This is a genomic window from Streptomyces sp. NPDC007863 (assembly GCF_040633895.1).
In the GTDB taxonomy this organism is placed as follows: domain Bacteria; phylum Actinomycetota; class Actinomycetes; order Streptomycetales; family Streptomycetaceae; genus Streptomyces.
The window spans coordinates 1-44,782 of sequence record NZ_JBEYEI010000035.1 but is presented as its reverse complement, the minus strand read 5'-3'; the positions used below and the strand labels follow the sequence as shown (position 1 = coordinate 44,782).

Here is a 44,782-nt window from a genome sequence, read left to right as displayed (position 1 = left end):
TGTCGGCCGGCGCCGGTCCGCCCGGGGGCCGGCCCCCCGTCGGCGGCCGTCCGGCCCTTGCCCACCCGGGCCCACCGCCGGGGGGGCGCCCCCGCCCGGGGGGTCGCGCACCGGCCCCGACGGGCCCCGCAGGAAGGAAGACCCGATGCCCTGCCCGACCTGCCGTCAGGCCCTGCCCCCGGAGGCCAGGTTCTGCGCGAACTGCGGGACCGCCCGGCCCGCGCCCCTGGTGGGCCCCGAGGACGAACGCAAGCCGGTGACGGTGCTCTTCTGCGACCTGGTCGGCTCCACGGCGCTCTCCGGCACGCTCGATCCCGAGACGCTGCGCGTGGTCACCCTGCGGTACTTCGGGCTGATGAGCGAGCAGATCGAGGTGCGGGGCGGCACGCCGGAGAAGTTCATCGGGGACGCGGTGATGGCGGTGTTCGGCGTGCCCACGGTCCAGGAGGACGACGCCCGGCGGGCGCTCGGCGCGGCCCTCGGCATGCGGGAGGCGCTCGCGGGGCTCAACGCCGAGCTGGAGGCGACGCTCGGGATCCGGCTGAACATCCGCATCGGGGTCAACACCGGCCAGGTCGTCGCCGCGGCGCGTTCCACCGCCCGGCAGGCGCTGGTGTCGGGCGAGACGGTCAACGTCGCCGCCCGGCTCGAACAGAACGCCGCGCCCGGGGAGATCCTGGTCGGCCCGGAGACCCTCCTCGCGGCGGGCCCGACGGCGGTGGTCGAGGAGGTCGGCCCGCTCGCGCTGCACGGCAAGACCGAGCCGGTACGGGCCCACCGGCTGCTCGCCCTCGGCACGGACGCCCCCGAGCTGCTGCGCCGCTTCGACGTGCCGTTCATCGGCCGCGAGGCCGAGCGGGCCGCTCTCGACCGGGCGCTCGACGACACCGAGGCCGGCGCCGCGGCGCTGCTGCTCGTCGGCGAGGCGGGGGTGGGGAAGACCCGGCTGGTACGGGAGTGGCGCGACGACCGCCTCGCCCGGAGCCCGCTCGCCCACGGCTCCGGCCGGTGCCGCAGCTACGGCGAACACGGCAGCCTGACACCACTGGCCGACGCGGTCCGCGAGATCCTGGCGACCCTGCCGGGGCCCCGGGACGAGGTCCCGCCCGGCACGCCGACGGACCACCCTCCGCACGGCGCCCCGACGACGTCACCCACCTCCGTGAACCGCCACACGCACGGCACCCCGACGGCGTCGCCCGCCCCCGCGGGCCGTGCGGCGCGCGGCACCCCGGCGGACGCGCCCGCGGCCGCCGACGGCCCCCCGCGGGACGCGCTCGCGCTGCTGCGGAACGGTCTGTTGCGGGACGGGACGCCGAACGCCTCGCTGGAGGATCTGTGCGCGGCGCTCGCCGTGGTGCTGCGGTGGGCGGCGCGGAGCCGGCCGGTGCTGCTCGTGCTCGACGACTGGCAGTGGGCCGCGCCGCTCCTCGTACGGACGCTGGACCGGCTGCACGCGCTGCTCGGCCGCACCCGGGTCCTGACCGTCCGTCTGGTCCGTCCCGACGGCGCCGCCCCGCCCCCCGGGCAGCACGGGGACCGGGTGGGGACGCTGCGTCTGTCCGGGCTGCCCGGGCCCGAGACGGCGCTGCTCGCCCGCGAGCTGGTGGGCGCGGACGCGGACGCTCCGCCGCCGGAGCTCTTCGCCCGGGCCGAGGGCAACCCGCTGTTCCTGGAGCAGCTGCTGGTCCCCCAGGGGGAGGCGGGGGAGGCGGAGCGGTACCTGCCGCCGACCCTCCAGGCGCTGCTCGGGGCGAGGATCGGCGCGCTGGACCCGGTCGAGCGGGCGGTGCTCGACCTGGCGTCGGTGGTCGGGCGGGAGTTCACCAGCGCCGACCTGGTCCGGCTGCACGCGACGGCGCGGGCCGCCGCGGGGGCGCCGGCGGACGTCGACGGCGGGGTCGTCGGGACGCTGGCCCGGCTCGGGCGGCGGCGGCTCGTCGAGCCGTCGCCCGGGAAACCGGGGCTGCACCGTTTCAGCGGCGGTCTGGTCCACGAGGTCGCCTACGCCTCGCTGTCCAAGCGCGCCAAGGCGGACCGGCACGAGTGGGCCGCCGGGCTGCCGAGCGTCCTGGCCGCGGGCCCCGGCGCGGTCGGCGGCCATCTGGAGCGCGCCCACCGCTACCGCGTGGAGCTCGGCCTCCTGGACGAGCGGACCGCGCGGCTCGGGGAGCGCGCCGCCGAGGCGCTGGGCGAGGCCGGCGCGCAGGCGCTGTCCCGGTCCGACCTGCACTGGGCGGAGAGCCTGCTGCGCCGGGCGGTGGAGCTGCTCGGGCCCGGCGCGCCCGCCCGGCTGTCGGCCCTGCGCCGGCTGGGCGAGGTGCGTCTGGCGCAGGGGCAGGCCGAGGAGGGCGCGGCGCTGCTGCGCGAGGTCCTCGACGCGGACGGCCCGGCCGTCGAGTCCGCGCACGCCCGCCTCGCGCTCGCGGTCCTCGACCCGGCGGGCGGCGGCGTGGTGGCGACGGCCCGCCGGGTGCTGCCGGTCTTCGAGGCGGCGGCGGACTCCGTGGGCCAGGCCCGGGCGCGGCTGCGGCTGGCCCAGCAGCTGCAGCAGGCCGGCCGGCACGAGGAGGCCGACCGTGATCTCGTACGGGCGCTCGGGCACGCCGCCGAGGCGGAGGCGGAGCCGGAGCGGGCCGCCACCCTGGGCGCGATCGGCGTCTCGCTGTGGCGCGGCCCCGAGCCGGTGGAGACGGCGCTGGCCCGGTGCCGGGCGCTGCTCGCCGAGCACGGCACCGGCCGGCCCACCGTGCGCGTCACCCTGAACTGCCCGCTCGCGGTGCTGTACGCGCTCCGGGGCCGGCCCGCCGACGCGCGGGCGGCGCTCGCGGAGGCGGAGCGGCTGGCGGCGGAGCTGGACTACGCGGAGGTCGGGGTGTTCCTGCCGGTCTTCCGGGCGACCGCGGAGGCGCTGCTCGGCCACCGGGGGCGTGCGCTGGCCCTGCTCGGGGAGGCCGACGCGACGGCGGCCGCGCTGGGGGCCGCCGGTTTCCGCCAGGCGATCGCCCTGGACGCGGCCCGGCTGGCCCTGGACATGAACCGGCGTGTGTCGGCCGAGCGCTGGCTCGACGGTCTGGCGGACGGGCGGCGGCTGCCGCGCGCGGACGTGGTGGAGCTGGCCGGGCTCCGGGCCCGGCTCGCCGCCCGCGGCGGCGACGCCGAGGAGGCCCGGCGGCAGGCGGACACGGCCGTGCGGACGGCCGAGCTCACCGACTCACCCCTGGTCCGGGCCACCGCGGCCCTGGACCGGGCCCGCACCCTGGCGGCCCTCGGACTGCCGGGCGAGGCCGGGCAGTCCGCGTGGTCGGCGGTGGAGCGGTTCACGGACAAGGGCCACGCGCGCGGTGCGCGCGAGGCGCGACGCTTCCTGGCGGGCCTCACGGGCGCCGGGACGGACGAGAGGAGCCGGCGCCGATGACGACGGCCGAGACCGCGCGGGGCGGCGGCCTCACCTGGAGCCTGCGGGGCCGCGGCCCCGGCGACGTACCGGTGGAGGCGGACCTCGGTCCGGCGCCGTCCGGTCCGGCGGCGGTGGCCGGGACGGGACGGGGGGTGCGGGTGTGCGTCGTCGACTCCGGAGTCGAACGCGACCACCCGGACGTCGGCCCCGTGCAGGGGTCGTGGGTGGTGGTGAAGGACCCGGCGAGCGACGCCACGGAGGTCCGGCCCACGGACACCGGGGACAGCTGCGGTCACGGCACCGCGTGCGCGGGGATCATCCGCCGCACGGCGCCGGAGTGCGAGCTGTACAGCGTCCGGGTCCTGGGCGAGCGCTTCTCCGGTACGGGCGACGTCATGCTGGCCGGTCTGCGCTGGGCGGTCGAGCAGGGCTTCGACCTGGTGAACCTGAGCCTGTCCACCACCCGGGCGCGCTTCGCCGAGGAGCTCCACCGGCTGGCCGACCACGCCTACTTCTCCCGGACGGTGATCGTCGCCTCCGCGCACAACTCGCCCGTGGAGAGCTTCCCCTGGCGGTTCGCCTCGGTCGTCTCCGTCGGCAGCCACCAGGAGGACGACCCCGGACTGCACCTCTACAACCCGTCGCCGCCGGTGGAGTTCTTCGCCCCGGGGCAGAACGTGACCGTCCCGTGGCTGGGCGGCGGTTCCATCCGCACCACCGGGAACAGCTTCGCGACCCCGTACATCACCGGGCTGTGCGCCCGCATCCTCTCGGCCCACCCGAGGATGACGGCCTTCCAGCTCAAGAACGCCCTGTACCTCTCCGCGGCCAATGTGCGCACGGCGCCGCGGGGTTCCGTCCCGGCAGGAGAGGCCCGCCATGAACACTCGCACTGATCCCCCGCTGGACGCGCTGCGCCGCGATCTGCTCCAGTCCGTGGTCGACGTCGCCCGGGCGATCTTCGGCGCGGCGGCCGGCTCGGTCTTCCTGCTCGACGAGGACGCCGACGAACTGGTCTTCCAGGCGGTCTCCGGCCAGGGCGAGGAGTTCCTGGTGGGCCGCCGCTTCCCGGCGGGGCGCGGCATCGCCGGCTGGGTGGCGGCCTCCGGGGAGCCGATGGTGGTGGACGACCTGGCGACCAGCGCCTCCTTCGACCGGGAGCTGGCCGAGTCCACCGCGTACGTGCCGAACGCGCTGATGGCCGCCCCGCTGATCAGCGACGGCCGGGTGCTGGGCGTCCTGGAGGTCCTCGATCCGTCGCCGCAGGCGCGTTCCGGTCTCCAGGAGCTGGACCTGCTCGCGATGTTCGCCCGCCAGGCCGCCGCGGCCCTGCGCATGGCCGCCCTCGCCGACGGCGTGTTCGCGTCCCGGGCCGACGCCGCCCGGCCCGCGGCGGCCCTGGGGGCGGGCCATCGCGCGGACGCCCTGCGGCTCCTGGGCGATCTGGAGCGGCTGCTGCGCGAGCCCTCCTGACGGTCCGTCGGCGGGGCGATCGCCGGCTCGCCCGGCCGGGACGGCAGCGCGCCGCGCGCCGGATCGGGGGCTTCCGCCCCACCTCGATCACGGTTAGGTTAGGCTTGCCTAAGTAGCTGCCTCCACGACGCCCCCTGGAGTACCCATGCGCCTCCGCACCACCCGTACCACGGGTCCGACGCCCGCCGAGCGGATGCGGTCGATCATCACGGTGGCCCACTCCATGACCGTCGTGGCCGACGGCCGGCGCCACGAGGTCCACAGCCTCGACGGCACGGCCGCGATGGGCCGCATCCACCTCCACGAGCCCTCCGACGACCTCGGTTCCGACGACCTCGGCTCCGGCGACCGGACGCCCCGCGTCCCGATCCGCGTGGAGCTCACCGACATCGCGCCCGCGCCCGTACGCGACCGGCTGCGCGCCCGCGTGACGCTCACGGGTCTCGTGGCGGCCCCCTACCTCGCGGAGACCGCCGAGAGCACCTGCGTCCAGCTCGGCCAGGCCGTCCTCGAAGACGCCGGGGGCCGCACGTACGTCCCCCTGGCCCAGTTGGAGACGGCGGAGACCGACCCCCTCGCGGGCTGCGAGGCGTCCATGCTGCACCACCTCACCGCCGACCACCCCGATCTGGTCACCCGGCTGCTGCGCCTCGCCGATCCGGGCCTCACGCACGGCCTCGAACGCGCCCTGCCCCTCGCGATCGACCGCTACGGCATCACGCTGCGCCTCGAACACGCCACCACGCACCACGACGTGCGGCTGCCGTTCCCCACCGCGATCACCGAGGTCGACCAGGTCGGACTCCAGATCCACGCCGTCCTGACGGCGGCGCGGCGGGCCGCCCACTCCCACCTGTCCGCCTGAGCGAGGCCGTCCGCCCCGTGGGGTAGCGATGTCGCATGCCTCTCGCCGCCGAAACCCTGCTGCCCGTCGACTCGTCGCTCGCCGTGGCCCTCGTCGTCCTGCTCCTCGTGGCCACCGGGGTGGTGGCGCTCTTCCGGCTGTCGCCGGACGGATCGGCCGGGCGGGCCTGCGAGATCGCGACGGCCGGGCTGCGGGCGGCGGCGCAGCTCGCCGTGGTGTCGGCGGTGATCGGCTGGGCCGTCCACCACACCGCGGGCCTGATCGGCTTCCTCCTCCTGATGCTCTCCGTCGCCACCCGCACCGCCGGCCGCCGCATCACCGGGAACGGGACCTGGTGGTGGGCGGCCCTGCCCATCGCGGCCCCGGTGGTGCCCACCGTCGCCGCCCTCGTCGCGGCGGGCCTGCTGACCGTGCCCGGCATCGCCGTCATTCCCGTGGCCGGCATCCTCATCGGCGGCGCGCTGACCGCGACGGTCCTCGCCGGCCGCCGTGCGCTGGACGAACTCGACCAGCGGCACGGCGAGGTCGAGGCCGGTCTCGCGCTCGGCATCCCGGAGCGGGAGGCGCGGCTCGAAGTGGCACGCGCCGCGGCCTCGGACGCGCTGCTGCCCGCCCTGGACCAGACCCGTACCGTCGGCCTGGTGACGCTGCCGGGAGCCTTCGTCGGGATGCTCCTCGGCGGCGCCTCCCCCGTCACGGCCGGCGCGGTCCAGCTGTTCGTCCTGGTCGCCCTGCTCGCCGTCGAGGCGCTCGCCATCGCCCTGACCCTCGAACTCGCCGCCCGTGGCCTGATCCACCGTCACCCCGCGCGCGAAGTGGACGCGAGGGCGTGACATCCCGGCTCAACTAAGGTTAGCCTTACCTCAATTGGGGCGCCTCGCGGATGCGCCACCGGATCCCCCGACACAGGAGACGGACGAACATGGCCTTACGGGTCGCGGTGGCCGGAGCCAGCGGCTACGCCGGCGGAGAGATCCTGCGCCTGCTCGGCTCGCACCCCGGGGTGGAGCTCGGCGCGGTGACCGGCCACGGCAGCGCCGGCCGGAGCCTCGGCGAGGTACAGCCCCAGCTGGACGGCCTCGCCGACCGGTTCCTGGAGGAGACGACGGCGGCCGTGCTGCGCGGCCACGACGTGGTCTTCCTCGCCCTGCCGCACGGCCATTCGGGCTCCCTGGCGGGCGAGTTGGGCCCCTCCACCCTGATCGTGGACTGCGGCGCGGACTTCCGCCTGCGCGATCCGGCCGACTGGCGGCGGTTCTACGGCACCGGTCACGCGGGCACCTGGCCGTACGGCCTGCCGGAACTGCCCGGCGCCCGGGAGGAGTTGAAGGGCGCCACCCGCGTCGCCGTGCCCGGCTGCTACCCCACCGCCGTCACCCTCGCGCTGTTCCCCGCCTACGCGGCACGGCTGGTGGAACCCGAGGCCGTGATCGTCGCGGCCGGCGGCGCGTCCGGAGCCGGCCGGTCGCTCCGGCCCCACCTCCTCGGCTCCGAGGTGATGGGCTCGATGAGCCCGTACGGGGTCGGCGGCGGCCACCGGCACACGCCCGAGCTGACGCAGAACCTGTCCCGGGTCGCCGGCGAACGCGTGACCGTCTCCTTCACCCCGACGCTCGCCCCCATGCCGCGCGGCATCCTCGCCACCTGCTCGGCCCGGCTCCGGGCGGACACGCCGGCGCGCGAGGAAGAGGTGCGCGCGGTCTTCGAAGCGGCCTACGCCGACGAGCCGTTCGTCCGGCTGCTGCCACCCGGACGGTGGCCCTCCACCGCCTCGGTGACCGGATCCAACATGGCGCACGTGCAGGTCGCTGTGGACCCCGCGGCGCACCGGCTCGTCTGCGTGAGCGCGATCGACAACCTGACCAAGGGCACCGCCGGTGGCGCGGTGCAGAGCATGAACGTCGCCCTCGGCCTGCCGGAACGGCTGGGCCTGCCCACGAACGGAGTGGCCCCGTGAGCCGGGGGCACCTCCCGGCGGCAGCCGGGGGAGCACGCGCGGCCGCCGGTCCGCGGATGACAACGGAGCCCGCGCCTCCGCGCCGCGCGGGCGGAGAAGCGAACGGAGAGGCACAGTGACCGTGACCGCTGCCCGGGGATTCCTTGCGAGCGGTGTCGCCGCCGGGATCAAGGAATCCGGTGATCCCGACCTCGCCCTGGTGGTGAACCAGGGACCGTCCCGCGCCGCCGCCGGCGTCTTCACCTCCAACCGCGTCCAGGCGGCGCCCGTCCGCTGGTCCCGGCGCGTGCTCGCCGGCGGCCGCGTCACCGCCGTCGTCCTCAACTCCGGCGGCGCCAACGCCTGTACGGGCCCGGCCGGTGCCTACGACGCCCGGACGATGGCGAAGCGCACGGCGGGCGCGACGGGCGGGGAGGCGGAGGAGGTCGCCGTCTGCTCCACCGGCCTGATCGGCGTCGGACTCCCCATGGACCGCGTCGTGTCCGGCATCGAGGCCGCGGCGCGCGCCCTGTCGTCCGACGGCGGCACGGACGCGGCCGTCGCGATCCGGACGACGGACTCGGTGCACAAGACCGCGGCCGTCTCCCGGTCCGGCTGGACGGTCGGGGGCATGGCGAAGGGCGCGGGCATGCTCGCGCCCGGGCTCGCCACCATGCTGGTGGTCCTCACCACGGACGCCGACGCGGACGGCGCGCTGCTCGACTCCGCGCTGCGCTCCGCCGTGCGCACGACCTTCGACCGGGTGGACTCGGACGGCTGCATGTCCACCAACGACACCGTGCTGCTGCTCGCCTCGGGAGCGTCGGGCACCGCCCCGGCGCCCGGGGAGTTCACCGAGGCCGTGCACGCCGTCTGCCTCGATCTGGCACGGCAGCTGGTCGCGGACGCCGAGGGGGCGTCCAAGGAGATCGAGGTGGCGGTGGTCGGCGCGGCCTCGGAGCGGGACGCCGTGACGGTGGGCCGCTCGGTGGCGCGGAACAACCTGCTCAAGTGCGCGCTGCACGGCGAGGACCCCAACTGGGGGCGGGTGCTCTCGGCGATCGGCACGACCGACGCCGTCTTCGACCCCGACCGGCTCGACGTGGCCGTCAACGGCGTCTGGGTCTGCCGGGACGGCGCGGCCGGGGAGCCCCGGGACGGGGTGGACCTGACGGGGCGCCGCGTCACCGTCACCGTCGACCTGCGCTCGGGGGACGAGTCGGCGGTCCTGTGGACCAACGACCTCACGGCCGAGTACGTCCACGAGAACAGCGCCTACAGCTCATGAGCGGGGTCGGGGTGGAGACGCGGCCGGACCCGCGCGAGGCCCTCCGGGGCCGCACGGTCGTGGTGAAGTTCGGCGGCAACGCCATGGTGGACGGGGCGCTCCTGGAGGCGTTCGCGCGCGATGTCGTGGAGCTGCGGCGGGCGGGTCTCCTGCCGGTCGTGGTGCACGGCGGCGGGCCGCAGATCAGCGCGATGCTCGACCTGCTCGGCCTGGAGGTCCGCTTCGAGGCGGGCATGCGGGTGACCACGCCGGAGACCATGGACGTGGTCCGGATGGTCCTGACCGGCCGGATCCAGCGGGAGCTCGTCGGCGTGCTCAACGCCCACGGCCGGTTCGCCGTGGGCCTGTCGGGCGAGGACGCCGAGCTGCTGACGGCCGTACGGCGCCCGGCGTCGGTGGACGGGCGGCTCGTGGACATCGGCCTCGTGGGCGAGGTCGTGGCCGTGTCGCCGGAGACCGTGCGGGCGATGCTGGACCAGGGGCTCGTCCCGGTCGTCTCCCCGATCGCGCGCGGCGCGGACGGCCAGGTGTACAACGTCAACGCCGACCTCGCCGCGTCCGCCCTTGCGGTCGCCCTCGGCGCCGACCGGCTCGTGGTGCTCACCGACGTCGACGGGCTGTACGCGGACTGGCCGCACGGCACCGAGGTGATCGAGCGTCTGACCGCCACGGAGCTGGGCGTCCTGCTTCCGGGGCTCGCGAGCGGCATGGTGCCGAAGATGGAGGGCTGCCTGCGGGCCGTGCGGGCGGGCGTGGGCCGGGCCCAGGTCCTCGACGGGCGGCTGCCGCACGCGGTGCTGCACGGCCTGTTCTCGGCGGAGGCCCGGGGGACCACGATCGTCCCGGACGAGCCGGCCGCCGTCCCCGCCCGCCAGGGGGTCCGCCCGTGACCGCCGGCGCGTCCGCCCCGCTCACCGAGCGCTGGCGGGCGGTCGTGATGGACACGTACGGCACGCCGCCGCTGGCCCTGGTGCGCGGCGAGGGCAGCCGGGTCCGGGACGAGGCGGGGCGGGTCTACACGGACTTCACCGGCGGGATCGCGGTGAACTCGCTGGGGCACGCCCATCCCGCCGTGGTGGCAGCGGTCTCCGCCCAGATCGCCCGGCTCGGCCATGTGTCGAACCTGTACGCCTCCGAGCCTGCCGTCGCCCTCGCCGAGCGGCTGCTCGACCTGCTGGGGCGGCCGGGCCGGGTCTTCTTCGCGAACTCCGGCGCGGAGGCCGTCGAGGCGGCCTTCAAGATCGCCCGCAGGACCGGGCGGCCGCACGTCGTGGCGGCGGAGGGCGGCTTCCACGGACGGACCCTGGGGGCGCTGGCCCTCACCGGCCAGCCGGCGAAGCGCGACCCCTTCCTGCCGCTGCCCGGCGAGGTCTCGCACGTGCCGTACGGGGACGTGGCCGCCCTGCGCGCGGCCGTCACCGAGCGGACGGCCGCGGTGGTCGTCGAGCCGGTGCAGGGAGAGGCGGGCGTGGTGCCCGCGCCCGGGGGGTACCTCCGGGCGGCGCGTGAGATCACCCGCGCGTCCGGAAGCCTGCTGGTGCTCGACGAGGTGCAGACCGGGGTCGGCCGCACCGGCCACTGGTTCGCCCACCAGGCGGTGGAGGACGTGGACCCGGACGTGGTGACGCTGGCGAAGGGGCTGGGCGGCGGGCTCCCGATCGGCGCCGCGGTCGCCTTCGGCCCGGCCGCTGCCCTGCTCGGGCCCGGGCAGCACGGCTCCACCTTCGGCGGCAACCCCGTGGCGTGCGCGGCCGCCCTGGCCGTGCTGGAGACCGTCGAGAAGGAAGGGCTCCTCCCCCATGCCGCCTGGCTCGGCGAACGGCTGAAGCACGGCATCGAGGCGCTCGGGCACCCGTTGGTCCGCGAGGTGCGGGGAGCGGGGCTGCTCCTGGGCGTCGTGCTCACGGAGCCGGTCGCCGCGCGGGTCCAGCGGGCGGCCCAGGACGCCGGGTTCCTCGTGAACGCGGCGGGGCCCGGGGTCGTACGCCTCGCCCCCGCCCTGACGATCGGCGAGGACCGGGCGAGGGCGCTGACGGCGGCCCTCCCCGCGATCCTCGACGCCGCGCGTCCGTGACCACGGGCCCCTGGCGGGGCCCTCACGCCTCCAGGGCGCGGGCCAGGACGCGGGCGCCGCGGCCCGGGTCCAGGGACCGCGCCCACGCGACCGGCGCCTGGCTTGGGCGGACCGGCGCGAAGCCGTTGCGGAGGAAGAGGCGGCCGCTGCCGGTCGTCGCCGTGAACAGGGCCGTGAGCGAGCGGTTGCGGGCCCTGGCCGTCGCCGCCTGCAGCAGACGGCCGCCCATGCCCGAACCCTGGCGGTGCGGGACGACGCAGAAGTTGTACAGCACCCCGGCGGCGGCGTGTTCGCGCAGCCCGAGGCAGCCTTCGAGGGCGCCGTCGGGCCCCTGGGCGACGAGGAAGTCGGCCGCCCGCGCGAGGTAGAGGGAGAGCGGGCGCTCCCGCAGCGCCCCGGTGCGGACGAACGGGCGGGAGAGCGCGGCGAGTTCCGGTCCGTCGTCCCGGCGTGCCGCCCGCACGGTGAACTCGGCTGCGGCGGCGGACGGGCGGGGGGCGCGGGACGGCGCGACGGGAGGCGGCGGTGCCGTGGTCAAGGCGTTCCTTCCTCGGATTCCACCGTGCGCGGCGGGGGCTCCCCGACGATGCCGGGGGCGGTCGGACCGCCGCGCAACTCCGGTGAGACCAACGAGAGTTAGGTTAGCCTTACCTTCCTCGTGAACCAAGTCGGCCGGTACGGCGCTACCCGCACGCGCGGCCCGGGTAGCCGTCGCTCTCCGGGGCCCCGGCCGCGCGCATGCGGCGGAGGACCTCCGGGAGCAGCGCGTCCTCCACGGGGGCCGGGACGTTCAGCTCCACGTCGAAGACCAGGGTCTCCCCCGCCGCCGTCCACACGACCCACCGGGGCGGGTCCTCGGGCGCCCGCCAGAGGTGCGCCCACGCGCCGAGTCCGTCCACCGGCCCCGTCACGCCGCCCACGTCCCCTTGGTGTCCCGGCCGTCCACGAGCGTCGTCACGATCTCGATGTCGCCGATCCGGGAGGGATCGACGCGGCGCGGGTCGTCGCCGAGGACCACCAGGTCGGCGCGCTTGCCCGGGGTGAGGCTGCCGGCGCTGTCGTCCCAGCGGCAGGCGTGGGCGCCCGCCACGGTGTAGGCCCGCAGGGCCTCCTCGACCGTGATGGCCTCGTCGGGACCGATCAGGGCCCCCGACGTGGACGCGCGCTCGACCATGAACTGGATCGCCCGCAGCGGCGCGCCGTCCGTGACGGGCCGGTCGGAACTGCCGACGAGGGTCACGCCGTGGTCGAGGAAGCTCCGGCCCCGGTACATCCAGGGGGCGCGGCGCTCCCCCATCACGGCGGCGTAGTCGTCGCCGAAGTAGCGCAGGAAGCCGGGCTGGACGACCGCGCTGACGCCGAGCGCGGCGAAGCGCGGGAGCTGGTCGGGGCGGATCAGCCCGGCGTGCTCGACGCGGTGCCGGGCGTCGGGGCGCGGGCGCAGCTTCTGCGCCCGCTCCAGGGCGTCGAGGGCGAGGTCGGCCGCCCGGTCGCCGATGGCGTGCACGGCGAGCTGCCAGCCGCCGAGGTGCCCGTCCACGATGAGCTCGGTGAGGCGCTCCGGGTCGTCCTGGAGCTGCCCGGTGTGGTCGCCCATCCCCTCGTACGGCTCCGTGAGCGCGGCCGTCCGCGCCATCATGCCGCCGTCGGTGTAGATCTTGAGCGCGCCGACGGAGAGCCAGTCGTCGCCGAAGCCGGTGCGCAGGCCGAGGTCGAGGGCGCGCGGGAAGCCGTCGTGCTCGTGGGCCCCGGCGGGCTTCAGGGTGTCGCCGCCCGGCATGAGCTGGACCCGCAGCGGCAGCCGGCCCTCGTCCCTCAGGAGCTGGTAGGCGCCGAGCTCGACCGGGCTGTGGCCGAGCAGCCCGCCACCGATCCCGGCCTCGGCGCAGGCGGTGACGCCCTCCGAGAGGCAGACGCGGCCCGCGTGCTCGATGGCGTCGGCGAGTTCGGCCTGGGCGTAGGGCAGGCGGAGCCGCCGTACGGCGCCCATGGCGCTCTCGACGAGGAGGCCGTCCTCGTGGGGGACCTCGGCCGGGAGCAGGTCGAGCACGGCGGTGTTCACCACGCAGGCGTGGCCGGAGTCGTGCATGAGGAAGATCCGGCGGCCGTCGCTCACGGTGTCGAGTTCGGCGGCGGTCAGGTGGCGGCCGAGGGCCCGCTGGTCGTAACCGCCGACGCTCACCCAGGCGCCGGGCGCGCGGCGGGACGCCGCGTCCGCCACGGCGGCGAGGACGTCGTCGGTCCGGGTGAGGCCGGCGATGCTCGGCGTGCGCGCCTTCAGCCCGGTCCACGCCAGGTGCACGTGGCTGTCGATGAACCCGGGGAGCACGGTGGCCCCCTGGAGGTCGACGACCTCCCGGGCGGGCAGGCCGGTCACGGCCTCGTCCAGGCCGACGACGCGGCCGTGCCAGATGCCCAGGTCGCGGGCGACCGGGTGGTCCGGGTCCATGGTGAGGATGTTCCCGTTCGTCAGCCTCGTGCAGAGCATCATGGGCGGTCCGTCCTAGCGTCGTTCGGCCATCACGGCGTCGGCGGCGGCCGGGTCGCCGCCCTCGGTGTCCTGCGGCGCGAACCGCTTGGGCGCGGCGGGCACCATCAGGGGCGTACCGGTCTCGGGGTCGTCGATGATGCGGCAGGGCAGCCCGAACACGTCCTCGACCAGATCGGCGGTCATGACGTCGGCGGGGGCGCCCTGGGCGGCGATGACGCCGCCGGGACGCATCACGATGAGGTGGGTGGCGTAGCGGCACGCCTGGTTGAGGTCGTGGAGCACCGCCACGACCGTGTGTCCCTTGCGGGCGTGCAGTTCGGCGCACAGGTCGAGCACGTCGACCTGGTGGGCGATGTCGAGGAAGGTGGTCGGCTCGTCCAGGAGCAGCAGCGAGGTCTGCTGGGCGAGCACCATGGAGAGCCAGACGCGCTGGCGCTGGCCGCCCGAGAGGTCGTCGACGGGCCGGTCGGCCAGCTCCAGGACGCCGGTCTGCCGCATGGCCTCCACGACGGCGGTCTCGTCCTCGGCGGACCACTGCCTGAGCATGCCCTGGTGGGGGTAGCGGCCGCGGGCGACGAGGTCGCCGACGGTGATGCCGCCGGGGGCGGTGGAGGTCTGCGGCAGGAGTCCGATGCGGCGGGCGACCTCGCGCGAGCGGTACGAGGAGATGGCCGCGCCGTCCAGGTAGACCTGTCCGCCGCGCGGCTTGAGCATCCGCGCGAGGGCCTTGAGGAGGGTGGACTTGCCGCAGGCGTTGGGGCCGATGATCACGGTGAAGGAGTGGTCGGGAATGGCGACGCCGAGGTGTTCGGCGACCGTCCGCCGGTCGTAGGAGAGCGTCAGGTCCTCGGCGCGCAGCCGGGGCGTCGGGGTGTTCGTTCCAGTCATGCGCGGCTCTTTCGCGACTCGGTGATCAGCAGCCAGATGAGGTACAGCCCGCCGATGGTGCCGGTGGCCGTGCCCACCGGGAGGAGGGCCGGGGCGAACAGGCGCTGCGCGGCGAGGTCGCTCGCCGCGAGGAGCAGCGCGCCCATGAGCGCGGCCGGCAGCAGGGCGGGGCCGGCGGTGCGGGTCAGGCGCCGGGCGAGCTGGGGCGCCGCCAGGGCGATGAACCAGATGGGTCCGGTGACGGCCGTGGCGAAGGCGGCCAGCGCGACGCTGATGAGGAGCAGCACCGCGCGGGTGCGGCCGACGTCGACGCCGAGGGCCGTGGCGGTGAGGTCCCCCATCTCCACCATGCCGAGCCGGCGGGAGAGGAGGAAGGCGGGCGGGAGGAGGACGGCGACCGCGATCAGGATGGCGTTCGCGTGTGTCCAGCCGCGGTTGCCGAGGCTTCCGATCAGCCACGCCTGGGCCTCCAGGGCCTCCTGGAAGGTCGCCCGGGTGATCAGGTACGAGTTGACGGCGAGGAGCAGCGCGCTGACCCCGATGCCGATGACGACCAGCCGGAAGCCCTGGAGGCCGCGGCCCAGCATGAGGAGGTGGACGGCGCCGGCGGTGGCGAGGCCGCCGATCAGGGCGCCGGTCGCGATCTGGGTCATGCTGCCGTGCAGGACGATGATGACGGTGAGCGCGCCGACGGCGGAGCCGTTGGTGAAGCCGATGATGTCCGGGCTGCCCAGCGCGTTGCCGGTGAGGCTGGTCAGCAGGGCGCCGCTGACGGCGAGGGCGGCGCCCACGGCAAGGGCTGTCAGCAGCCGGGGCAGGCGCAGGGTGTTGACGATGAAGTCGGCGCCTCCGGAGTCGCCGCCGGTGAGGGCCCGGAGCACCTCGCCGACCGTCAGTTCGTAGTCGCCGGTGGTCAGCGAGACGAGCATGACGGCGAGGAGGGCGACGAGGATCCCGGCCGTCACGGCCAGCGCCCTGCCCCGGACCCGTACGGACAGCCCGCCGGCCGGGGTGCGCAGGACGGTTCCGGTGATCACGCGCGGCCGGTGGGCGAACCGGGCCTTCGCGTCCCGGGAGTCGGGGTGCGGGGCGGGTCCGCCCTCGCGTACGGCGCTCACAGCATGACCAGCTTTCGACGACGGCACAGGGCCAGGAAGACGGGGGCGCCGATGAACGCGGTGACGATGCCCACCTGGACCTCGCCGGGGGCGCCGATCACCCGGCCCACGACGTCGGCCCCGACGAGCAGGACGGGGGCGAGCGCCATCGAGTAGGCGAGCACCCAGCGCTGGTCCGGGCCGACGACGAAGCGGGCGATGTGCGGGACGACGAGGCCGACGAAGGCGATCGGCCCGGCGGCGGCCGTCGCGGCGCCGCACAGCAGCACGACGCCGACGGCGCCGAGGATCCGGGTGCGGTGGACGTTCACGCCGAGGGCCCGGCCCATCTGGTCGCCCAGGGCGAGGGCGTTGAGCGCGGGGCCGAGCAGCAGGGCGATGAGGAGGCCCACGGCGACGAAGGGGAGGATCACGTACAGGACGTCGAGGTACCGGCCGGCGAGCGAGCCGACCGTCCAGAAGCGGAACTGGTCGAAGGCGCGCGGATTCAGCAGCAGGACGGCCGAGTTGAAGGCGTAGAGCACGGCGGTCACGGCCGCGCCGGCGACGACCAGCCGGTCCGGGGTGGCGACCTTGCGCCCCGAGGAGCCCAGGAGGTACACGACGGCCGAGGCGAGGGCCGCGCCGGCCAGGGCGAACCACACGTAGCCGAGGACGGAGCCGATGCCCAGGAAGGCGATGGCGCTGACGACCCCCGTCGACGATCCCAGGCTGATGCCGAGGAGACCGGGCTCGGCGAGCGGGTTGCGGGTCAGCGCCTGCATCAGCGCCCCGGACAGGCCGAGGGCCGCGCCGACGAGGAGGCCGAGCAGGGTCCTGGGGATGCGGTAGTCATGGATGATGACGGAGGTCTCGGACCCGTCGGGGTGCCACAGCGCGCTCCAGGTGGCGGTGAAGGGGATGCCCCGCGTCCCCGTCCACACGCTGAGCAGGCAGACGAGGACGAGCGCGGCGAGGACGGCGAGCAGCCCGGCGCTCCGCAGCGCGGTGGCGGTGCCACGGGGCTCGGGCGCGACGGCGGGGGCGGTCTCCTCGCCGGACACCGCCTGGGTTTCGACCGGCAACGACTGTTCCCCCTGACGGCGGTGCACGCGTACCGCGATCGTTCGTGTGCTGTAGGGATGAGTCAGCGACTCGACGCGTAGGAGACTTGCAACTTAGGCGAGGCTAACCGAACGTGGATGGCGGGTCAACGCGCCCGAATCCAGGGGGAGATGGACCGAAGGGTCCACGCCCGCAGGGGCGTTCGACCCTCGCGTGAACGGTCACGATCTTAGAGTAGCCTTACCTAACTTTCCTGACTCCAGACGGAGGGTCACATGCCAATCGGAGGACCGACCGGGGGGCACGTCCTCCGCGGTGCGATCAGGGGACAGCGCCGGAGGGTCGTCTCGGCGTCCCTGCTCGGCATGACCCATCAGGCGTGCGAGGCGCTGGTGCCCGTGGTCATCGGCGCCGCCATCGACACGGCCGTCGCCACCGGCTCCACGCCGGCGCTCGTGCGGTGGCTCCTGGTGCTCGGCGTCCTCTTCCTCGTGCTGTCCACCTGCTACCGGACCAGCGCCAGGATCGCCGAGGGCGCCGGCGAGCACGCCGCGCACCGGCTCCGGCTCGAACTCGGCGCCCGCGTGCTCGACCCGCGCGGCGGCGCCGACGCGAACCGGCTCCCGGGCGCGCTGACCAGCATCGCCACCAACGACGCCCGCCGCGTCGGCTCGGTCGCCACCGTCCTCCCCTACGGCTGCGCGGCGATCGCCGCGCTCGTGGTCAGCGCGGTCGCCCTGCTGAGGATCTCCGTGCCGCTCGGCCTGCTCGTCCTCCTCGGCATCCCGCCGCTGCTGTGGCTCGGCCACCGCATCAGCCGGCCCCTGGAGCGGCGCAGCGAGGCCGAACAGGAGAGCGCCGCGCACGCCTCCGGCGTCGCCGCCGACCTGGTCTCCGGACTCCGGGTCCTCAAGGGCATGGGCGCCGAGTCCGCCGCCGTGGCCCGCTACCGCACCACCAGTCAGGACTCCCTGGCCGCGGCGCTGCGGGCGGCCCGCAGCCGCGCGGGGCACGAGGGGGCGCTGCTCGCCCTGACCGGCGTCTTCATCGCGGTCATCGGCATCACCGGCGCCTACCTCGCGATGCGCGGGAGCATCAGCGTCGGCGACCTGGTCGCCGCGGTCGGCCTCGCGCAGTTCCTCCTCGGCCCCTTCCAGCTGCTCGCCTACGCCAACGCCGAGTTCGCCCAGGCGCGCGCCTCCGCCCGGCGCATCGCCGAGGTCCTCGCCTCCCCCGCCGCCGTGGACGGCGGCGAGCGGGCCCCGGACGGTGCGACGGCCGGACACGTCCGGCTGCGGGACGTCCGCCTCGGCTCCCTGCGCGGCGTCGACCTCGACCTCCCGGCCGGCAGCCTCACCGGCGTCGTGACCCGGGACCCGGCCGTCGCCCACGACCTGCTCCTCGCCCTCGCCCGCGAGACGGACCCGGCCGACGGACGCGTCGAACTCGACGGCGTGCCCCTGACCGAGCTCGACCCCGACCGGCTGCGCCGCTCGGTCCTCGTCGCCCCCCACGACGCCGACCTGTTCGAGAGCAGCCTCCTTGAGAACGTGCGGGCGGGCGCCGACGACACCGGCACCGGCACCGGCACCCGGGCCGTCGACGCCGCCCTGACCGCCTCCACGGCGGACGAGGTGGCGCTGCTGCTGCCCGACGGGGCCGACACGGTGCTCGCCGAGCGCGGCCGGTCCCTCTCCGGCGGCCAGCGCCAGCGCGTCGCGCTCGCCCGGGCGCTCGCCGCCGACCGTCCCGTCCTCGTCCTGCACGATCCGACGACCGCGGTGGACACCGTCACCGAGTCCCGGATCGCCGCGCGGCTGCGGGACGTCCGGCAGGGGCGCACCACGGTCCTGATCACCACCAGCCCGGCCCTCCTCGCGGTGACGGACCGGGTGGTCGTCCTCGACGGGGGGACGGTGACGGCCGACGGCGCGCACACCGCCCTCGTCGCCGGGGACGAGGCCTACCGCGCGGCGGTGCTCGGATGACCGCCGTGCACGAGGACCCCACGGGCCTCGCCGAGACGACGCGCACGACGGGGAACACGGAGGCGGAGACGGCCATGAGCGCGATCAGCACGCAGGACCAGGACCGCGCGGACGGCCAGGAGCGCACGGACGACGGGAAGCGGGCGGACGACCGGGAGCGGGCGGACGACCGGGACCGCACGGACGGCCAGGACCGGAACCGCGCGCTCCTTCCGACGGCGAGCGGCGCGGAGAGCCGGGCGGCGCTCCGCTCGATCCTGCGCGGCCACCGGCTCCACGTCGTCGCCGCCGTCCTCGTCCTGGTCGCCGGGACGGGGATCGGCCTGCTGACCGCCCCGCTGCTCGGGCACATCGTCGACCTGGTGGTGGACCGCGAGGGGCCCGGCGCCCTGACGGTGCCCCTGGTCCTGCTCGTCGTGGTGGCCCTCGCGCGCGGCGCCGCCGCCGCGTGGGGCGGTGCCCTGGTGGCCCGGCTCGGCGAGACGGTGCTCGCCGCCGTGCGCGAGCGGTTCATCGAGCGGGCGCTCCGGCTGCCCCTCGAACGCGTCGAGGCGGCCGGCTCCGGCGACCTCGTCTCCCGCGTCACCAGCGACGTCTCCGTGATCGCCAAGTCGGTGCGCCAGGCCCTGCCCGAGTTCACCCGCTCCGCGCTCACCATCGTCCTGACCCTGGTCGGACTCGCCGTCCTGGACGGCCGGTTCCTCCTCGCCGCGCTCCTCGCCATGCCCGTCCAGGTGCTGTCCGTCCGCTGGTACCTGCGGCGGGCCGCCCCCGTGTACGCCGAGCACCGCGTCGCCACCGGCGCGCTCCAGCACCAGCTGCTGGACAGCATCGGCGGGGTGCGCACCGTCCGCGCCTTCCGGCTGAACGACCGGCACGCCACCCTGCTCGACGACCGTTCGGGCGCCGCCCGCGACGTGGCGCTGCGGGGCCTGCACATCGTCACCGGCTTCTTCTCCCGGCTGAACCTCGCCGAGTTCATCGGCCTCGCCGCCATGCTCGGCACCGGCTTCCTGCTGGTCCGGGACGGCTCGGTGAGCATCGGCACGGCCACCGCCGCCGCCCTGTACTTCCACAGCCTGTTCAACCCCGTCAACGCCGCGCTGTTCCTCATCGACGACGCCCAGTCGGCGGGCGCCAGCCTCGCCCGCCTGATCGGCGTCGCGAACCTGGCCGCCGAGCGGACGCCCGAGGGCGGGGCCGCGCCGGTCGACGGCGCGGTCAAGGTGACCGGGCTCGGCCACGCGTACGCCGACGGACGTCCGGTGCTGACCGGCGTCGACCTGGAGGTGCGCAGCGGCGAGCGGGTGGCGCTGGTGGGCGCGAGCGGCGCGGGCAAGACCACGCTGGCCAAGGTCATCGCGGGCGTGCACCGGCCGACCGGCGGTTCGATCTCCCTCGGCGGGGTCGACGTCCGCGAGCTGGGCCCGGAGGGCGTCCGGCGCGCGGTGACCCTCATCAGCCAGGAGGTGCACGTCTTCGCCGGTCCGCTGACCGAGGACCTCCGGCTGGCCCGGCCGGAGGCCACGGACGAGGAGCTGCGGGAGGCGCTCGACCGCGTCGGCGCCCTGGAGTGGGCGGAGGCCCTGCCCGAGGGCCTGGCCACCGTCGTGGGCGAGGGCGGCCACCGGCTGACGGTCGCCCAGGCCCAGCACCTCGCGCTGGCCCGGCTCGTGCTCGCGGACCCGCCCGTCGCCATCCTGGACGAGGCGACCGCCGACGCGGGCAGCGCGGGCGCCCGCGTCCTGGAGGAGGCCGCGGCCCGCGCCCTGGAGGGACGTACGGGCCTGCTGGTCGCCCACCGGCTGCCCCAGGCCGCTGCGGCGGACCGGGTGGTCGTCCTGGACCGGGGCCGGGTCGTCGAGACCGGCACCCACGACGAGCTCGTCGCGGCCGGCGGCCCGTACGCCGCGCTGTGGGCGGCGTGGTCGGACAGCCGGCGGGCGGCGGACGTTCCCGAGGACGGCGGCGAGGACGGCGGCGAGGGCTCGGGCGAGGTCGAGCCCGGGCCGGCGCTCGGCGCCCGGTAGGAACCACGCGCCTGCGCCACGCCACGCGCGGACGCCGCCGCCCGCGGAGGGAATCCTCCGCGGGCGGCGGCGTCCGTGCGGACCGGCCGGTTCAGCCCCGCTGGGCGTCGGCGAGGCTCGCGGGCCGCAGGTCGGTCCAGTTCTCCTCCACGTACGCGAGGCACGCCTCGCGCGTGCCGGGGCCCGCGACGGTGCGCCAGCCGGCCGGGACCTCGGCGAAGGCCGGCCACATCGAGTGCTGGTTCTCGTCGTTGACGAGGACCAGGAAGGTGCCCTGCGGGTCCTCGAACGGGTTGGTCGTCATGCGGTGTCACTCCTCAGGGACGGTACGGACGGTGCGGTGAACAGCTCGGACAGCGGCTGTTCCGGTCGGGCGGCCGCGGTGCGCAGCAGCCGCAGCAGTTCGTCGGCGAGCCGCCGCGCCTCGGCGGTGCCGATCAGGTCGGTGGCGTGGACGAGCGCGCAGTGCACGGGGCCGTCGCCGCGCGGCTCGTGGAAGCTGAGCGTCAGCTCGGCCCGGGTCCGCCCGGTCGGGACGACCTCCAGGGAGCCCAGGCCGCCTTCGAGCCGGCTCAGCTCGGCCTGCTCGTGGTGGATCACCATGACCTGCGGTCCGCCGGCCGGCAGGCCGGCGGCCCGGGCGACCTCGTCGAAGGGGACGTCCTGCCGGTCCAGGGCGCCGAGCGTGGTCTCCCGCACCCGGGTCAGCAGTGCGGCGAAGGTCGGGTCGCCCGCGGTGTCGGTGCGCAGCACGACCGTGTTGAGGAAGCTGCCGACGAGATCGGCGAGCCGGTCGTCGGTGCGTCCCGCGACCATCGTGCCGATGGGCAGGTCGGTGCCCGCGCCGTGCGCGGTGAGCAGGGCCGCGAGCGCGGAGTGCAGCACCATGAACATGCTGGTGCCGGTGGCCCGGGCCAGCCCGTCGACGGCCGCGTGCAGTCCCTCGTCGAGCACGAAGGCGACGTGGTCCGCGGGGTGTCCGGCCGGGCCGGCGGCGTCGGGCCGCGGGCCGTCGCCCGGCAGCGCCAGCCGCCGCGGGACGTCCCGGAGGGTCTCCCGCCAGGCGGCGAGCTGCCGTCCGCCACGGCTGTCGGGGTCCGTGAGGTCGCCGAGGATCTCGTGGGCCCAGCGGGTGTAGTCGGCGTACGAGACGGGCAGCGGCTCCCACGTGGGCGCGTCGCCCCGGACGCGGGCCGCGTAGGCGGTGGTGAGGTCGCGGAAGAGCGGGACCACGGACCATTCGTCGACGGCCAGGTAGTGCAGGGCGAGCAGCAGGGCCTGCGTACCGTCCCCGCCCGTGAGCAGGCGGGCCTGCAGCGGGGCCTCCCGCTCCGCGTCGAACGTCCCGGCCGCGAGTTCCCGCAGCCGGGCGTCCAGGTCGGCGCACTCCTCGGTGACGAGGACGGGGGCGTCGACGGGGCGCTGGTGCACGGCGCCGTCGCGTTCCGCGAAGGCCGTGCGCAGCGGCTCGTGGCGGCCGGCGGTGTCGGCGAGGGCGGCGGCGAGCGCGTCCGCGTCGAAGCCGTCGGTGGCGCGCAGGACCAGCGCGTGGTCGAAGCCGGGGCCCCGGCGGTACGCCCGCCACTGGGTGCGCTGGCCGGGCGCGAGCGGCAGCGGCCCGTCCCCGTGTCCGGTGGGGCGCAGCGCCGGGCGGGCGGCGGCCGCGCCGTCGAGCTTGCCCGCGAGACCGGCGACGGTGAGGGCGTCGAAGACGTCCCGGATGCCGAGCTCGACGCCGAACTCGGTGCGGATGCGGCCGAGGAGCCGCATCGAGGCCATCGAGTGGCCGCCGAGGGCGAAGAAGTTGTCGTGCACGCCGACGCTGTCGAGCCTGAGGATCTCGCGGAACAGCCCGGCGAGGCGGGCCTGCGTCGCGGTGGCCGGGCGGGCGTCCCCGGTCATCGCCGACCAGTCCGGCGCGGGCAGCGCCTTGCGGTCCAGCTTGCCGTTGGGGGTCAGCGGCAGCGGGCCGTCGAGCGGCACCACGAGCGCCGGGACCATGTACTCGGGGAGCAGGCCGGCGACGTGGGCGCGCAGCTCCTGGGGGTCGAGGTCGCCCGACTCGGGGACGGCGTACCCGATGAGACGGACGATGTCCCCGTCGCGGTCGGGCAGGACGGCGGCCTGGGCGACCGCGGGGTGCCCGGCGAGGGCCGCCTCGATCTCGCCCAGCTCGATGCGGAAGCCGCGCACCTTGACCTGGGTGTCGACCCGGCCGAGGAAGTCGAGGTTGCCGTCGCGGCGCCAGCGGGCCCGGTCGCCGGTGCGGTACATCCGGCTGCCGGGCGCGCCGTACGGGTCGGCGACGAACCGCTCGGAGGTCAGGCCGGGCTTGCCGAGGTAGCCGCGGGCGAGGCCGCGCCCGGCGACGTACAGCTCGCCCACCACGCCGGGCGGCACGGGCCGCAGGTGCTCGTCGAGCACGTAGGCGCGGGTGTTGGGGTCGGGGCGGCCGATCGGGACCCGGCCGGTCGGCGTGGAGCCGTGCTCGCGGGCCGGCCAGAGCGTGGAGTTGACCGTGGCCTCGGTGAGTCCGTAGGCGCAGATCAGGTCGGCCGTGGCGCCGAACCGCTCGAACAGGTCCGGCGGCACGGTCTCGGTGCCGACCAGGACGGTCGATCCCTCCGGCAGTTCGCAGCCGGGCGGCAGGGCCGACACCAGCGACGGCGGCAGGATCATGTGGGTGATCCGCTGGTTTGCGAGGAAGTCGGTGAGCGCCGGTCCGGCGACGCGTGCCTCGTCCGTGATCAGGACGAGCCGTCCGCCGTGGCAGAGCGCCATCGCCAGTTCGAACGCGAACACGTCGAAGCCGATCGAGGCGAACTGCAGCACCCGGCTGTCGGGGCGCAGCCCCATGCGGTCGACGGCCGTCGCGACCAGGCTGGCGATGCCCTCGTGGGGCACGACCACGCCCTTGGGGCGGCCGGTGGAGCCGGAGGTGTAGATCACGTAGGCGGCCTGGTCGAGGGCGACCGGGGCGCTCTCCAGGGGCTGTCCGGGGAGGGCGTCGAGTTCGGCGGCGGTGTCCGGCGCGTCGAGCAGGACGACGGGCACGCCCGGCACGTCGGGGATCTTCCCGGCGACCGGTTCGGTGCCGACCACGAGGGCCGCTCCGGAGTCCTCGATCATGTACGCGAGCCGGTCGGCCGGGTGGGCGAGGTCGAGCGGGAGGAACGCGGCGCCCAGTTTCAGGGCCGCGAGCACCGCGGCGACCATGTCCACGGACCGGGGCACGGCCACGCCGACGACGCTCTCGGCTCCGGCGCCGCGCGCGGCGAGCAGCCGGGCGAGGCGGTCGGCGCGGGCGTCGAGCTGGGCGTACGTGACGGAGCGGGCGCGGTCGACGACGGCGACGGCGTCGGGCCGCTCGGCGAGCCGCCGGGCGAACAGGGCCGGGAACGACTCCTCCTCGACCTCGCGCGGCAGGCCGTTGAAGCCCTCCAGGACGAGCCGGCGCTCCTCGCCGGTGAGGATCTCCAGCTGCGACAGGGGCCGTTCGGGCGCGGCGACGAGGGCGGCGACGAGCCGGCGGAGCCGGTCGGCGAGCTCCGCGGCGGTCTCCGGGTCGAACAGCTCGGTGGCGTACTCCAGGCGGCAGCCCAGGGAGCCGGTGCCGCCGTCGGCCGGGGTGTGCTCGGTGAAGCTGAACACGAGGTCGAACTTGGCGGAGCGGATCCGGAACGGCACGTACTCCACGGCGAGTCCGGGCAGCGCCCGCTCCTCGCCGGTGCGGGCGTGGTAGCCGACCATCACCTGGAAGAGCGGGTTGCGGGAGAGCGAGCGCGTCGGATTGAGCGCCTCGACGACGGACTCGAAGGGCACGTCCGCGTGCGAGAAGGCGGCGAGGTCGGTCTCGCGGACCCGGGCGAGCAGTTCGGTGAAGCCGGGGTCGCCGCTCACGTCGGTGCGCAGCACGAGCGTGTTGACGAAGAACCCGACGAGTTCGTCGAGGGCTTCGTCGCCGCGGCCCGCGATGGGCGCGCCGAGGGGGAGGTCGGTGCCGGCGCCCATGCGGTGCAGCAGGGCGGCCACGGCCGCGTGCACGACCATGAACATGCTGGCGCCGGTCACCCGGGCGAGCCGCCTGAGGCCCTCGTGGGTGGTGGCGTCGAAGGCGAGGTCCAGTTCGGCTCCGGTGAACGCCGGGCGGGCGGGCCGCGGCCGGTCCGTGGGGAGCTCCAGCTCCTCGGGGGCGCCGGCCAGCGTCGTGCGCCAGTGGTCCAGCTGCCGCGCGGCCAGGCTGCCGGCGTCCGCCGGGTCGCCGAGGAGCCGCTGCTGCCAGAGCGCGTAGTCGGCGTACTGCACCGGCAGCGGATCCCACGCGGGGGCACCGCCGCGGGTGCGGGCCGCGTAGGCGGCGGCCAGGTCGCGCAGGAAGGGGCGGTCCGACCACTCGTCGGTGGTGATGTGGTGCAGCAGCAGGACGACGATGTGGTCCTCGGGTCCCAGCGCCACGACCGTGGCCCGCAGGGGCAGTTCGGCGGCGAGGTCGAAGGGGCGGTTGACGGCCGCGTCGACGAGGCCGGGCAGCTCCTCCTCGGTGGCGCGGACCGTCTCCACCACGGGGCGCGCCTGCCCGGCGGGCAGCACCCGCTGGAGCGTCCGACCGTCCGGGGTGGTGAAGAAGACGGTGCGCAGGGCTTCGTGACGATTCGTCACGTCGCTGAGGGCGGCGCGCCACGCCTCGGTGTCGAGGGGGCCGCGCATCCGCATGACGAGCGGGAAGTTGTACGCGGCCGAGGTGCACTCGATCTGCTGGATCACCCAGAGCCGCTGCTGGGCGTGGGAGAGCGGCAGTTCGTCGGGGCGTTCGCCGGCCGTCAGCGCGGGGCGGGCGGCGCCGCCGCGGCGGTCGGCCCGCTCCACCAGTTCGGCGACGGTGGGCGCCTCGAACAGGTCGCGGATGGCCAGTTCGGTGTCGAGCGCGGTCCGGGCGCGGCTGACGAGCCGGGTGGCGAGCAGGGAGTGGCCGCCGAGCTCGAAGAAGTCGTGGTCGATGCCGACGCTGCCCTCGGGCAGGCCCAGGACCTCGGCGAACAGCGCGCACAGCGTCTCCTCGCGCGGGGTGCGCGGCGGGCGGCTGGTCGCGGTGCCGGCGAAGTCCGGGGCGGGCAGGGCCCGGACGTCGAGCTTGCCGTTGACGGTGAGCGGCAGGGTGGCGACGGTGACGAGCGCGGACGGGACCATGTAGTCCGGCAGGCCGGCCTTCAGGTGGTCGCGCAGGTGCTGGAGCAGCTCCTCGCCGGCCTCGGTGCCGGCCTCGGGGACGACGTAGCCGGCGAGGCGCTTGGTGCCGGTGGACTCGTCGACGACGACGGCGGCGTGCGCGACCGCCGGGTGCGCGGACAGGGCGCCCGCGATCTCGCCGAGTTCGATGCGGTAGCCGCGGATCTTCACCTGGTCGTCGGTGCGGCCGAGGAAGTCGAGCAGTCCGTCGGGGCGCTGCCGGACGAGGTCGCCGGTGCGGTACATGCGCTCGCCGGGCTCGCCGAACGGGTCGGCGACGAACCGTTCGGCGGTGAGGCCGGGCCGGTCGTGGTAGCCGCGGGCGAGGCCGGTGCCGGCGATGTACAGCTCGCCGGGGGCGCCCGGCGGGACGGGCCGCAGCATGGCGTCGAGGACGTAGGCGCGGGTGTTGCGGATCGGGACGCCGACCGTGGAGGTGGCGCTGTCCGTCGTCGATCCGCCGAGGGTGTTGATGGTGTACTCGGTGGGTCCGTACAGGTTGTAGCCGTAGGTGCCCTCGGTGCGGCGCAGCCGGTCCCAGACCGTGTCGGGGACGGCTTCGCCGCCGAGCAGGACCAGGGCGGGCCGGTGCTTCCCGGCGGCCTCGTCGTGGTCGAGCAGGCCCTCCTCGACGAGGAGCCGGGCGTAGGTGGGCGTCACGTTGACGACGTCGACGCGGTGGGCGTCGCAGTAGGCGACCAGGGCCTCGGCGTCGCGGCGCAGGTCCTCGTCGCAGACGTGGACCTCGTGGCCCTCGACGAGCCAGAGGAGCTCCTCCCACGACATGTCGAAGGCGAAGGAGACGGTGTGCGCGACGCGCAGCCGCCGGCCGCCCGCGGACGCGATCGCCGGGTCGAAGATCTCCTTCTGGTGGTTGAGCTGCATGTTCGTCAGACCCCGGTAGGGGGTGACGACGCCCTTGGGCCGGCCGGTGGAGCCCGAGGTGTAGATGACGTACGCCGGGTGCTCCAGGCGGTCCGGCACGTCGTGCGCGAACGCGGGCCGTTCGGCGTCGGTGATCGTGGAGCCGGGCAGCGCGTCCAGTTCGGCGGCCACGGCCTCGTCGTCCAGGAGGAGTTCGGGGGCGACGGGGCCCCCGGGGCCGCGCAGGGTCGGGGCGACGGCCGTGGTGGAGACGAGGCACAGCGGTCCGGTGTCCTCGGCCATCAGCCGCAGCCGGTCCGCCGGGTGGTCGAGGTCGAGCGGCAGATAGGCGGCGCCGGTCCGCAGGACGGCGAAGAGGGCCGCGACCATGTCGAGGGAGCGGGGCAGCGCGAGCGCCACGGCCTTCTCGGGTCCGGCGCCCCGGGCGAGCAGCAGCCGGGCGATCCGGTTGATGCGCGCGTCCAGTTCGGCGTACGTGAGGGCGCGTTCGCCGAAGACGAGGGCCACGGCGTCCGGGGTACGGGCGACCTGGGCGGTCAGCAGGTCGGCGACGGTCTCGTTCGGAACGGGCTCGCGGCTGGCGTCCCACGCGGCCGTCAGGGCGGCGCGCTCGGGGGGCAGCAGCAGGTCCACGCCGGCGGTCGCGGCCGAGGCGGCGCCGGGGGCGGTGAGGAGTTCGCCGAGCCTCTCCAGGACGGTGGTGAAGCGGCTGAGGACGGTCGCGGACGCCTCGGCGTCGAAGAGGTCGGGCCGGGCCGCCAGGGTGACCCGCAGCCGGGTCTCGGGGGTGACGATCAGGGTCAGCGGGAAGTGGGTGCCGTCCACGTTCGCCACGTCCGTGATGCCGTGCCGCCCGCGCAGTTCGGCGGCCCGGTCCTCGCCGTCGGCGGAGCGGAGCACGAAGAGGGTGTCGAAGAGGCGGCGGTGCCCGGTCTCCTGCTGGAGGGTGCCGAGGCCCACGTACTCGTACGGCATGACGGCGGCGCGCTCGGACTGCATCCGCCGCAGCAGGTCGAGCAGCGGCTCGTCCGGGGCGAAGGAGACGCGGGCGGGGATGGTGTTGAGGAACATGCCGATGATGCCGGCCGCGTCCGGCACGTCGGCGGGCCGTCCGGCGACCGCGGTGCCGAAGGCGACGTCGCCGCGTCCGGTCAGCGCGGACAGGACCAGGCCCCAGGCGGCGTTGAGCACGGTGTTGAGGGTGAGGCCGTGCCGGCGGGCGAGGGCGCGCAGCCGGTCGCTGGACTCCCGGGACAGGACGGCGTGGTGGTCGGCGGGGATGACGGGGCCCGCGTCGCGGCCGGCGGGGGCGACGAGCGTCGGCTCGTCGAAGCCGGCGAGGGCCTCGCGCCAGGCGCCGAGCGCCCGGGTGCCGTCCTGCCGGTGCAGCCAGGCCAGGTAGTCGCGGTACGAGCCCGGGGCGGGCAGGCCGGTGGTGTCGCCGGACCGCTCGTACAGCGTGAACAGCTCCTCCAGGAACAGCCAGGCGGACCAGCCGTCCCAGAGGATGAGGTGGTGGGTGACGACGAGCCGGTCGCGGCCGTCGCCGAGGCGGAGCAGCCGGAGGCGGCAGAGCGGCGGCGCGGACAGGTCGAAGCGCTGCCGGCGGTCGGCGGCGAGCAGCTCCTCGACGCGCGCGGTCCGCTCCTCCGGCGCGAGGCCGGTCAGGTCGGTCACGGTGAGCGGGATCTCGGCGCCGTCGGCGATGAACTGCACGGGCCGGGGCAGGCCGTCGCTGGTGAAGCCGGCGCGCAGGCTCGCGTTGCGGTCGAGGAGGGCCCGGCAGGCGGCGCGCAGCCGGTCCGCGTCCAGGCGGTGGTCGAAGTCCAGGGTCTCCTGCGAGAGGTAGACGTCGAGGGCGTCGCCGCTGTCGTAGGTGGCGTGGAAGTACATGCCCTCCTGGAGCGGGGAGAGCGGCCACACGTCGGCGACGGTGAGCCCGGCGGCGACGGCCTCGACGCGGGCGGTCTCCTCCGGGGTGAGGTCGAGACCGACCGGCGGGGCGGGCGCGGGGGGCTCGGCCGGGCCGGCGGCGGTCAGCCGGTCGAGCAGGGCCCGCAGCGCCGGGTCGACCTCGGCGCCGGACAGGGCCTGCGCGGCGAGCACCGCCTGGAGCGCGGCGGCGGCCTGCCCGGCGTCGGACGCGGACACCGTCACGCCGGCGGCGGGGGCCCCGGGAGCGTTCCCGTCGGCGGCCGCGTCGGACTCGGCGGGCTCGACCGGCTCGGCGGGCTCGTGCGCGGCCGTCGCGGCGAGCGCGGCGGGCGTACGGTGCTCGAAGACATCGCGCGGGCTGATGGTCAGTCCCCTTTCACGGGCCCGGGTGGCGACGGCGATGGAGGTGAGGCTGTCGCCGCCGAGCATGAAGAAGTCGTCGTCGGCGCCGATGTCCTCGGCGCCGAGGACCTCGGCGAAGATCCGGCAGAAGGCGCTCTCCCGCGCGTCGCGGGGGCCGCGCCCGCCGGCCCGGGGGGTGAACTCCGGTGACGGCAGGGCGTTCTGGTCGAGCTTTCCGCTCGGCGTCAGCGGCAGCTCGTCCAGGGTCACGACGGCGCTGGGCACCATGGCCGCGGGCAGCGCCCCGGCGAGCGCGGCGCGCAGGGCCTCGCCGTCCGGGGCCCCGCCGTCCGGGGCTGCGTCGGGCGCCGGGACGGCGTAGCCGAGGAGGGCGCCGTCGCGGACGACGACGGCGGCGCGTCCGACGCCCGGCAGGGCGGCCAGCGCGGCCTCGACCTCGCCGAGTTCGATGCGGTTGCCGCGGATCTTGACCTGGCGGTCGGTGCGGCCGAGGTACTCGACGGCCCCGTCGGCGCGGCGGCGGACCAGGTCCCCGGTGCGGTACATGCGCGCCCCGGGCTCGCCGAACGGGTCGGCGACGAACCGCTCGGCGGTCAGGCCGGACCGGTCGTGGTAGCCGCGGGCCAGCTGGACGCCGGCCAGGTACAGCTCGCCGGGGACGCCGTCGGGCACCGGCCGCAGGAACGGGTCGAGGACGTGCAGGCGGGTGTTCCAGACGGGCCGGCCGATGGGGACGGCGAGCTCCGTCCCGCCCTCGTACGGGAAGTACGTGACGTCGACGGCCGCCTCCGTGGGGCCGTAGAGGTTGTGCAGCGGCACGGGGCCGTGCGCGGAGCCGGCGGTGAGCTCCGACCAGCCGCGGGCCTGGGCGCCGGTGAGCGCCTCGCCGCTGCAGTACACCCGCCGCAGGCTCGCCGCCCAGTCGGGCGCTCCGCCGTCGGCCTCCATGGCCTGGGTGAAGGCGGCCAGCATCGAGGGGACGAAGTGCGCGGTCGTGATCCGCCGGGAGTGGATCAGCTCGGCGAGGTAGCCGGGGTCGCGGTGGCCGTCCGGGCGGGCGAGGACGACCGTCGCCCCCGCGGTGAGCGCCCAGAAGAACTCCCACACGGACACGTCGAAGCTCGACGGGGTCTTCTGCAGCACCCGGTCGTCGGCGGTGAGCCCGTACGCGTCCTGCATCCAGGCGAGCCGGTTGACGACCGCCCGGTGGGTGACGGCGACGCCCTTGGGGCGGCCGGTGGAGCCGGAGGTGTAGATGAGGTACGCGGGGTGGTCGGGTCCGGCGGGCCGCCCGGGCGCGGCCCCGGCACCGGACGCCGTGTCCTCCCGGCCGAGGACGAGGGGGGCGACGCCCGCCACGTCCGGCAGCCGGAGGACGGCGTCGGCGGTGGTCACGACGGTCCGCGCACCGGAGTCGGCGAGCATGTACGCGACGCGTTCGGCCGGGTAGTCCAGGTCGAGGGGCAGATAGGCGGCGCCGGCCTTCAGGACGCCGAGGAGGGCGACCATCAGTTCGGCCGAGCGGGGCACGGCGACCGCGACGTACGCCTCCGGGCCCGCCCCGTCGGCGCGGAGCCGGGCGGCCAGGGCCTCGGCGCGCCGGTCGAGTTCGGCGTAGGTGAGGGTGGTGGACTCGAAGACGACGGCGGGGGCGTCCGGGGTGCGGGCCGTCTGCGCGGCGATCAGCGAGACGAGCGTGGCGTCGGGGACCTCGTGCGCGGTGGCGTGGGACGCGGCGAGGTGGTCGCGCTCACGGTCGGAGAGCACGTCGGTGCGGGCGACCGTGCGCCCGGGCTCGGCCACCAGCGTGCGCAGCAGCGCGGTGAACCGGTGGGCGAGGACGGCCACGGTCACGCCGTCGAGGCGGGCGGCGTCGTGCTTGAACCGCAGCAGCAGGCCGTCGCCGGGGTCGACGACGAGGGCGAGCGGGTAGTGCACGGCGTCGAGCACCTCGACGCCGGTGACGCGCGGGGCTCCGGGCTCCGTGCCGTCCTCCGGTCCGCCGGCCGGGAAGTTCTCCAGGACCACGAGCGTGTCGAAGAGCTCTCCGCCGCCGGCGAGCCGCTGGATGTCGGCGAGGCCGAGGTGCTGGTGGTCGAGGAGGGCGGCGTGCTCGTCCTGGACCCGGCGCAGGAGGCCGGCCAGCGACTCGTCGGGACGCAGCGTGACGCGGGCCGGGACGGTGTTGATGAACAGGCCGACGGCGGAGTCGAGACCGGCGACCTCGGTCGTGCGTCCGGAGACGGTGGTGCCGAAGACGACGTCGTTGCGGCCGGTGAGCGCGCCGAGGAGCAGGGCCCAGGCGCCGTGCAGGACGGTGCCGAGGGTGAGGCCGTGGGCGCGGGCGAAGGCCCGCAGTTCGGCGGTGAAGCCCTCGGGCAGCCGGGTGTCGACGTGTTCGGGCCGGGCGGGGGCCCGCTCGGTGTCGCCGGTCGCGGCCAGCCGGGTGGGCTCGTCCAGGCCGGCCAGGGCGGCGCGCCAGGCGGCGCGGGCGCCGTCCCGGTCGCGGGTGGCCAGCCAGGACAGGTACGGGCGGGGGTCGACGGGCTCGGGCAGGGCGTCGCCCCGGTAGGCGGCGGCCAGTTCGCGCAGGAGGACGGTGACGGACCAGCCGTCGGCGACGATGTGGTGCAGCGTGAGCAGGAGGCGGTGGCGCCGGCCGTCCTTGATGAGGGTGGCCCGGATGAGGGGCGGCCGCGTCAGGTCGAAGCGTTCGGCGCGGTCGGCGGCGAGCAGCGCGCCGATCCCGGTCTCCGCCGTGTCGGCCCGCCGCCACGGCAGCGTGACGTGACCGGCGAGCCGCTGGACGACCTCGCCGCCGGGCAGCTGGCGGTAGGAGGCGCGCAGCAGGGGGTGCCGGTCGAGGGTCAGCTGGAGGGCGCGGCGCAGCCGTTCGGGGTCCACCGGGCCGTCGAGGTCGAGGAGTTCCTGCACGACGTAGAGGTCGGCGGCGTCCTCGTCGAAGGCGGCGTGGAAGTAGAAGCCCTCCTGGAGGGGGGAGACGGGCAGGGCGTCCTCGTCGAGCGCGACCGGGGCGGCGGGGGCGGCGGGCGTCTCGCCCGCGGCACGGGCGAGGGCGGCGACGGTGCGGAGCCGGAACACCTGGCGGGGGGTGAGGGCGAGCCCGGCCTCGCGGGCGCGGTTCACGAACTGGATGGCGACGATGCTGTCGCCGCCGAGCTCGAAGAAGCTGTCGTGGACGCCGGCCGAGGGCAGGCCGAGGACGTCGGCGAAGAGCGTGGCGAGCGTGGTCTCGACCGGCCCGGTGGGCGCGTCGGCGCCGGCGACGGCGGTCCAGCGCGGCTCGGGCAGGGCGCGCTTGTCGAGCTTGCCGTTGGGGGTGAGCGGCAGCGGCCCGTCGAGCACGACGACGGCGGACGGCACCATGTGGTCGGGCAGGGTGTCCGCGGCGCGGGCGCGGGCGGCGGTGACGGCGGACTCGGTGTCCGTGCCGTCCTCCCCCACCAGGTAGGCGACGAGGCGCTTGACGCCCCGGTGGTCCTCGCGGGCGAGGACGGCGGCCTGGGCGATGCCCGGGCAGGCCATGAACGCGCTCTCGATCTCGCCCGGTTCGATCCGGTGGCCGCGGATCTTGATCTGGCCGTCGGCGCGGCCCAGGAACTCGATGTTGCCGTCGGCGCCCCAGCGGACGCGGTCGCCGGTGCGGTACATGCGGCTGCCGGGCGCGCCGTACGGGTCGGCGACGAATCGTTCCGCCGTCAGGCCGTGCCGGCCGAGGTAGCCGCGCGCGAGGCCGCGCCCGGCGACGTACAGCTCCCCCTCGGCACCGACCGGGACGGGGCGGAGGGCGGTGTCGAGGACGTAGGCGCGGGTGTTGGGGTCGGGGCGGCCGATCGGGGCCGGGCCCGGGCGCGCCGGGTCGGCGGGCCACAGCGTGGAGTTGACGCTCGCCTCGGTGAGTCCGTACGCGACGACGACCCGGACCCGCCCCGCCCAGCGGGCGATGAGCTCGCCGGGCACGGCCTCGGTGCCCACGATCAGGACGGCGCCGTCGGGCAGTTCGCACTCCGGGGGCAGCGCGGAGACCAGGGACGGCGGCAGGATCATGTGGGTGGCCCGGTGCCGCGCGATGTAGTCGGTCAGGGCGGGGCCGGCGACGCGGCGCTCGGCGGGGACGACGATGATCCGGCCGCCGACGCAGAGCGACATGATCAGGTCCCAGACGGTCACGTCGAAGCCGACGGACGCGAACTGGACGACACGGCTGCCGGCGGTGACGCCGATGCGGTCGGTGGCGGTGGCGACGAGGCTGCCGACGCCGTCGTGCGGGACGACGACGCCCTTGGGACGGCCGGTGGAGCCGGAGGTGTAGATGACGTACGCCGCCTGGTCCAGGGCGACCGGCACTCCGGGGCCGGTGGCGTCGCGGCGCGCGACGGCCTCGGCGGTGGCCGGGTCGTCGAGCACCAGGCGCGTGACGTCGGGCGCCTCGGGGAGTTCGCCGGCGAGCTCCCGCACGGTGATCACGGTGCGGGCCCCGGCGTCGTCCAGCATGTAGGCGATGCGGTCGCGGGGGTGGTCGGCGTCCAGCGGCAGGTAGGCGGCGCCGGCCTTCATCACCGCGAGCAGGGCGACGACGAGTTCCGGGGAGCGCGGCAGGGCCACGGCGACGACGTCCTCGGCGCGGACGCCGCCGTCGGCCAGGTGGCACGCGAGCCGGTTCGCGGCGGCGTCGAGCTCCGCGTAGGTCAGCTCGCGCTCCTCGAAGACGAGCGCGACGGCCTCGGGCGAGCGGCGCACCTGTGCCTCGAAGGCGGCGGGCCAGGACAGGTCGGCGGTCTCGCGCGGTGCCACGCCGAACTCGTCGAGCAGGACGGCGCGTTCGGCGTCGGAGGTGAGGTCGAGGTGGCCGACGGGGCGGTCGGGGTCCTCGGTGAGGGCGTGCAGCAGCGCCAGGAAGCGCCGTTCGTGGGCCCGCAGGGTGTCCTCGTCGCAGACGGCCGCGTCGGCGTCGAGGTACACGGAGACGCCGCCCGTGCCCGGGACCTCGCCGAAGCCGAACGCCAGGTCGCTGACGGGGCCGAGCCACTCCGGCCGGAGTTCGGCGGTGCCGTCCCCGAAGCGCAGCTCGTCGGGCCGGGGCAGGATGTTGACGGTGGGGCCGACGAGTTCGGCGACGCCGTCGACGAGCCCCAGCTCCTTGGCCAGGTCCTCGGCGCGGTACCGGCCGTGCGCGACCGTCTCGGCGACGGCCTCGCCGACGTGGGCCACGAGGGCGGACGCGGTGGTGGCGGGCCGCACGGTCAGGCGGAGCGGGACGATGTTGGAGACCATGCCGGGGACGGTGGCCGCCGCCTCGTCCTGGCGTGCCGCGATCGGCAGCCCGAGGACGAGGTCCTGCTCTCCGGTGACCCGGTGCAGATACGCGGCCACGGCGGCGATCAGGACGCGCGAGGCGCGGGAGCCCGCGCGGTCGGCGGCCCGGCGCAGCCGCCCGGTCTCCTCGGCGGACAGCTCCACCGACCGCCTCAGCCGGCGGGTCGTGAGCGAGGGGGCCCGCTCGACCAGGCGGGCCGGCTCCGGCAGGCCGGCCAGGCGCTCCCGCCACCAGGCGCGCTCGGCCGCGTACCGGTCGGAGGCCCGGTGGGCGAGGTCCGCGTCCACCAGGCTCCGCAGGGACCGTTCGGGGCCCGCGGGGGCCCGCTCCCCCAGGGTGTAGAGCTCGCCGGCGCGCCGGGAGATCAGCGCGACGCCCATGCCGTCGACGAGGATGTGGTGGTACCGCTGGTACCACCACACGCGGTCGTCGGCGAGCCGGAGCAGGGCCTGGGCGAAGAGCGGCCCGTCGGCCGGGTCGGCGGGCCGGTCCCGGTCGGCGGTGATCCACTCGGCGGCGGCCTCCTCCGGCTCCGCGGCGTCGCGCAGGTCGACGACCGGGATGTCGAAGGCGACGGCGACGGGCGTCTGACGGAGTCCGCCGTCCGCCGCGGGCCCGACGCGGACGTGGAGGCACTCGGCCTCCGTGACGGCCCGGCGCACCGCCGCGCCGAGGCGGCCGAGGTCGACGGCGCCGCGCAGGTCCAGGGCGAAGACGATGTTGTAGGCGGAGCTGTCCGGTTCGATCTGCTGGGCCAGCCAGATGCCGGTCTGCCCACCCGTCAAGGGCATTCCGGGCGCGGATGTCCGGTCCGACTCGACGTCAAACATCGTACGTTGTGCCTTTCCCTGGCGGTGCGTCGGTGAGGGGCGGAGCTACTTGACGGCCGTCAGCAGCGGCTCGATCTCGTCGATGGCGTACGGGATCGACAGGACCGTGTTGAAGGAGAACGCGGCGCCGATGTCCGGGCCCTGGTAGGGCACGAACAGGTCGCGCTTCTCCTGGTGGACCTTGAGCTTCTTGTAGAGCGGCTCGGCCTTGATCCGGTCGTTGGCGTCGGTGCTGGAGGTGACCCAGACGAGACGGTCGACGTCGAGGACGTTCAGCTTCTCGGCGCTGAGTTCGGCGACGTTCCAGCCGGGCTTGGCGAGGGAGTCGATCTCGGGCTTGGCCTTGAAGCCGAGCTCCTTGAAGAAGATCGCCTTGGGGTCGGTCTTGGTGAAGGCCGAGTACTTGCCGGCCTCGAAGCTGTCGGCCACGACGAGCGTCCTGGTCGCCCACTCGGGATGCTTGTCGCGGACGGCCTTGAAGCGGGCGTCGATGTCGGCGATCAGCTTGTCCGTCTCGGCCGTCTTGCCGAGGGACTTGCCGATCTGCCGGGTCATCACCTGCCAGGAGGCACCGTAGTCGGGGACGCCCTGGGGCTGGGCGACGACCTTGGTGAACTTCGAGAGCGTGTCGTACTGCTCCTTCTTCATGCCGGAGTACTGCGCGATGACGAGGTCGGGCTTGAGGGCCGCGATCTTCTCGATGTTGTACTCGTCGCGCTCGCCGACGATCTCCGGCTTCGTGGACCCCCACTTGTCCTTCGTCCACGGCCACTTGCCGTACGGGTCCTCCTTGAACCAGTCCACCGCCCCGACCGGCTTGACGCCGAGCGCGAGGACGGCGTCCTGGTCGGAGAGGCCCAGCGTGACGACCCGCTGCGGCGCCTTGTCGATGGTCGTGCTGCCGTACTTGTGCTGCACCGTCACCGGGAAGGCGGCGGCCGTCCCCTCCGTGCCGGCCGTGGCCTCGGGCTTCGCCTCGGGCTTCTCCCCGGTCTTCTCCGTACCGCCCCCGCAGGCGGACAGGGCGAGCGCGGCGACCGTGGCGACGGCGACGTGTGGCAGGTGTCTGAGGAACCGCGTCGGAGCGGGGCGCGTACCAGTGAACACAGTTGTTCCTTTCGGGCGATCTCACAGTGCGTGCCGCACCCGCCGGATGCGACGGCGTCGTCCGGCGGGCGTGGCGAGTGGGGGGCTCGGCCGGGACGGTGGGCCCCGGGGACGGAGGGCCCTAGCGGGCCGAGCCGATGCCGTCGGCGACCGGCCGGGGTTCGCCGGGCGCGGGCGCCGGCCCCCGGTCGAGGATCGAGTCGAGGATCTCGCCGACCCTGATGGCGGTGTTGGAGAGGAGGGACGACGTGATGCCGTGGGTGTGCTCGGTGCCGCCCTGGAGGTAGATGCCGCAGCGCACGTCGGGGTCGGTCGTGAGCCGGTAGTCGCGCTCGACGCGGACGCGTCCCTCCTCGTCGCGGTGGCAGCGGTCGGCGACCGGGCCGAGGAGTCCGACGGGGTCGGCCGGGCGGTAGCCGGTCGCGTACACGACGACGTCGGCGTCGATGACCGTCTCCTCCCCGGTCACCAGGGAGGTGACGGTGGCGTGGACCCGGTCGCCGCTCTCCTCGACGCCGGTGAGCCGGGAGACGTTGAGGAAGCGGAGGCGCTCGGTGCCGAGGACCTTCTCCTGGTACGCCTGCCGGTAGAGGTCGTCGATGAGGTCGATGTCGACGACCGAGTAGTTGGTGTTGCCGTGGTAGTCCATCAGCTTGCGCTTCACGTCGCCGGGGGCCGTGAAGTACTCGTCGACGGCGTCCGGGTCGAAGATCCGGTTGGCGAAGCTGCTGTCGTCCGCGGGGCTGTAGCCGTAGCGGGAGAAGACGGCGCACACCTCGGCCCCGGGGAAGCGGCGGTGCAGGTACGCGACGTTCTCGGCCGCGCTCTGCCCGGCGCCGACGACGACGAAGCGGGTCGGGTCCGTGCCGTCCAGGCCGTCGACCTTCATGAGCAGCTCGGAGTTGTGCCACACGCGGTCGGTGCGCGCGACGCCCTCGGGCATCAGCGGCCGGAGTCCCGTGCCGATCACGAGGTTCCGGGCGCGGTGGACCACCGCCTCTGTGCCGGTCCTGGCGGTGACGTCGAGGTACTCGACGACGCCGTCGCGGACGACGGGCTCGATGGCGATCACCTCGTGCCCGTAGGAGACCATGTCGTCGACCTTGGCCGCCGCCCACTCGAAGTAGTCGTGGAACTCGACGCGCAGCGGGAAGAGGTTCTTGTGGTTGACGAAGTCGATCAGCCGGCCCTTGCTCCGCAGGTAGCAGAGGAAGCTGTACTCGCTGGCCGGATTCCGCAGCGTCACCAGGTCCTTGAGGAAGGACACCTGCATGGTGGCGTCGTCGATCAGCATGCCGCGGTGCCAGCCGAAGCCCGGCTGCCGCTCGAAGAAGTGCGCGGTGACGGCCTCCTCCCTCCCGACGCGGGCGTTGTGCTCGCTGAGCGCGAGCGCCATGGCCACATTGGACGGCCCGAAGCCGATTCCTATGAGGTCGTGGACCAGAGGGGCGTCGCCAGGAAGACCCTGAGACATGTCACTCCCATCGTGCGGAACTGCCGCTTGTCAGGCGTGGGGAAGAGAACGCGACACCGGCCCGGTGTCACCGTGAGCCAGTCGGAACTTAGGTAAAGCTAACCTGACCTGCGGCGGGCTGTCGACTGCACAAACCGGACACCTGACGGAGGCTCACCTATCAACTGGCTTGAAAACATTGGGCTATTGCAATGTTAGGTAAGCCTTGCTTTACTTGCGGCCGTCATTCGCTCTTTCGAGGAGGAACCCTCATGCGGGTCGTCATGTTCGGTTACCAGACGTGGGGTCACCGCACCCTGAAAGCACTCCTGGAGTCCGAGCACGACGTCGTGATGGTCGTGACACATCCCAAGAGCGAGCACGCCTACGAGAAGATCTGGAGCGACTCGGTCGCCGATCTGGCCGAGGAGCACGGCGTCCCCGTCGCCATCCGCAACCGGCCCGACGACGAGGAGCTGTTCGACCTCCTCAAGGCCGCCGATCCGGACATCATCGTGGCCAACAACTGGCGCACGTGGATCCCGCCGCGCGTCTACTCGCTCCCCCGTCACGGCACGCTGAACGTCCACGACTCCCTCCTGCCCAAGTACGCCGGCTTCTCCCCCCTGATCTGGGCCCTCGTCAACGGCGAGCGGGAGGTGGGCGTCACGGCCCACCTGATGGACGAGGTGCTCGACGCCGGCGACATCGTGGACCAGCGCGCGGTCACCGTGGAGCCCACCGACACGGCCACCGACCTCTTCCACAAGACCGTCGACCTCATCGCCCCCGTCACGATCGGCGCGCTCGCCCGGATCGCCGCCGGGGAGACCGAGTTCACCCGGCAGGACCGCTCGCAGGCCAGCTTCTTCCACAAGCGCGCCGAAGAGGACATCCGCATCGACTGGGACTGGCCGGCCGAGGTGCTGGAGCGCCTGGTCCGGGCCCAGTCCGCGCCGTACCCCAGCGCCTTCACCTTCCACCGGGGCAAGCGCCTGGAGATCCTCTCCGCCGTGGTGTCGGAGGGCCGCTACGGCGGCACCCCCGGCCGCGTCTTCTACCGCGAGGGCGACGGCGTCGTGATCGTCGCCGGCGCCGACGCCCGCACGGGCCGCAACCACGGCCTCGCCGTCACGCGCGTCCGGACGGAGGACGGCCGCGAACTGCCCGCCACCGAGTACTTCACCTCCATGGGCGGGTACCTCACCGAACGGCCGTGAGCGCCCGGGGCGCACACCCCCTCGACTCCGGCGCCCCTCGGACGGTCCCGAGGGGCGCCGGTACGCGTACGACCCGACCCGGCCGGCCGGACCTCACCGCCGGGTGACCAAGGGGGAACACATGGAACGACCGGTCGTCTCCGGCACCGCGTGCGACGCGTCCGGAGCGAAGTTCACCGTCGTCGGCATCTCGAACACGCCCACGACCGACTGGGCCCAGGTCTTCAGAGCGCTGGCGGGCACCGATCTCACGCTCGCGGGGGACGTGGCGGCCCTGGCGGCGGACCCCGGCGCCTCCGCTCCCGGTCCCGGGAGCGCCCCCGGGACCGCCCCCGGGACCGCGTCGGGGCACGCCGAGCGTCCCGGAGCGGCGCCCGCGGGCCCGCCCCGCCTGAGCATGACGCCCCCGAGCGTGCTCAACCTCAACGCGTACCTCATGTACGCGATCGGCAAGGCCGCGCGCCGCCGGCTCACCGAACGGCTGGCCGCCCACAACCTGCGGCTGTGGCACCTCACCGTCATGGCGATGGTCGCCGACCTGGGCCCGCAGATGAAGACGCTCCTCGCCGCCCGGCTCGACATGAACTCCAGCGACCTGGTGAAAATCGTCAACGACCTGGTGCGGACGGGACACGTCGACTGCGCCCGCGATCCGGGCAACCGGCGGAGGATCCTCGTCCGGCTGACCCCCGAGGGCCGCGCCTACCTCGACCTGCTCAACGCGGACATCGCCTCCACGGACGACGAGGTCCTGGCCCCGCTGAGCGCGAGCGAGCGCGAGGTGCTCGCCTCCCTGCTCCGCCGGGTCCACCACCACCTCGACCCGGGTCCGGCCGGCACGGTCCACCACGAACCGGAGCGGTTCACGGAGGTCCTGCGCAACGGCTCCGACGAGGACGGACGGATCGACTGGACGCGCTCCGCCGAGGAGATCGCCGGCTTCGTCGAGGCCCGGCGCCCGCTGCGGCCCCACGCCTTCACGCACCACGCCGGCCGCCGGCTCGACGTCCTCACGGCGACGGTCTCCCGGGGCCTGTACTCCGGCGAGCCGGGCCACATCCGCCACCACGAGGACGAGGGCGTGGTCGTCGTCGCCGGCGCGGACCACCTCGGCGGCGGACGGCCCGGGCTCGTCCTGCACCGCGTGCGCAACGAACACGGCGCGGAGTTCCGGGCCGAGGAGTACTTCACCCCGGGAACGACCGGCGGCCACGACCCCCGGTAGGGGCCGTGGCCGGACGGCCGTGGCCGGACGGCCGTGGCCTACCGGCGGCTGCGCACCAGCAGGTACAGGAAGTACGGCGTGCCGATCACCGCGGTCATGATCCCGGCGCCCAGCTGGGCCGGCGCGATGACGGTCCGGCCCACCAGGTCGGCGGTGCAGACGAGGAGCGCGCCGAGGAGGACGGCGACCGGGACGACGCGCGCGTGCCGCCGGCCCACGAGGGCGCGGGCGGCGTGCGGGGCGACGAGCCCGACGAAGCCGATGGTGCCGGCGGCGGCCACCGCGGCGGCGCTCAGCACCACGCCGAGGACGAGGAAGCCGAGGCGGCCCCTGCCGAGGGCGAGCCCGAGGAGCCGCGGGGTGTCCTCGTCGAGGGAGACGAGGTCGAGCTCGGTGCGGCGCGCGACCGCGACGGCCAGACCGACGGCGACCGCGACCGCGAGGGGGATCACGTCGGGCAGGGTCCGGCCGTAGGTGGAGCCGGACAGCCAGGTGAGGGCCTTGGTGGCGTTGAACGGGTCCGTCAGGATGATGAGCAGGCTGACGAGGGCGGCGGTGCCGGAGTGGATGGCGAAGCCGACGAGGACGAGCCTGGTCTGCTGGAAACCGCCCCGCGCGGCCAGTCCGAAGAGCAGCGCGGAGGCCGCGGCGGCGCCCGCGAACGCGGCACCCGCCGCCCCCCATCCGCCGGCCATGGGCACGGTCGTGACGAGGAGGACGGCACCGAGCGCGGCGCCCCCGGAGACGCCCATGATGCCGGGCTCGGCGAGCGGGTTGCGGGTCACGGCCTGGACGAGCGTGCCGGCCAGGGCGAGCGCGGCGCCGGCGAGGAGCGCCGCGAGGATCCGGGGCACCCGGGTGTCGAGGACGAAGCCGACGGTCCGCCCGGCCTGCCCCGTGACCCAGTTGGCGACGTCGCCCAGGAGCAGCTTGGCGTCGCCGAGCAGGACGGCGGCGATGACGACGCCGACGAGGGCGGTCACGAGGACGGCCGTGACCCCGACGAAGACGGCGCGGCTCCGGATGCGCAGCCGGTCGGCGGGGACTCCGCCGGTGTCCCTCAGGCGTGCGGCCATGGCGATCACGAAGGCGGCGCCGACGAGGCTGGTGACGACGCCGGTCGGCACGGCGACCGCCGTGTCCGCGGGGACGAGCGTGCGCAGCAGCACGTCCGCGCCGAGCACGAGCCCGGCGCCGACGAGACCCGCGACGGGGATGCCGATCCGGGTGCGGGCGAAGCCCCGGAAGCGGCGGGCGAGGGGACGGACGAGGGCCGGGGCGCACAGGCCGACGAAGCCGACCGGTCCGGCGAGGGTGACGGCGGCGGTGGCGAGGAGGGCCGCGAGGACGACGGCGGTCATGCGGGTGGAGCGGACGGGGACGCCGAGGCCGCGGGCGGCGTCGTCGCCGAGGGCCAGGGCGTCCATCCGGCGGGCGAGCAGCAGCAGTCCGGCGAGTCCGACGACGCCGATGGGCGCCATCTGGAGGACGCCGTCGAAGCCGTTCTGGGAGATGCTGCCCTGGTTCCAGTGGTAGACGCCCTCGGCCTCCTGCGGGAAGAGCAGGAGCAGTCCCTCGGTCATGGCGGTCAGGCCGAGGGTGAGGGCGCTGCCGGCGAGGACGAGCCGGACGGTGCCGGTGCCCAGGCCGGAGAGGCCGAGGACGACCGCCGCCGCCGTGAGGCCGCCGGCGAACGCGATGCCGGAGGAGGCGAGCAGCGGGAGGGAGACGCCCGTGGCGGCGGTGAGGCCGAGGGCGAAGTAGGAGCCGGCGTTGACGGCGAGGGTGTCGGGGGCGGCGAGCACGTTGCGGCTGACCGCCTGGAGGGCGGCGCCCGCCATGCCGAGGACGACGCCGACGAGCAGCCCGGCGGTCATCCGCGGCAGGCGCGAGGCGATGACGACGGACGCGTCGGCGGGGTCGGCCTCGCCGGTGAGGGCCTTCCAGACCTCGGCGGCGCCGACGGAGGCGGTGCCCTGGGTGATGTCCACGAGGGCGAGCCCCGCGACGAGGAGGAGCAGTGCGGCCGTCACCGCGGCCGCGCCCGTCCGGGACGGGGCCGCCGGCGGGCGGGGGGCGGGAGTGGTTGCGGTGACGGCCATGGCCTCTGTATTCGTCTACTTCGTCAGGGCGATGATCGAGTCGATGTACTTCGTCATCGAGCCCGGACCGCCGAACATCCAGATGCCGTCGGGCAGCCGGTGGACGTTGCCCTTCTTCACGAACGGCAGCGAGGTCCACACCTTGTCCTTGGCGAGGGCGCCGGTGAAGGGGGTGCTGCTCTCGTCGCCGTCGTTGCCGATGTAGGCGAAGTGGACGTCGGCGCTGAGCTTGGTCAGGCCCTCGACGTCGGTGGCGCCGAGGCCGTACGCCGGGTCGCCCTTGACGTTCCAGTCGTTCTTCAGGCCCAGCTTCTCGTTGACGGCGCCGATGAGCGAGCCGTTGGTGAAGGGGCGGATGGAGACCTGGTTGGAGACGAGGTAGCCGTCGGCGAAGGCGACCTTGGCGCCGCCGAGGCCGGCACCGGCCAGGGCCTTCTTGCCCTCCTCGACCTTGGCCTCGAAGGCCTTCTTGAGTTCGGCGGCCTTGTCGGTGGTGCCGGTGGCCTGGGCGAGCAGGTCGAGGTTCTTGTTCATCTGCCCGATCGGGTCGGCCGCGTCGGCCGACTTGACCTCCACCACCGGGGCGACGGCGCGCAGCTGCTTGACGGCGGCCGGCGGCAGGTCGGTGCTGGCGACGATGAGGTCCGGCTTCAGGGCGGCGATGGTGTCCATGCTCGGCTCGCCGCGGGTGCCGATGTCCTTCGGCTCGTTCTTCAGCGGGACGGCGGTGTCCCAGGTCTTGTAGCCCTTGACGTCGGCGACGCCGACCGGGTCGACGCCGAGCGAGACCAGCAGCTCGACCTCGTGCCACTCGGTGCCGACGACCTTCTGGGCGGGGCCGTCGAGGACGACCTTCTGGCCGGAGGCGTCGGTGAGGGTGATCTTCTCGGCGGGCTTCTTCGCCTTGTCGTCGGCGGCGGGCTCGGTGGTGCCGCAGGCGGTCAGGGCGAGGGCGGCCGCGGCGAGGACCGCGGTGGTGGCGAGGTGTCGTCTCATGAGGGGGTGCTGAGCCTTTCGCTTCGCGTGTGGTGGCGGCCGATCGCGCGGGTGCGGAGCCGTCCGGTGAGGGGGTCGGGGTCGACGTCGATGCGGATGCCGTAGGTCTCGGTCAGCCGCTCGGCCGTCAGGACGTCTTCGGGGAGACCGTCGGCGACGATCCGCCCCGCGTGGAGCAGGACGATCCGGTCGCCGACGGCGGCGGCCTGGTCCAGGTCGTGGAGGACGGCGCCGACGGCGATGCCGTGGTCGTCGGCCAGGTCGCGCATGAGGTCGAGGAGTTCGACCTGGTAGCGCAGGTCGAGGTAGGTGGTCGGCTCGTCGAGGAGCAGGACGCCGGTCTCCTGGGCGAGGCAGCCGGCGAGCCACACCCGCTGGAGCTGTCCGCCGGACAGGTGCTCGACGCCCCGGTCGGCGAACTCCTCGACGCCGGTCAGGGCGAGCGCCCGGTCCACGGCCTCCCGGCCGCCCGGGTCGGCCTTGCCCCAGCGTCCCCGGTACGGGTAGCGGCCGAACTCGACGACGTCCCGCACGGTCAGTCCGCCGGGCGTGGGCCGGCCCTGGGTCAGCAGGGCCACGTGGCGCGAGAACTCACGCGGGCTCAGGGCGAGCCCGTCGGTGGCCCGGTCGATGACGAGCTCGGCGGTACGGGGCCGCTGGAGCCGCGCGACGGTCCGCAGCAGCGTCGACTTGCCGCTGCCGTTCGGCCCGACCAGGACGGTCACCTCGCCCGGCCGCAGCGTCAACGACGCCTCGTGGACGACGTCGACACCGTCGTACGCCACGGTGACACCCGTGGCCGACAGCTCATGACCGCGCGGACGCGGGATCGCGGAGGTCTCTTCACCAACATGCACGCGACGAAGGTTAGCCTAACCTAAATCAACCTCGGAAGAGGGGTCCGCTCTGCGGGCACAAGGCACTTTCACGCCATGGTCCACACCGCGACAGGACGGCTCCCGGGACGCTACCGATCGGCGAGAAGCCGGTTGACCCGCGCCTCCGCGGTCGACAGGAGTCGGTCGAGGTCCGCGTCCTCGTCGGTGAGGACGCCCGCCATCACGTCGTCGAGGATCCTGTAGATCTCCTGGGCCTTCGGCGGCTCGGCCTTGCCCTGGACGGGGTTGTCCATGAAGGTCCTGAAGTTCGCGACCGGCATGGTGGCGTGCTCCACACGGGCCGCGTCGTCCTTCGACTTCGAGCGGTTCAGCCAGAAGTTGGGCTGGGGGATGCCGACCGGGAGCTTGTCGGCCTTGGTGCGGGCCCAGTCGAACTGGCCCTTGCCGACGGTGAGGTTCTTGAAGTTGAGCCAGGCGACGGCGGCCTTGATCTTGTCGGGCGAGATGCCCTGCTTGACCATGTAGTTGTTGCCGCCGGCGAGCGTGTTCTTGCCGCCCGGGATCGGGCCCATTCCGAAGTTCTCGTACGTCGCGCCGAGCTGCTGGACCATGTAGGCGATGTCGTCGGGAGCGGCGAGGAACATGCCGAGCTTGTCGGTGGCGATCTG

The 44,782-nt window shown here is 75.1% G+C and carries 26 protein-coding genes and 1 pseudogene; 13 read left to right on the top strand and 14 right to left on the bottom strand.

All coding sequences use genetic code 11. From position 1 onward, the window contains the following. Positions 1-145 precede the first annotated feature (145 nt). The 9 genes from ABZ621_RS35625 to ABZ621_RS35585 all read left to right on the top strand — a co-directional run bounded on the left by ABZ621_RS35625 (position 146) and on the right by ABZ621_RS35585 (position 11,036). Entirely contained in the window at positions 146-3,418 is a 3,273-nt protein-coding gene (locus tag ABZ621_RS35625; RefSeq protein WP_360611041.1) for an adenylate/guanylate cyclase domain-containing protein, read from the top strand. Next, positions 3,415-4,296 carry a S8 family serine peptidase gene (locus ABZ621_RS35620; RefSeq protein WP_360611039.1) on the top strand — a complete coding sequence of 294 codons (882 nt, stop codon included), beginning with the start codon at positions 3,415-3,417 and terminating at the stop codon, positions 4,294-4,296. Before ABZ621_RS35625 ends, ABZ621_RS35620 begins: the two co-directional genes overlap by 4 nt. Beyond that, complete coding sequence (locus ABZ621_RS35615) at positions 4,280-4,873, top strand: GAF domain-containing protein (RefSeq protein WP_360611037.1); 594 nt, start codon at positions 4,280-4,282, stop codon at positions 4,871-4,873. Before ABZ621_RS35620 ends, ABZ621_RS35615 begins: the two co-directional genes overlap by 17 nt. Before the next feature lie 145 nt (positions 4,874-5,018). Next, entirely contained in the window at positions 5,019-5,738 is a 720-nt protein-coding gene (locus ABZ621_RS35610; protein ID WP_360611035.1) for a DUF2470 domain-containing protein, read from the top strand. A 35-nt stretch (positions 5,739-5,773) separates the two neighbouring features. After that, positions 5,774-6,571 carry an ABC transporter permease gene (locus tag ABZ621_RS35605; RefSeq protein WP_360611034.1) on the top strand — a complete coding sequence of 266 codons (798 nt, stop codon included), beginning with the start codon at positions 5,774-5,776 and terminating at the stop codon, positions 6,569-6,571. An 89-nt stretch (positions 6,572-6,660) separates the two neighbouring features. Next, positions 6,661-7,695, top strand: a complete 1,035-nt coding sequence (argC, locus tag ABZ621_RS35600) for an N-acetyl-gamma-glutamyl-phosphate reductase (protein WP_360611032.1) — start codon at positions 6,661-6,663, stop codon at positions 7,693-7,695. 115 nt (positions 7,696-7,810) lie between these two features. Then, the gene (gene argJ / locus ABZ621_RS35595; RefSeq protein ID WP_360611031.1) at positions 7,811-8,962 is read left to right on the top strand and encodes a bifunctional glutamate N-acetyltransferase/amino-acid acetyltransferase ArgJ; all 1,152 of its coding nucleotides are present in this window, start codon (positions 7,811-7,813) and stop codon (positions 8,960-8,962) included. After that, positions 8,959-9,852, top strand: coding sequence for an acetylglutamate kinase (gene argB, locus ABZ621_RS35590; RefSeq protein WP_360611029.1), 894 nt, complete (start codon positions 8,959-8,961; stop codon positions 9,850-9,852). Before argJ ends, argB begins: the two co-directional genes overlap by 4 nt. Beyond that, positions 9,849-11,036 (top strand): acetylornithine transaminase, encoded by a 1,188-nt coding sequence (locus ABZ621_RS35585; protein WP_360611027.1) that lies wholly within the window; start codon positions 9,849-9,851, stop codon positions 11,034-11,036. Before argB ends, ABZ621_RS35585 begins: the two co-directional genes overlap by 4 nt. 22 nt (positions 11,037-11,058) lie before the next feature. Here the strand turns inward: ABZ621_RS35585 and ABZ621_RS35580 are convergent, their stop codons facing one another. The 6 genes from ABZ621_RS35580 to ABZ621_RS35555 form a co-directional block, all read right to left on the bottom strand. Further along, positions 11,059-11,499: a GNAT family N-acetyltransferase gene (locus ABZ621_RS35580; protein ID WP_360611045.1), complete on the bottom strand. Its 441-nt coding sequence runs from the start codon at positions 11,497-11,499 to the stop codon at positions 11,059-11,061. Positions 11,500-11,719: 220 nt separating this feature from the next. Further along, positions 11,720-11,956 (bottom strand): hypothetical protein, encoded by a 237-nt coding sequence (locus ABZ621_RS35575; RefSeq protein WP_360611025.1) that lies wholly within the window; start codon positions 11,954-11,956, stop codon positions 11,720-11,722. Further along, positions 11,944-13,524, bottom strand: coding sequence for an amidohydrolase (locus ABZ621_RS35570; protein ID WP_360611043.1), 1,581 nt, complete (start codon positions 13,522-13,524; stop codon positions 11,944-11,946). Before ABZ621_RS35570 ends, ABZ621_RS35575 begins: the two co-directional genes overlap by 13 nt. Positions 13,525-13,539: 15 nt before the next feature. Next, complete coding sequence (locus tag ABZ621_RS35565) at positions 13,540-14,415, bottom strand: ABC transporter ATP-binding protein (RefSeq protein ID WP_360611023.1); 876 nt, start codon at positions 14,413-14,415, stop codon at positions 13,540-13,542. Beyond that, complete coding sequence (locus ABZ621_RS35560; RefSeq protein WP_360611021.1) at positions 14,412-15,533, bottom strand: iron chelate uptake ABC transporter family permease subunit; 1,122 nt, start codon at positions 15,531-15,533, stop codon at positions 14,412-14,414. The genes ABZ621_RS35565 and ABZ621_RS35560 overlap by 4 nt, the downstream gene beginning before the upstream one ends. Then, positions 15,530-16,597 (bottom strand): iron chelate uptake ABC transporter family permease subunit, encoded by a 1,068-nt coding sequence (locus tag ABZ621_RS35555; protein WP_360611019.1) that lies wholly within the window; start codon positions 16,595-16,597, stop codon positions 15,530-15,532. Before ABZ621_RS35555 ends, ABZ621_RS35560 begins: the two co-directional genes overlap by 4 nt. Positions 16,598-16,852: 255 nt before the next feature. On the opposite strand from ABZ621_RS35555, the gene ABZ621_RS35550 reads away from it, so the two are divergent. Continuing rightward, complete coding sequence (locus ABZ621_RS35550) at positions 16,853-18,565, top strand: ABC transporter ATP-binding protein (protein ID WP_360611017.1); 1,713 nt, start codon at positions 16,853-16,855, stop codon at positions 18,563-18,565. Next, positions 18,562-20,595, top strand: a complete 2,034-nt coding sequence (locus ABZ621_RS35545) for an ABC transporter ATP-binding protein (protein WP_360611016.1) — start codon at positions 18,562-18,564, stop codon at positions 20,593-20,595. The genes ABZ621_RS35550 and ABZ621_RS35545 overlap by 4 nt, the downstream gene beginning before the upstream one ends. Positions 20,596-20,686: 91 nt before the next feature. On the opposite strand, the gene ABZ621_RS35540 is transcribed toward ABZ621_RS35545, so the two are convergent. The 4 genes from ABZ621_RS35540 to ABZ621_RS35525 form a co-directional block, all read right to left on the bottom strand. Further along, entirely contained in the window at positions 20,687-20,899 is a 213-nt protein-coding gene (locus tag ABZ621_RS35540; protein WP_360611014.1) for an MbtH family protein, read from the bottom strand. After that, positions 20,896-35,133, bottom strand: a complete 14,238-nt coding sequence (locus ABZ621_RS35535; protein ID WP_360611013.1) for an amino acid adenylation domain-containing protein — start codon at positions 35,131-35,133, stop codon at positions 20,896-20,898. The genes ABZ621_RS35540 and ABZ621_RS35535 overlap by 4 nt, the downstream gene beginning before the upstream one ends. A gap of 84 nt (positions 35,134-35,217) precedes the next feature. Then, positions 35,218-36,279 (bottom strand): iron-siderophore ABC transporter substrate-binding protein, encoded by a 1,062-nt coding sequence (locus ABZ621_RS35530; RefSeq protein ID WP_360611011.1) that lies wholly within the window; start codon positions 36,277-36,279, stop codon positions 35,218-35,220. 121 nt (positions 36,280-36,400) lie between these two features. Next, entirely contained in the window at positions 36,401-37,753 is a 1,353-nt protein-coding gene (locus tag ABZ621_RS35525) for a lysine N(6)-hydroxylase/L-ornithine N(5)-oxygenase family protein (RefSeq protein WP_360611009.1), read from the bottom strand. Positions 37,754-38,004: 251 nt separating this feature from the next. Here ABZ621_RS35525 and ABZ621_RS35520 point away from each other — a divergent pair, with 251 nt between their 5' ends. Together ABZ621_RS35520 and ABZ621_RS35515 are read left to right on the top strand one after the other, a co-directional pair. Next, entirely contained in the window at positions 38,005-38,952 is a 948-nt protein-coding gene (locus tag ABZ621_RS35520) for a methionyl-tRNA formyltransferase (protein WP_360611007.1), read from the top strand. Positions 38,953-39,073: 121 nt separating this feature from the next. Beyond that, complete coding sequence (locus ABZ621_RS35515) at positions 39,074-40,177, top strand: winged helix DNA-binding protein (RefSeq protein WP_360611005.1); 1,104 nt, start codon at positions 39,074-39,076, stop codon at positions 40,175-40,177. A gap of 38 nt (positions 40,178-40,215) precedes the next feature. Here ABZ621_RS35515 and ABZ621_RS35510 read toward each other — a convergent pair whose 3' ends face one another. The 4 genes and pseudogenes from ABZ621_RS35510 to ABZ621_RS35495 all read right to left on the bottom strand — a co-directional run. Beyond that, complete coding sequence (locus tag ABZ621_RS35510) at positions 40,216-42,279, bottom strand: iron ABC transporter permease (RefSeq protein ID WP_360611003.1); 2,064 nt, start codon at positions 42,277-42,279, stop codon at positions 40,216-40,218. A gap of 15 nt (positions 42,280-42,294) precedes the next feature. Next, complete coding sequence (locus ABZ621_RS35505; protein ID WP_360611001.1) at positions 42,295-43,275, bottom strand: iron-siderophore ABC transporter substrate-binding protein; 981 nt, start codon at positions 43,273-43,275, stop codon at positions 42,295-42,297. Continuing rightward, positions 43,272-44,132: an ABC transporter ATP-binding protein gene (locus ABZ621_RS35500; protein WP_360610999.1), complete on the bottom strand. Its 861-nt coding sequence runs from the start codon at positions 44,130-44,132 to the stop codon at positions 43,272-43,274. The genes ABZ621_RS35505 and ABZ621_RS35500 overlap by 4 nt, the downstream gene beginning before the upstream one ends. A gap of 110 nt (positions 44,133-44,242) precedes the next feature. Further along, positions 44,243-44,782: pseudogene (locus tag ABZ621_RS35495) on the bottom strand (sugar ABC transporter substrate-binding protein); the annotation flags it as partial.

Excerpts from the sequence above, each read along its gene's own strand:
- ABZ621_RS35625 (WP_360611041.1), top strand. The coding sequence starts at position 146 with ATGCCCTGCCCGACCTGCCGTCAGGCCCTGCCCCCGGAGGCCAGGTTC.
- ABZ621_RS35620 (WP_360611039.1), top strand. The coding sequence starts at position 3,415 with ATGACGACGGCCGAGACCGCGCGGGGCGGCGGCCTCACCTGGAGCCTG.
- ABZ621_RS35615 (WP_360611037.1), top strand. The coding sequence starts at position 4,280 with ATGAACACTCGCACTGATCCCCCGCTGGACGCGCTGCGCCGCGATCTG.
- ABZ621_RS35610 (WP_360611035.1), top strand. The coding sequence starts at position 5,019 with ATGCGCCTCCGCACCACCCGTACCACGGGTCCGACGCCCGCCGAGCGG.
- ABZ621_RS35605 (WP_360611034.1), top strand. The coding sequence starts at position 5,774 with ATGCCTCTCGCCGCCGAAACCCTGCTGCCCGTCGACTCGTCGCTCGCC.
- argC (WP_360611032.1), top strand. The coding sequence starts at position 6,661 with ATGGCCTTACGGGTCGCGGTGGCCGGAGCCAGCGGCTACGCCGGCGGA.
- argB (WP_360611029.1), top strand. The coding sequence starts at position 8,959 with ATGAGCGGGGTCGGGGTGGAGACGCGGCCGGACCCGCGCGAGGCCCTC.
- ABZ621_RS35570 (WP_360611043.1), bottom strand. The coding sequence starts at position 13,524 with ATGCTCTGCACGAGGCTGACGAACGGGAACATCCTCACCATGGACCCG.
- ABZ621_RS35565 (WP_360611023.1), bottom strand. The coding sequence starts at position 14,415 with ATGACTGGAACGAACACCCCGACGCCCCGGCTGCGCGCCGAGGACCTG.
- ABZ621_RS35550 (WP_360611017.1), top strand. The coding sequence starts at position 16,853 with ATGCCAATCGGAGGACCGACCGGGGGGCACGTCCTCCGCGGTGCGATC.
- ABZ621_RS35545 (WP_360611016.1), top strand. The coding sequence starts at position 18,562 with ATGACCGCCGTGCACGAGGACCCCACGGGCCTCGCCGAGACGACGCGC.
- ABZ621_RS35540 (WP_360611014.1), bottom strand. The coding sequence starts at position 20,899 with ATGACGACCAACCCGTTCGAGGACCCGCAGGGCACCTTCCTGGTCCTC.
- ABZ621_RS35535 (WP_360611013.1), bottom strand. The coding sequence starts at position 35,133 with ATGCCCTTGACGGGTGGGCAGACCGGCATCTGGCTGGCCCAGCAGATC.
- ABZ621_RS35525 (WP_360611009.1), bottom strand. The coding sequence starts at position 37,753 with ATGTCTCAGGGTCTTCCTGGCGACGCCCCTCTGGTCCACGACCTCATA.
- ABZ621_RS35520 (WP_360611007.1), top strand. The coding sequence starts at position 38,005 with ATGCGGGTCGTCATGTTCGGTTACCAGACGTGGGGTCACCGCACCCTG.
- ABZ621_RS35515 (WP_360611005.1), top strand. The coding sequence starts at position 39,074 with ATGGAACGACCGGTCGTCTCCGGCACCGCGTGCGACGCGTCCGGAGCG.
- ABZ621_RS35510 (WP_360611003.1), bottom strand. The coding sequence starts at position 42,279 with ATGGCCGTCACCGCAACCACTCCCGCCCCCCGCCCGCCGGCGGCCCCG.
- ABZ621_RS35505 (WP_360611001.1), bottom strand. The coding sequence starts at position 43,275 with ATGAGACGACACCTCGCCACCACCGCGGTCCTCGCCGCGGCCGCCCTC.